Below are 57,671 nucleotides of genomic sequence, written 5' to 3'. Positions count from 1 at the left end.
CAAATGAAAGGCTGGAAGCTGGTTAGCGTTCGAGGCAATCAAACCTATCCGTTTGGCCAATATGTCCTGAATGCACAGAAAAGAGTAGTCATTTCCTCAGCAGACGAGGTGCGTTCATCAGATGATGACCTGCTCCTTTGGGGAGCAACAAATATTTGGAACAACAAAGAATCGGACCCTGCGGAGCTCTATAACGAATACAATGAATTAGTAGCCGTATGGGAAGACTAATAACAAATAAGGCTGTCCAAGCGCGTTTAACAGCGCACTCGGACAGCCTTATTTATATTAATGAAACGTTGGAGGAGATGCTGAATACTCTTGCTCCGAAATTGAGCTAAGCGCCTCCCCGGCTTCATCGGCAAAAATATCTCGTACAGCAAGATCTCCGATTGCCAGAATCCCTACTAGCTCTCCATCATCCACAACCGGAAGTCTGCGTATCTGCTTAGATGCCATCAGCTCCGCGGCCTCATCGGGAGATGCGTCAGAAGTTATCGTAGCCACATCGGTACTCATTACCTCAGCAACTGCAGCTGAGCCAGGATGCTTCTCTGCATATCCTTTTACGACTAAATCTCGATCAGTGACTACACCTATCAGCTTCTTGCCATCTACAATTGGAATAAATCCGATATCATGTTCCTTCATTTTTACAGCAAGCTCATATACATTATCAACCAAAGTCGCTGTGACACAATCTGCCGACATAATTTGTTTTAACGTTTTCAGCTAAAATACCTCCTCGATTATAAGTTACGAGGTTTAGCATAACCTTTTTAGAACCTGAGCATCCGCTTTTACGCGGTTGAAACAACTCCGCTCGCATATTCCTCAGCCATACCAATAAGAAGTCTGGCTGCCTGCTGCATCGCTCTCTCGTCAATGTCGAATTTAGGGTGATGATGCGCATACGTCGCACCGCAGCTCTCATTGCCAGCACCAACAAACATAAAGCAGCCAGGTACTTTTTCCAAGTAATAAGAAAAATCCTCAGCAACCGTAATGGCTTCCGAACGCACAACCGCGCTTTCACCGAACAGCCTTTCGCCAACCTTGAAGAAACGCTCAGCCTCTTCTTCATCGTTTACGACGGGCGGATAACCAATCCTCATCTGGTAATCGAATTCCGCGCCATGCATTTGGCATATATGCGTGACAAGCGACTTGAGCCGGTCATGTATCATCATTCTCGTCTGCTCGTCAAACGAACGGACAGTTCCTTTTAATCTGCAACGTTCCGCAATGACGTTATTGGTCGTACCTGCTTGGAAAGAACCAATAGTCACCACTGCCGGATGCAGCGGGTTCACATTGCGGCTTACAATGGATTGGACGGATTGCACAAGCGTTGAACCAATCATAATCGCATCAATAGCTTGATGCGGCAACCCCCCATGACCGCCTCGTCCGACAATATCAATAACGAATTCATCCGCAGCAGCCATAAAGGCTCCTGGTTTGGACGACACCAAGCCATATGCGAGCGGTGTCCACAGATGAACGCCATAAATGACGTCTACTCCATCCAGTGCTCCATCCTGAATCATCGGCATTGCTCCGCCAGGTGTAACCTCTTCGGCTGGTTGGAACAACAGTCTGCGCTCACCGCAAATAGCGGATCGATTCGCCGAATAATAAGACGCAATCGCTAGAAGCGTAGATGTATGTGCATCATGACCGCATGCGTGCATAACGTTTGGCACCTTAGACGCATACTCGCATTTTTTCTCATCTTGAATAGGAAGTGCATCAATGTCAGCCCGCAGCGCTATGACCGGTCCTGGTTGATCTCCCTTAATGGTTGCAATTAGTCCATGTCCGCCAACCCCAGTCTGGACCTCTATGCCCAGCTCGCTTAATTGGGTAGCAATCCAGCTTGACGTTACACGCTCATGGAACGAAAGCTCAGGATATTGATGAAGATGTCTGCGCCAATTCATCATTTTTGGAAATAGCTGCTCTAGCTGTAGATCTACGATATCCTCTGTTTGCAAATCGCAAACCCCCTTACATTTTCAAAAAAACTACGAATCCTATCATGCCATTTAGTTTACCAGATGAACGGCTTAATTAGGAAGCAAATGCATCACTAAATCGTTAGGAATATTAGTTTTCTTCAAAATGTCACTTTTGTTCACAACAAGGGGTGGGAGTAAGGGTTGCGCTTGCTGGGGAAACATACTATCATGAGAAAAGAATGTACAACTCTGTCTTTTGAAATGGAAGCATATGCTAGTAAAGTCAGTTTTGCTTCACAAAACCTTTGGGAGGAACTACCATGATTATTGAAAATACCGGCTTAAACGGTGTTAAAAGCGAACTTGACCACTTAGACGAATCTGCTGAAAAAGTTGGTTTTGTCCGTTGGCAGTGGGAATACTATCGCGCTACATACGACTTGAAACTTGAGGATCACGCTAGCGGATCCGATTATTATTTGAGAATTACAACAAGAGCCATTGAAGGTAAGCTTGAATCACCTCATGCCGTTCTAATTATCGAATCGGTTTATATCGGACGCTCCACTTTCCCGCATGGCCTTGAGTATGAGTCCCCGATTCCACAGCCAATTATGAGTACGGCGACGCAAAGACTTCAGCAATTGAAACAATTGTTAGCGTAACGGTGCAGTCATGAAAGCCACGCAGAACGGTAGCCGTGGAAGACCGGACTTTCTGCTTCTCATTTTAACTCTTCTGCTCGTTGGCTTTGGGCTTGTAATGGTATTTAGCGCAAGCTCAAGTGTCGCTGTCGTAACAGAAGATGATGCCATGTATTTCACCAAGCGCCAGTTCATGTGGGCTGGCCTTGGCATAATGGTTATGTTATTTATGATGAATTTGCGCTATCAGGTTTTCAAACGCCTTTTCATGCTATTTTTCATTCCAGTAGTCATCATGCTCATGCTCGTTCCGTTTATTGGTAAGGAGATCAATGGTGCACATAGTTGGTTCGGGATAGGTTCACTTGGCATACAGCCAACAGAACCAGCCAAGCTGGCCATCATATTGTATCTTGGTGCTCTTATAACGAAGAAGGGCGATAATTTTCGGAGCTTCAAAAAGGGGCTGCTGCCGGTTATCATTATCGTCGGCTTCGTTTGCGGCTTGATTATGATGCAGCCCGATCTTGGTTCCACTTTAGTGCTTGCTGCATGTGCTACGGTCATGATTATGGCTGGCGGTGCGAATTTAAAGCAGGTATTTATGTCAGGAACGATTATCGGCCTCTTTCTCACCGTCATATTCAGTATCTCGATGGCGATTGATCCAAAACCTTGGAAATACCGAATTGATCGGCTTACCGTGTTTAGAGATCCGCTCAGCGATTCTCAGGATACCGGCTGGCATCTCGTGTCGTCACTGCAAGCCTTTGGTCACGGCGGTTTAACCGGTGCCGGATTCGGTGAAAGCGTCCAGAAGCTGCATTATCTGAAATATCCCTATAATGATTTTATTTTTGCAATCATTGGAGAAGAGTTAGGCTTTATTGGCAGCGCCCTCTTCTTGCTCTTTTATTTATTTTTCTTATGGCGTGGCCTTATCGTTGCACTCCGCTGTCCTGATCATTACGGCACAGTTGTTGGTGTTGGCATTGTCGGCTTGATCGCCATTCAGGCTTTTGTCAACATAGGCGGCGTTACTGCGGCAATACCGCTGACAGGCGTTACACTTCCGTTCATAAGTTATGGCGGCTCATCCCTGCTATTTTGTCTAATGTCTATCGGCGTATTGTTAAGCATATCGAGGGAAGCAAATCGTGTAGAACCTACAAAGCGCTAATGGAATCAAAAAAAGGGTGCCTCTTTTACAAAAGAGGCACCCTTCTTTATTTACTTCAATCGCTGCTGCTGAACTTCTTCCAGCTCTTCTTCTTTGAAGGCAACGCCTTCTACCTTCACATTCACTTCAACAACGTGCAATCCTGTCATATTCTCAACAGATTCACGTACATTCAGTTGAAGCTGACGACATACCTCTTGAATCGGAATGCCGTAATGAACAATAATACGAAGATCAATGGCCGCTTCCGTCGTTCCTACTTCAACTGAAACGCCTTTTTGCACGTTCTTTCCGCTCAGCCGTTTGGCGAGTCCTTCGGAAATGCCGCCCGACATTGCCGCAATGCCTGGCGTTTCAAGCGCTGCGAGTCCAGCTATCGTTGCTACTACATCATCAGAGATTCGGATAAGACCCGTTTGAAGTTCTTCTGTCATGTGACTCACTCCTCATTTTGCCATATAGGCTTATTATAGCAGACGGACAATACCACAGCAAAGCTGAGTGTTAAAAGCTTTTGTGAACAAGATGCTATTCAGGCTAAATGTTTATAAATTGATAATTCTTCCACCATTCGCGCTTGCTAGCTTTTAATTCACCGTCGTTACGAAGGAGTAAATCTTAAACATATTAATGTTGGCAAGCATAACAATTTCCTTTAGCTCCGCGTTCTCGTCTTTGTAATTGATAACGAGATACAAATGTTGATTCTTTTTCGTCCATGAAGCTTTTGAGCCAGGCATATCATTAATGATCGTTCGACCAGCCAGGCTTCTGTCGAATTCCGTAAGGTTTTTATCCTATTATCATTCTACCAACTTTCTCCAATATGTGACAATAACTTTATCTCGTCGTTTATTTTCCATGAATCAGATAAACATATCGAATGCACCTTTTAACTGGTAAAGTTTACATGCTTGCTTATTTCCGCTATAGTATTATCAGGTTTTCAGCAACTATTTGAAGAGGTGAACGCTTTGAATCAAAAATGGTTTTTCTCAGGGTTAATCCTCATGTTTGCACTTAGTGCCATCGGTCATTACGCCCACTGGGATAACACAGTCCAATTTATCATTTCAGCCATCGCGATCATCTTTGTGGCCGGTTTTCTTGGTAAAGCCACGGAGAGTGTCGCACATTATGCAGGTCAAAGGCTGGGCGGCTTCCTCAATGCAACCTTCGGAAATGCCGCAGAGCTCATCATCGCGATATTTTTGATTAAAGCGCAGCAATTCGATATGGTAAAAGCGAGCTTGACAGGGGCTATTATCGGAAATCTATTGCTCGTTTTGGGTCTTAGCATATTGCTTGGCGGGTTGAAATATAAGGAGCAGCAATTTAACGGTCGATTAGCTGATCACAATTCTACGCTCATGATCATGGCTGTCATTGGTCTTTTTGTGCCAGCTGTATTCGTTGTTTCAGAGAAGTTTTCGTTTGAGAAGGATCAGTTTCTAAGTCTTGCTGTTGCAGGAATTCTGATTTTAGCTTATATTCTGTGGCTGGTGTTCTCCATGGTTACTCACAAGGATATGCTCTCTGATGTCGTCATGAATGCAGATCATGGTGAAGAGCCAGCCTGGTCAAAAGGAAAGTCAATCTTCTTCCTCCTCCTAGCTACCGTTATGGTGGCCTTTGTGAGTGAATGGCTTGTACATACCCTTGACGCATTCAGTGCGAAATTTGGCCTGTCTGAGCTGTTTATAGGGGCATTCGTAATCGCTATTGTCGGTAACGCGGCGGAGCATAGCGCTGCTGTCATGCTGGCAATGAAAAATAAGATCGGCGCAGCTGTAGAAATCGCAATCGGCAGCAGCTTGCAAATCGCTTTATTCGTAGCGCCTGTGCTCATTCTCGTTAGTAGCTTATTTGGAAACACGATGGATATTGTATTCACGCCTATCGAATTAACTGCCATCGGCGTTTCTGTCTTTATTGCCAAATCAGTTTCGCGTGATGGACGTACGAATTGGTATGAAGGTGTGCTGCTTATTATGGTCTATGTCATCCTCGGTATTGCGTTCTACCTTGTGTAAACAAAAAAAAGAGTAGTCTCCATTTGGAGGCTACTCTTTTCTTTCCAGTGCTTCGTATAGCATAGCTAAATTCCGCTCTAATCTACTCACTATTTCCTTGCCAGCCAGCTCTGCAATGAGTCCGGCGCGAACAGCAAAGTCAACCTCTCGCGAGAATCCATACATTTGTGTATCTAGCACTTCTTCGTAAAGTGGACATTGACGAGTAGTCAAGTTTTCCATCTGAACTTCGATTAGCTTTTCTATTTTACTCGCATCTTCTTGAAGGAGACGAAGCGCTTTCTCATGCAATTGTACCGTAATTTCCGGTGAAGACATCGTTTTCCCCCCTGTGCGCGTATCCGCCGTCTTCTATACCACTATATTAGACGAAATAGAGCGATTATACAAGGTCAAAACAGAAAAGCACCTCTTCAAAAGTGAAGAGGTGCTTATTCGTTAAAAATATGATCTACTAATCCGTAATAACATTAACATTTAAGTTGTGCTTAGCAAATACAGCAGCCATTGCTGCTTTTGCTTCCTCAGCATCCGGTCCGTGTACATGAAGTTCGTACGCATGTCCGCCTACTAGTGTAGTGAAAAGTCCGAGGATGCTTTTTACATCAATATATTTGCTCTCGGCTTGCAGAACGATGGATGAAGTGAATTGGCTAGCCGTTTGGGAAATTTCTACGATTGCTGCGTTGTTGGACATGGGAGATCCCTCCAGTTAAATTAGTAAAGCTTACCTTTGTCACCATGATAACCCGAAAAGAAGCATCCAGCAAGAGGTAAAATGAAAAACGCTTTATTTTCCATTTATTACATAGGAATACGATTCGAGCGTAATTGCTTATTTGAGGTTTTCAGCATTTAACCCTTCAAGCTCTGGAATGACGAAAACGCCATCTTTGCGAATAAGTACATCATCAAAATAAATTTCGCCACCGCCGTATTCTGGGCGTTGAATAAGTACGAGATCCCAATGAACAGCGGAACGGTTGCCATTATCCGTCTCTTCATAGGCTTGACCTGGCGTAAAGTGCAAACTGCCGGCAATTTTCTCATCAAACAAAATATCATTCATGGGATGCAAAATATGCGGATTAAATCCGATTGCAAACTCACCAATATAGCGAGCGCCTTCATCCATGTCTAAAATTTCGTTCAAACGAACATTGTCATTGCTTTCTGCTTTTACGATTTTGCCGTTTTCAAATGTCAGTGAAATATTTTGGAACGTAACGCCAGAATAGACGCTAGGCGCATTGTAAGTAATCGTACCTTGCACCGAATCGCGAACCGGAGCTGAGAACACTTCTCCATCGGGAATATTTCGGTGGCCAGAACATTTTTTCGCTCCGATATTCTTAATCGAGAAGCTTAAATCCGTGCCTGGCGATACAATCCGCACACGATCTGTTTCACTCATCAGCTTCTGAAGCGGGTTCATCGCTGCGTCCATTTTGGCATAATCCAAGTTACATACATCAAAATAGAAGTCTTCGAAATCTTCCGTACTCATATTGGCCAGCTGAGCCATGGATGGGCTAGGATAACGCAAAACGACCCATTTTGTTTTTTTAACGCGCTGTTCGGAGTGCACTGGATTTCTATAAATTTGATCGTATAGGCGCATGTTCGCATCAGGAATTCCAGCAAATTCATTCACATTGTCTCCTGAGCGTACAGCGATATATCCTTGCATATTTTTCATCCGCTCCAAATCAAGCGACGACCAAAGCTCCATTTGCTCCTTCGTAGCATGCTTCAGCAAAGTACGAAGAACAGAACGATCACTCGATTCTACAAACGGCCTTCCGCCCCGCCTTGCAACCTCTTCTATTAAACACTTGGTTAGCTCGCGTTCTGAACCAACCATGTCAATTAGCACATTCTCCCCTGCTTGAACATCGATAGAATATTCGACTAAATTTCGCGCTAGCTTTTGCAATCTTGGATCACGCATGTAAAATTCCTCTCCTTCTAACTTTCGATCATAAACTAATCCATCGTAACACGTTTATGCATCTGCTGAACAGTGTTGCTCAACGCACCGTTAAAGGATTGAAACCTTACTGTCGTGTATCTTGATTCAGAAAATGGACGTTTGTTATAGGTGTACTGAAAGGATGTTTTCTCTTCCATCTTCAGCGGAAGCAGCTTCGTGCGGTCGATAACGAGCTCATACTCCGTGGCCGCCTGCATGGTCGAAAGCATGGCATCAAGCTGGCTGCGCGATCGTGCCAATTCCTCCATCCATTCTTGGTGAAAAGGCTTATCTTTGGAAGGCATGTTTGCTCCAAGCTGATCTAGCTGCTGCCGCAAACGCTGTTCCCATTTCTCCTTTGAATCCTTTGCATTCTCAGTAATCAACAGCGTTACGGTTTTCTCATCGTTGCTGCCGTTTACGATCCGAACCTCATCATTGGACTGATTCAACGTCTCAAGCACCTTTACTGGATTCCAATGCATCGTTTCCTGACTATTCGTCTGCAATGTCAACTGCTGATGATCCACGACCTTGCCTTCGAACACTTCCGGTTTAAAAGCTAGACCACCGTCTGTCTTTATGCTCATCGACCCTGTAAAATCATATTGATCCGTTGCGGCAAGCCCCGAATAAGACAAAGACAGCCATTCCTCAGGTGAACGATGTTTACCCACATTTCCGCATCCGGCAATCGAGAGCATGAATACAAGCGTGACCACAATTACGCTAATTGCTTTCTCTTTTTTCATATGCTTACCTCCCGTCCAACATGTTCTATAGTAGCGTCCCTAACCTGCAAGCTCATTATTCCAAATAGGAACAAAAAAAAGGATGCTGCAATCAGCATCCTTCTCTTTATAATGTTCATGATTTTAGTTTTGACCAACAATGATGCAATTTCTTCCATTATGCTTAGCTTCATAAAGTGCCATATCTGCACGATAAAATAAAGACTCAACGCTAATTTTCTCATCCTCAAACTTCCATTCGGATACGCCGCAGGATACGGTTACGACAGGATCCGTTTCCATCTCCACATGTACCCGTATTCGTTCGGCGATGCGGTACGCTTGCTCAGCCCGAATGCCTGGCAAGTAAATCGCGAGCTCTTCACCGCCCCAGCGCGCGGCAATATCTCCTTGCCTGATCGATCCTCTAATAATATTGCTCACCTGTATGAGTATACGATCACCAACTTGATGTCCATACGTATCATTGATGCGTTTAAACAAATCGATATCTACAAGAATAAGTGAGCCGAATGGATCTTTGCGCTGACGGTTTTGAATTTGTTCATTTAAATAGTGGCGAGCATGCAAGCCAGTTAAGTTATCAGTTATAACCATCCGGCGCACTTCAGCGTGCAATGAAGCATTCGTTACAGCAAGTCCAATGTGCGTGCTCATCACTTGAAGTAATTTATAATTATCGTAGGAGAAGAAATTTGGCGCTTTGTGTGTAATCAAAATAACACCAACGACCTCTCCATCAACCATTATGGGTGAGGCGATAAGCGATCTTGAACCAGTATTATCCATTAGCTTGGACGTTACAACACGAGTATGCCAGTAATCGGATATGATCATTGGCTCCTTGGTTCGATAAACCATTCCGCAGAACCCGTAATCGGGCAAAAACTGCTCGCTCGTCAGGGATGGAAAATTACTGGACATGACGATGAATTGATTTTTTTCTTTGTTAAGCTGCAAAACACAGCAATAATCCGCATCAAATATCGTTAAAAGCTCAGTGGTAGCAAATTGAAAAATTTCTTTGAGCCTAAGCGACTGGTTTAATCGTTTCGTAAGCTCATTAATTAGTCGCAGCTCATTAATAAGCAGATTAGATTGCTCATACAGCTTCGCATTCTCGAAGGCTGATCCCGCAGTATCCGCCAGCTGCAGGAAGGCAGGCAAGTCTGCTTCATCCCATTTGCCTGGACCTATATACAAACAAAGCACACCATACGCGGCTTGTTTGCCGTTCATTGGAACAGCCAGCCTAAGCGTACCATCTCTGTCATGCTCCGTAACCGATTTGCCATTCAAAAAAGCCTTGGTGACAAGATCATGCTCCAAGTTTTTGAAAACAAGCGGCTTTACACGCGGATCACCGTTTAAGTGGTCCTGTGACAAATACAAATGAACTTCCGAGTTTGGATAAAGCTGTTCCAGGCTGCTAAGCAATTCCGATAGCACCGATGCAACATCGATTTGATCATAAAGCCGTTTGGCTGCTTGAAACAATGAATCTCTTCTACTTGCTTCCTGCTCAGCCCGCTGCTGCTGCAAAAGCAAATCCTTTACATAAAGCTGTTCAAACTTATGGTAAAAGCAGCTGCGAAAATGCAATGAGCACATTTGAAGCTGCGCGATGTCCTTCTGATGACCAATTGGAGACACATAAGCAAGAATACAAAAAACAGCACCATCGCCTCGCCTATGAATAGGCACTGCTGCTGTAAATAGATCATCTGCTTCATTATGGCAAGATAAACCGCTGCTTATAACGCTTTGGACAACCTTTGCAAGCGCAGCATCGCGTTTCTCGCAAGCCTCAGCGTCATAAAGACCTTCAGATGAGATCTCTTCCGCTTCATTATTGAATATCACAAATTCACCAGCCTCAAATGAGGCTAATCCTGATGTTTCACTTACCCACTGATTGAAACTGTCTTGGAACAATGGTGATAGCAAGGGCTTGTCCGCATCGCTAATATCTTCGCTGATGAACCAAATCGGTTGTGACTCTGCTGATGTATCCACAATTGTTGATGTTTTACGATATGCAAAATTGCTATTCATTCGATCAACCATGCAGCCCCAACCCTTCCATCTGTCAACCAAGGTGATGAGCTTCCTATTTTCACTTAATATTACAATCATCATACTCCATTTTTGAGAAATTTGCACTACTATGTATTTAAAATATAGGTCTTTCGATGTGTTTCAAACATCATTAAATTTCCTTAGTGAACCTTGACAACAGCTATCTATTTCATATATTATTTATTGATGAATAGATGGGCGTACGGTTTTGTGTCACCCTCATGAAATACGTTCACTATAGGCCAGCGGCTGACTAGCCTATCAGGGACGAGCTTGCTCGAACATTGAACGTATTCGGCGAAACACAACCCCATTCACAAATTTATTTGATGAAGGAGTTAATATTACGTATGTCACGTTATACAGGACCTAAATTTAAACTAAGCCGTCGCCTTGGAATCTCTTTGAGCGGAACGGGTAAAGAACTTGCAAAACGCGCTTTTCCACCAGGTCAACACGGCCCTAACCAACGCAGAAAAATGAGCGGTTACGGCGTTCAATTGCAAGAGAAACAAAAGCTTCGTCACATGTACGGTTTGAACGAAAAACAATTCCGCAACTTGTTTGACAAAGCGGCAAAAATGAAAGGTAAAGCCGGTGAAAACTTCATGGGCCTCCTTGAAAGCCGTCTTGACAACCTCGTTTACCGTCTTGGCCTTTCCAACTCCCGTGCAGGAGCTCGTCAGTTGGTATCACATGGTCACGTAACTGTAAACGGCAAGAAAGTGGATATCGCTTCTTACAGCGTTTCTCTTGGCGATGTAATCGGTTTGCGCGAGCGCAGCCGCAGCCTTAGAACAATTAAAGAAGCTATGGAAGGTCGTCATCACCTTCCGAACTACTTGGAGTTCAACGATCAAGCAATGGAAGGTAAATTCCTTCGTCTGCCTGACCGCGGTGAGCTTTCCCAAGATATCGACGAGAAACAAATCGTCGAATTCTACAGCCGTTAATAAACAAAAAAACCTTGAACCATTTGGTTCAAGGTTTTTTTCTGTTTACACTGCCTTACTTTATTGTTCAGGAAGCTTAATTACAGCAGGAGCAGCAATATCAACCGGCTTGCTAGGCACTGCAGGTAGATTACCGCCTCTATTCGTTAGTCCTTTAATGATTGCATTCACGTCGATTCCCGATACGCTCTTCAGCATCTCCGGAGCAGTAGACATTAATGAAGTCACATAATTGCTTATACGAGCCGCCCCTTCGCCATTCCCTGTATCAACGACAGTAAGCTTATCAATGTTGCCGATAGGATCGGCAATTTTGCCAGCCAGCTCAGGAAGCATTTTTACGATAATATCAAGGATTGCAGCTTCTCCAAATTTCTCAAAAGCTTCAGCTAGCTTTTCTTTCGCTTCCGCTTCTGCTAAACCGCGAAGACGAATAACGTCTGCCTCCGCTGTACCTTTCGCTCTCTCTGCTTCTGCAACAGCTAAACCATCCAAACGTTTCTGGGTAGCATGTGCCTTGGCTTCCGCTTCAATACGGTATTGCAGAGCATCAGCTTCATTAAGAAGCTTCGCCTTGTTCGCTTCCGCCGCTTGTACAACTGCGTAACGGTCTGCATCGGCTTTTTTCTTCACTTCTGCATCATACTGCTTCTCACGACGCAATATTTCTTTTCCTTCCAGATCGATCTCACGTTCTTTACGTACGAGTTCAACCTTCATTTGCTCTTCGACTACGTTTTGCTTAGCACGTGCTTCATGAATCGAATAAGCCTGATCCGCTTCTGCTCTTGCTGTATCTTGATCACGTTTAAATGTCGCGACCTTCATTTCCTTTTCTTTCTCTGCTTCCGCAATGTTGGTATCGCGCACTAGCTCAGCCTTTTGACCGGCCTCAGCAGCGAGTGCTTTCTGAATTCTAGCATCCCGAATCGCTTCAGCTTCCGCAATCTCAGCATCTCTTTTGACTGCAGCAATTCGCGGTTTACCTAGCGCGTCCAAATATCCATGTTTATCGCGCAAATCCTTGATCGTGAAGGAAACGATTTGAAGACCCATCTTCTTCAAATCCTTAGCTGCAACCCCTTGCACCTCTTGCGCAAATTTATCGCGGTTGCGATATACCTCTTCAACTGTCATTGAGCCAAGAATTGCGCGCAAATGTCCTTCCAATACTTCCTGCGCTTCACCCTTGAGCGCTTCGGTAGGCTTGCCTAGAAACTGCTCTGCCGCCGTCGCCACATCTTCAACCGCACCGCCAATTTTAATGATCGCTACACCGTCTGCCATGACTGGTACGCCTTGCTCTGTGTATACCTCCGGCGTCGATACATCCAGCTTATGGGACAATAGCGATAGAAACTCAGCCTTCTGGAATATCGGCAGAATAAACGCGCCTCCGCCTCTAATGATTTTCACTTTACGCCCAGATTCATCCGTGCTCGCATTTCGGGAGCCTAGAAATGATCCCGTTACGAGCATCGCTTCGTCTGGACTAACTGTTTTGTAGCGCGCCCAGAAGGCAAGACCTAATATAACAAAAACGCCAACTACAATAGCTGGTATAACATAAATATCTTCCATTGAATTTCCCCCTTATGCTGCTTTAATTAAGATAGATTTACTTCCGATACATACAAAGTGCTGTCCCTTACCTCAACAACGACAACCTTGGAGCCGCTTGTAATTTCAACGCCTTCAAAGCTAGCTGCAATTTGATTCGTAAATCCAGCTCCCACCTTAACCATCACTTCACCATAGCCCTTCGCAGAAATGGGGACCAGCACCTCCCCGAGCTTACCCGACAAATCATTAAGCGAAAAAGCGATCGAATTCTCGCTTTGCTCCATCGGCTTAATGTAGAGAAAGAAAACAGCTACTGCAGCTGTAAGTGCGATGAATAAGGCAATCACCACGATGGCTGTTGAACTAAAGGCAGTGTAGCGTCCGAGTAGGATCCCTGCTCCGCCAAAAGTGGTTATCCCGCCTACTAGCGCAGTCGGCGACAGCCATGAATGACCATCTAAGGATAAAAAATCGAGTGCTCCATCGAGTGCTTGCCCGATCAAATCCCCAAAAATAATACTTACGAGCGCATAAAGGATTCCTCCGACTAGACAAGACATAAATAGCGTCTCCAACTCTCTCCTCCTCCCTTAGTATCCATAACCTGTTAATGCTTCCGTTATTTAATACGTTGAAAACGCTCTTTTGTTTCTAAAAAAATAGAACTTGTTGAATTTTATCATTTCAACAAGCTCTATTATTCCAATTATGTTAATTTAATTTTTATAAATTTACGTTTTCCAACTTGAAGCACGTCGCCATCCTTAGGAGAAATATCCGTATTAATATCAGTTATCTTCTCTTCATTTAGACGAACAGCTCCTTGCTGAACACTTCTTCTCGCTTCACTGCTCGTTGGCAGCAATTCAAGCATAGTGAGCAGCTTCACGATGCGAATTTGGCCATCTTCCAATTGTTCCGCAGCAATCGATACCTCTTCGATATCATCAGGTAGCGCACGTTGTTGAAATACGGTAATAAAATGATTTTCTGACGCTTTCGCTGCCTCTTCGCCATGGTACATTCGTACAAATGTCGCTGCAAGCTGCATCTTCGCATCACGTGGATGTACAGATCCATCTGCCAGTCCAGCTTTCAATGCCGCAAGCTCCTCGTTGCTTAAATCGGTAGCAAGCTCGTAATATTTGAGCATAAGCTCATCGGGAATCGACATCGATTTGCCGTAGATTTGGTTTGGCTCTTCATCTATACCGATGTAATTGCCCAAGCTTTTGCTCATTTTATTTACGCCGTCCAACCCTTCGATCAAAGGAGTCGTAATTACGATTTGACCCGGTTTATTGTATTCCTTCTGCAAGGTTCTGCCCATTAATAGGTTAAATGTCTGATCCGTGCCTCCTAGCTCCACATCGGAATCAAGAGCTATGGAATCGTATCCCTGCATCAGCGGGTAGAAAAACTCATGAATGCTGATCGGCAAGCCGCTCGTGTACCGCTTTGTGAAATCATCACGCTCCATCATGCGTGCAACCGTTACTTTCCCTGCTAGATTTACAACATCCGCAAAGTTAAGCGGTGCAAGCCATTCCGAGTTGTAGTAGAGCTTTGTTTGCTGTGGATCTAATATTTTGTAAATTTGTTTTTGGTATGTTTCCGCATTCCGCTTCACATCTTCTTCCGTCAATTGCTTCCTCGTTTCCGATTTGCCCGTTGGATCACCAATTCTGCCTGTAAAATCACCGATAATCAGCTGTATCTGATGACCGAGTTCCTGAAATTGACGAAGCTTGTGAAGAACAACCGTATGGCCGATATGAATGTCTGGCGCTGAAGGATCAAGTCCTAGCTTTACATTTAATGGCTTTCCTGTTGCGACAGCATTCGCTATTTTATTTTTCAAATCATCCTCAGGTACAATCTCCACAACACCGCGGCGAATGACAGCCAGCTGACGTTCGACCTCACTTTTCTGCTCGCCACTTAAACTTTCCCACTTCACCATAGAACTTTTCCTCCTTTGTATGCGTCTATATAGACATAAAAAATCCTTCCAGCCCCAAGGGACGAGAAGGATTAGCTCGCGGTACCACCCTCGTTAGAGTACTCCTGCCTTTTTTCACATAAAAAAGAGGTACTCTCACTTCGTTGTTGATAACGGAGACGGGCTCCGAAGTGAACTACTACGGCTGATTCGACTGCCCACAGGCTTTTTTGCCAAAATGTGTAGAGGATTGTCAGTATACGGTTCCTTCACTTAGCTCCAGGCGGTAATTCAACAAGCGGCGCATACCGGTTTCCACCACCCACCGGCTCTCTGAAAGTACGATTCGCTGTCTACTCATGCCCTTCAAAGCATTGATTAGATAAAACATTATTGAATTTATACCATAGCCATGCTGTGAAGTCAATGCAAGGAAAGAATGCGTTACTTTAGCGATTTATGTTATAATAGGTGTGCTATTTGGAGGAGGAGTCATAGAAATGCAAGAAGATCGTCAACCTGCGCCAAACAAAAGAAGCAAATGGCGTACATTTGGAATCGTAACTTTTATAACAGCTAAATGGATGGTATATTTCGGAATTTTCATCGGATTGCTTGCCGGTGGAGCAGTAACTGGTTATGTGGCCGCGCTTGTGAAAGACGAAACCGTAAGACCTCGATCTGTTATTGTAGAGAAAATCGGCGAAAATGCCATCACTGGATTTGTTTACTTCAATGATGATTCACTTGTCGGACAGCTAAGAACGTCAGAGGACCGAATGATTATTACATATGATGATTTACCGCCGCAGGTTATTACTGCCGTACTTGGCATTGAGGACAATAACTTTTTGGAGCATCACGGCGTAGACATTAACGGCCTTGGACGTGCAGTAAAGCAAAAGCTTCTAAATGAAGATACGCAAACGGGCGGAAGTACGCTTACTCAGCAGCTTGCGCGACGTGTATTTCTAAGTTTGGACAAAACAGATAGCCGTAAAATTAAAGAAATATTTTTATCGCTGCGCATGGAACGTTATTTAACGAAAGAAGAAATTTTAGCAGCTTATTTGAATAAGGTTCCGTTCGGAAATGGATCCAGCGGCTACAATTTGTTCGGCATTAAAGCAGCTGCCAAAGGGATATTTGATATTTCGGATCTAAACCAGCTGAATATCGCGCAGTCTGCCTATTTGGCAGGTCTACCGCAAAGGCCTTCTGCCTATACAGCGTTCACAGGTAAAGGTCAATTCAATGAGGCGGGCTTTGAACTCGCGCTAGGACGTCAAAAAACAGTTTTGAAGCGAATGTTCGAGACTGGGCGGATTTCTCAGCAAGAGTACGACGAAGCTTCCAAATTCGATATTAGGAAAACGCTGGCTAAGCCAAAAGAAAAAGCCTATACAACCTATCCTTATCTCATGCTTGAAGCAGAACGTCAAGCAGCGGAAATTATGCTCATGGCGCAGGATTCTACTTTAACAAAAGCAGACCTTCGCAAAAAAGAAAATGCTCCGCTTATTGAGGAAGCTCGCGATCATTTGCTGCGCGGCGGCTACCATGTCTATACAACTATCGACAAGGATGTCTACCAGCTCATGCGTGAGATTGGCACCAATGATGAGAATTTCACGCCATACAGCGAGAAAAAAGGGCTGGAGCAGATTGCTGCGATCATGCTCGATCACAAAACTGGCGCTATCGTGGGAATGCTTGAAGGCCGAGACTTCTATGAGGAGCAATTAAACTATGCCACTCAGATGACAAGGCAGCCAGGCTCAACGATGAAAACATTGGCGGCTTACCTTCCAGCTATTGAAATGGGGATCATTCAGCCCGCGAGCATAATTGACGATGCTCCAATTGTCCTGAAAGATGGCCAGAAGGGTTTCCATATCCCAATGAACGTAAACCGTAAGTTCGCTGGTCTAGTAACGGCGCGTGAGGCATTAAACCGTTCCTTGAACTTGCCTGCTCTGAAAATTTTCAATGAGGAAGTCAAAATTGAAAATGCGTGGGAGTTCGTTAAAAAGCTAGGCATTACAACGCTGCAGCCGCAAGATGCTTATGCACAAACCGGTGTAATTGGCGGTCTAAGCATCGGCGTATCGGTTGAAGAGCTTACGAATGCATACGGCTCGATTCCGAACAAAGGCGTTTTCAATGATGCTTATATGATTCAAAAAATTACAGATGCAAACGGAAAAATTGTATATGAACACAAGCAGGAACCAAAACGAGTGTTCTCGGAGCAGAGTGCCTTCTTGATGACAGATATGCTGTCGACTGTTATTTCAAGCAAGAGCGGTTCTGCTAACAAATTGAAATCACAATTCGATAAGTACGGTGAAATTCCTATTGCTGGTAAAACAGGCTCTACACAAAGCTACGGTGACGTGTGGTTTATGGGCTTCTCGCCAGATATTACGCTAGGCGTGTGGGCCGGTTATGAGGAACAGGTCAACTCCCTATCCGAGGTCGGCAAAACGCGTGCTCGTTCCATCTGGGCACTCATTATGAATAAGATGGCCGAGAAGAAGCCGGAAGTTTTTGTAACCAAAGAATTTGAACGTCCATCCGGCATTGTCAAAGCTACGGTGTCAAGCGCTAGCGGCTTGCTTCCAAGTCAATTAACGAAACAAGCAGGCATGCTTGTTACTGACTGGTTTAACAAGAAGGATATACCTAAGAAAACAGATGACGCGCTCGTGAAGATGGCTTATATTTCCTTCAATGGCGTTAACTATGTTCCGAACCCAGCTACTCCTAGCGATATGATTAAGGAACAAATCGTTATTAAACGTAAAAAACCACTGGATGTTCTTATGGATGAAATTAAGGCAGCACAGCAGAAACTTCCGGCTAGCAGTCGTCGTCCACTTGATATTTACCTTCCAGCTGATGCAGAAAACAACGCGCCGTCTAAACCAGACCCTCGCGTTGATGATGGAGCAGCTCCACCGCCTCCGGCAAGCGTTAAGCTGCAATCGTCGGATGGCGTGCTTATATTGACATTTAATAATAGTACTGCTGCTGATGTCGTTGGTTACCGCGTGTACCGTTCGGTTAATCAAGGGCCTTATGAGAAGCAAGGGGAATCCATTGTTGTCGGTGCAGACAAACGTATGAAGGTTTATGCATCCAATGCTCAAAACTACACTTATTACGTAACAGCGGTTGATGTAGTCGGCAAAGAGTCAGCACCTAGTCAAATAGTACAATATGGCAACACACCGAGTACCCCATCGCCGACAACAGGTGGAGACAACTCAAGCGGAAATGGAAGTGGAAATGGTTCTGGCACAACAACAGCACCTTCCACACCAACTGGCTTGCAGGCTGCGAAAACAGATCTAAGCGTACGATTAACTTGGGCGGCTAACAGTGTGTCAGACCAAGTAACGCAATACAATATTTATTACAGTGCAAACAACGATGGTCAATATTCCAAGATCGGATCGACCTTGGAAACAAGCTTTGAGTATGTTGCACCGCTTATCACAGGTTCCTTCTATATAACCTCTGAAAACGCGAAAGGCGAGTCATCACCATCCTCCAAGCAAACGATCAGCTAGAGGTAAACGAAATAGGCAGCAGCCTCTCACGAGGCTGCTGCCTTTTCTTTTGGGAACTTACTATTTAGAAAATGAATATAAGAGCAGCATTCTATGTTTATCAAATGACATAAGATGAATCCGTTTCAAACAAACGGCTTATTTGCTCATAATCTTCTCTGGATAGACGCCATTTGGTTGCAGCCGTATTTTCCTCCAGCTGCTTAACCGTCTTCGCACCAGCGATCACACTCGTTATTTCCTGCTTATACAATAACCAGTTGATAGCTACCTGGCTTAATGGTTTCTCGATGGCTCTAGCAATTCCAGTAAAGGTTTCGATGATGACAATGTTTTTTATAAATTGTTTATCCGAAAATAATGGATTAAGCTGCGCGCGAACATCCGTTTTGGGCAGCCTTGTCAAATAATTAAATTTCCCCGTCAACAATCCCTGGGCTAGCGGACTATAAGGAATAAAACCGATTTTTTGTTGCTTCGCATAGGGTAACGCTGCATGTTCAACATCGCGTTGGAACAAATTATAGGGCAGCTGCAAAGATACAATATTGCTAACGGATTGCGCTGCAACTAATTGCTGAACGTTAAAGTTTGAAACGCCGATATTCCTAATTTTTCCTTCAACGACGAGTTGATTTAACGTTTCAAACGTCTCTTCAATCGGTGTTTTGCCGCTGGGATCGGGAAAATGTACTTGATACAAATCAATATAGTCCGTATTTAATCGCCGCAGGCTCTCCTCTACCTCACGAATTATATTTGCTTTGGATACATTTATACTAAACTGCCCTTGATCGTTCCAGATGAGGCCAGCTTTTGTTGCGATAATGACATGCTCCCTTACGGGCTGCAGCACTTTACCAAGCACTTTCTCGGAATGTCCCAGCCCATAGGATGGAGCGGTGTCATAGAAGGTGATCCCCTGTTCATACGCACGACGAATGACAGCCTCAATCTCGTTATCATCGACTTCTCCCCAGCCTGCTTTCCCAGCAGCCCAAGCTCCGAACCCGATAACGGATGGATAAAGCTCGCTATTGCCTAATTTTCTCTTATCCAACAAGCGAACCTCCTTTACTTAATTATTCCTACCTGATTACTTGGAACTAACATAATTATAATTGTGTCTGCATGAAAGTCAACCCATTTTTTTCAAAATGAACCAGCTGCTTAACTACCGCTCGACAATTATGACTTGACAACTGTTTTCCATCTCCTTATGATAAAAAGCATTCATTATTGCGATAAAATTCCATATTCCCGATTAGGAAGGAAATAAAAACAATGACTAAAAAACGTATTGATCATGTTGGCGTTATGGTAAAAGATATTGATGCTTCTATTTCTTTTTATACTGAAATTATTGGCTTTGAACTTAAAGGAAGAACGCCTCATACGAATGGAATTATTGAGCTTGCCTTTCTTGGCTTTGGCGGTTCCGACGAAACCGAATTAGAATTAATTCAAGGCTATAATGACAACCTTCCAAGTGAAGGCAAGGTGCATCATTTTGCAGTGACAGTAACGGATGTCCATGCGGAATTTGAACGTTTAAAGCAGCTTGAAGTGACCTTCATCGATGAAGGCATCACTGTACTGCCGAACGGATACCAATACTTTTTTGTAAGCGGACCTGACGGTGAGCGAATCGAGTTATTTCAGCGGTAATGAATGCTCGAATAAAACACGAAAAAGAGGATGGCCCCTGATCTGATCAGGGGCCATCCTCTTTTTCGTGTTTTGATTAGTCTTCAATTGTGGACAAATCGCCCGTCGGCAGGTTCAGCTCCCACGCTTTCAGCACTCGACGCATAATTTTGCCGCTTCGTGTTTTGGGAAGCTTATCCTTAAACTCAATTTCTCTTGGTGCCGCATGGGCGGATAAGCCTACTTTTACGAATTGTGAAATCTCAAGCTTCAATTCGTCCGAGGCCACATAGCCTTCGCGGAGCGCAATAAAAGCTTTAATGATTTCTCCACGCATCGGATCTGGTTTGCCGATGACCCCCGCTTCTGCTACAGCCGGATGCTCAACCAGCTTGCTCTCAACCTCAAACGGGCCTACTCTCTCGCCTGCTGTATTGATTACATCATCGATACGGCCTTGGAACCAGAAGTAGCCATCTTCGTCCATATAGGCGGAATCTCCAGAGATATACCAGCCTTTAAGATAAAAATATTCCTCATACTTAGAAGGATTATTCCATACCTTGCGCATCATGGATGGCCAAGGCACATGTATTGCTAAATTGCCCATACGATATGGAGGCACCTCATTGCCGCTATCATCGATAATAGCAGCTTTCACGCCTGGCAACGGCTTGCCCATCGATCCTGGCTTAATATCCATACTTGGATAGTTGCAAATCAATTGGCCGCCTGTCTCCGTCATCCACCATGTATCATGAATGCGTTGGCCGTAAACCTTCATTCCCCATCTTACGACCTCTGGGTTAAGCGGTTCGCCTACGCTTAGAACATGCCGCAAGCTTGTAAGATCAAACTGCTGTGATATTTCGTCACCTGCACCCATTAACATACGGAATGCCGTAGGCGCGCTATACCATACCGTAACGCCGTATTTCTGAATGACGCTATACCAATCGCTTGGACTAAAGCGTCCGCCTCGTATGACGTTTGTAGTGCCGTTAAGCCACGGTGCAAAGATGCCATAAGAAGTGCCAGTAACCCAGCCTGGATCTGCAGTACACCAATATATATCATTTTCTTTCAAATCAAGTACTATTTGACCCGTATACATATGCTGAATCATGGCATTTTGTACATGGTAGACACCTTTTGGTTTGCCGGTTGAGCCGGAAGTATAATGCAAAATGAGACCATCCTCGCGCTCCAGCCATTCAATCTCAGCCTCGTCGGACGCTGCAGCCATCTCTTCTGCAAAATCAACAATGTTCTCTTCCTTCGCTAGATCCTTGCCGAATACGATTACATGCTTTAAATTCGGCAGCTCATCTCTCTTAATTCTTTTGAGAAGAGCAGGCGTTGTAATAATAGCTGTAGCTTCGCTATCCAAAAGTCTGTCCTTTACCGCTGTCTCCATGAATGCTTCGAATAGCGGACCAACAACCGCGCCGACCTTCAAAGCACCAAGTGCGCTAAAATAAAGCTCAGGCGTTCTCGGCATAAAGATGAAGACACGCTCGCCTTTGGAAATGCCAAGCTTGCGCAAGACGTTTGCAAAACGATTGGATTGTTTGCTCAGTTGTTCGAAGGTGTAGGATTCATCCCGTTCACTATCGCTATAGTAAAGGGCGATTTTATCGCCTTTTCCTTGCTCGACATGACGGTCAATGGCCTCATACGCCATATTTACTTTTCCAGTTGTGTACCAGCTAAATTGACTTTCGATTTGACTCCATTCAAAGGAATTAATCGCTTCTTCATAATTCGGTAAGTTCGAATTTTGCGCAGTCGCTGGAATTCGTTCTTGATGTAAGTTGATCATACTATCACTCTCCCATCAAATCTGTGTTTCTACTTTGTAAGAATACGCTTTCAAAACGAAGTCGTAACTTGAGGCAAACAAGCCGACAACAACTCGCGCATCCCATGATCTTAAACCGCCAAACTTATTATAACATAACCTTTTTCTATTCGACTACGCTTTTCATTTAGTAAAATGTTTGTTATAAAGAGTAATAGAGGATTGTGTTTAAGCAGCAATTTAACAGCAAAGGGGGGGCAGCCTTGGAACATCGAAAGCGTTTGCAGCGAGAGCAGCTCGTTTTGGACGCAAATCGTGAACTTATTTTGGAAGGACCAGTACCGCCCGATCAGTTAGCCAACATGACGATGCACAAATCGCTGGATGCATTCCGCAGACCAAACGAGCAGCATGTTGCGCTAGTTGAAATTGCCGGCCTAGAAGAAGGAAGAATTATTTTAGCGCGTGAAGGCTCGGTTATCGTTGGATACGTTACCTTCCACTATGCGGACGAGCTTGAGCGCTGGTCAGAAGGCGGAATGACGGATTTAATCGAGCTCGGCGCAATCGAGGTTGCGGATGATTATCGCGGCCTTGGCTTAGGAAAACGAATGATTCAGCTCGCCTTCGCCGAGGAGCAATTAGAAAATATGATTGTATTTACGACAGAGTATTATTGGCATTGGGATCTTGAGGGCACGAAGCTGAATGTGTGGGATTATCGTAAAATGATGGAAAAATTGATGCAATCCGTCGGAATGATTTGGTACGCCACAGATGACCCCGAAATTTGCTCCCATCCCGCGAATTGTCTTATGGTGCGTATCGGCACAGAGGTCCCGTTAAGCTCGGTAGAGCATTTTGACACGGTACGTTTTCGGCAGAGATTTATGTATTAAGGTTTTGCTTACGATGCTGGTTTGCTCCGCAAACCTAAGTAACGCTTACGATGCTGGTTTGCTCTGCAAACCTTTAGGAGGATAGGAATGGCTTCTGACTCTATTTTCATCTATCATTCGGATACTAGCGGATATAAATTCGGTGAGGAGCATCCTTTCGATCCGCTGCGGCTTGCTCTAACGATCGATCTGCTCAAAGAAGTTGATGCTTTGTATGATGAGGATATCCAGCCTCCTGCAGTGTATTCCGAGGATGAGCTGTTGTCTCTCGTCCATAGAACCGACTATTTGGACGCTGTTAAACAATTGAGTGAAGCCGAAATCGATGATAACAGCGTACTTGCACAGCAGTTTGGACTACATACAGAAGACACTCCTTATTTCCCTGGCATGCACAAGGCAGCTATGTCCATCGTCAGAGGCTCTGTGACGGCCGCTGAGCTTGTTATGACGGGTCAAGCCAAGCATGCCTACCATCTTGCCGGAGGATTGCATCACGCCTTCCCTGACCGCGCCTCAGGCTTCTGTGTTTACAACGATGCAGCAGTCGCTATTAAGCATATCCGTCAAACGTATGGTGCAAAAGTGCTTTATATTGATACGGATGTCCATCACGGGGACGGTGTTCAGTGGGTTTTCTATGACGATCCAGACGTATGCACCTATTCTATCCATGAAACGGGAAAATTTTTATTTCCAGGTACAGGCTACGTGCACGAAAAAGGGACAGATCATGGTTTTGGCGCTTGCTTTAACGTGCCGTTAGAACCGTACACAGAGGATGAATCCTGGCTGGAGAGCTTTAATATTACGTTGCGCAAAATCATTTCGGCCTTCAAACCCGATGTCATTATTAGTCAGCACGGCTGCGATGCTCATGCCTTTGACCCGCTCTCTCACATTCATTGCAGCATGCGTATATATGCCCAAATCCCTGCTATCATCCATGAATTAGCCCATACCTATACCGATGGCCGCTGGATTGCGTTAGGCGGCGGCGGTTATGATATTTTCCGCGTCGTTCCACGAGCTTGGTCTTTAGTATGGCTTACAATGATTGATCACCCTATTGCACATGCCATTGCAGCTGGTGAAGAAGCTAGGCTTCCAGATCGCTGGTTGAGCCATTGGGAATCCATTAGCCCTCACAAGCTCCCTACGCATTGGATGGACGATCCCGAAGATATTGAGCCTATGCCTAGACGAATCGAAATTACGAATAAAAACAGGATGATGCAGCAGATCGTTATTCAAGATCTGTAATCCAATTACAGCGTCATGCTCGCATTAAAAAAAAGAACCAGTTCCGATGTTCGCATCAGAGCTGGTTCTTTGTATTTCGTTTAAATATTTTGCATGATATCATCAATAATTTGATAAGAATTGTTGGAGGCGATTACCGTAAACTCTGGAAAGTTCACATGAGCCGATCCATCCGCTTTGTCAGACATCGAACGAATAATGACAAATGGTGTATTATTCATATCGCATACTTGAGCGACTGAGGCGCCTTCCATCTCCGCGCATGCGCCTTGCAGCTTCTCGTGAAGCAGCTTGACCGACTCGCGGCTGGCAATGAATTGATCGCCCGACAGCACTTTGCCCTGTATGCTGCGTCCTGAGAATAAACGATTGCTAGCTGCAGAAGCCAGCTCAATTAATCTCTCGTCTGCAGGAAATTCTGATCTTGGATGAAAAGGAATCGTTCCAAGAGCAAAACCTAGTGGTGTACAGTCCATATCATGCTGGACACAACTCGTCGAAACGACGATATCTCCAATGTTAAGCTGCGGATCAACTGCACCGGCAACGCCGGTAAACAGAACGCAATCAGCACCAAGATCAAGTAAAATTTGCGTGCAAACCGCAGCATTTACTTTCCCTACACCAGATTTGCAATAAATGATCGTTTTGCCATGAAGTGTGCCTTCATAATATGTAATACCTGCTTTAGTTACCTCAGACACTACGTTTACATGCTCATGCAGCAATTCTATTTCTTCAGCCATAGCGCCAATAATTCCAATTTTATTAAACGACATTTCTTTTATATTCCTCCAACCGATTGACGCACGATAATCTCATGCGGCAGCACAACTTTGGATTGATCTACATTTTCTTTCTTCATCAGCTTTGTCAGCAAACGCATCGATACCGCGCCAATATCATACATTGGCTGTGCTACAGCTGTAAGCTGTGGACGAACCATGGATGCCATACGGCTGTTATCAACACTAATGACAGATATATCATCCGGTACTCTTAAGCCGGAATCCTGAATGCTGTGAATTGCGCCAATCGCCATTTCATCCGTTGCGGAGAACACAGCTGTCGGACGCTCGTCCAGCTCAATGAAATATTTCATCGCTTCTGCGCCTGATTCATAACGGTAGTTTCCCGTACGAACTAAAGCATCATCATAAGCAATACCTGCTGCTTCAAGAGCACGCTTATAGCCTTGGAATCTCGCATAACCAATGGATGGATCTTGCAGTGTTCCGCTGATCATTGCAATTCTTCTATGTCCTTGCTCATACAAGTTTTGTACAGCATCGAACGCAGCATCCTCGTGGTTGATGTCAACAGACGGAATTTGTCCGCTCTCATCGGAAGTTGCACAAAGTACAATCGGAACATTAGCCGTCTTAAATGCTTGCAAATGCTCTTCCGTCACTGCCCCGCCCATAAATAGCAAGCCGTCTACTTGCTTCTCAAGAAGTGTATTGATAACACGGATTTCTTTATCTTTTTTCTTATCCGCGTTACACAAAATAATATTGTAATGATACATATTCGCGATATCTTCAATTCCACGTGCTACTTCAGCAAAAATAGCATTTGAAATATCAGGAATAACTACGCCCACCGTCGTTGTTTTCTTACTTGCCAAGCCCCTTGCTACGGCATTTGGACGATATCCTAGGCGCTCTATTGCTTCATATACTTTTTTGCGTGTTGCTGGTTTCACATTGGGATTATTGTTCACAACCCGAGAAACCGTAGCCATTGATACTCCTGCTTCTCTTGCTACATCATAAATGGTTACCGTCACAGTGTTTCTCTCCATTAGCTCAGATTTTATAATTACGCACGACGCATATTAACGTTATCATACGACAAAATATTTCTTTTCGCAATGTTGACGCATGTTTCACTCATCTGCACGTCTTGTAAAATCAATAATCTGAGCTTCTATGTAAGCAACGTTCGACGGCTTATTTGCTCAAGTCTCTTTTTCAAATCCAAAATCCATGCTTCATCGTTAAGCGTTTGAGCAAGCAAATACAAATCAAGTAGCTTATTGATTCTCTGCTCAACCAGTCTCTCGAATCCGATGCGATCCGTCTGCTGTTTGTCTGCCTTTGCCTCTACCAGAATGCTAGCCCACTCGTTGCATTCATTAAAAAGGAATGTCTGCTTGTCTGGTTGAGCCCCCAATTGTGCTATTAAACCTGATAAATCAGGTTTTACTTCCGGAAATACTTCACTGCGATTGCAGGTTGTGCAAGAATATATAGGAACGTTATCGATCTCAACCTTCCCTGAGTAAATAACTGTGCGCAGTTTCATCTTCATGATGTCGCCACAATGACAACTCTTATGCAAAGTGGTCCACTCCTTCATAGTAGCAGCTATCGTAACAACCATAGCTTTCAGAGTAATAATGTATAAATGATTCGACTATTTTCGCACAAATTCCTGCATGCACAACCTTGTAATTTTTACTACTAAAATCACACTCAAAATTGACCACAAAATGCTAGTTATGGCGCAACTTTTCTCCACATTTTCCTTACTGGCGGCACAGCTGCAACAATCGTCCAAATCGCTGCTCCGATAAGATCATTCCGCACATCCATAACGTCCGGCATTCTGCCGCCAACAAAAGACTGATGATATTCATCTGTAATTCCATATAAACCACAAATAAGTACAATAACGACCTTCATCCAAAATCTGTCGCCGCTCTTGCCAATGCCGTAGTCTATCGTAAGTGCAAGTATGAAGTAGGAAACAAAATGGCCCCAATTAAAACCTTCCATAAAGGGGAAAAACTTTTGAAAGAAAGGGAGAAAGGTATTTATCTCATCACCTGTTCTCGAAGATAACGCAAATATAACAGCCATCCATGCAATAGCCGGCAAAAAGCGCAGCAGCCTAACGTATGAAAATGGTTTAGAATAACTCTCCGTTTGCTTCATTGTTTCTCCTTCGTTACAATAATAGAGATCTTTACTAGATGGAGGGAAAAATATGCCGTTACAAAATAAAACCGTCATCTGCTTGCTAGACGACGAATTTGAGGATTTGGAGCTATGGTATCCCGTATATCGTGCGCGCGAAGCTGGTGCGACCGTTTTATATGCTGGACCTGAGAAAGGTAAAACACATATCGGAAAATACGGCGTGCCTGCTGTAGCTGATTTGTCATTTGATGAAGTAAATAGCGAAGACATTATCGGTTTATTGGTCCCAGGCGGCTGGGCACCTGATAAGCTTCGCCGCTATCCTAAAGTTCTCCAGCTCGTACAAGAACTGAACGCCGCTGACAAACCGATCGGCCAAATCTGTCATGCCGGCTGGGTACTCATTTCGGCGAAAATATTGGAGGGGCGTAAAGTCACTTCAACACCTGGCATTCGAGATGACATGGAAAATGCAGGAGCGACATGGTTCGATGAAGCTGTCGTTGTTGATGGAAATCTCATTTCCGCACGCCGTCCGCCCGATCTTCCTCCTTATGCAAAAGCATTTGTAGATGCACTTGTACAGCGAATGGGTTAACCATTCGCTGTTTTTTTGTCCAAGCGCTCCATAAAACCAGTTAGCAGCTCCAATATTTCTGTACTTGTACGGCAATGATGCAGCTGCTGAAATACCTCATGGCTTTCTTCTTGTGAAGTGAAGAGCAGCCTTTCCTTGATGGGCAAAATCGAATGCGATGACATGCTCAGCTCATCTACATCAAGGCTTAGCCAAATCGGCAGCGCTCTTAGATCGCCTGCAAGCTCGCCGCAAACGCCAACCGTAATCCCGCTTCGTTTTGCCGCTTCCACCGTCATGCGCAGCATTCGAATGAGCGCTGGATGGTAAGGCTCATACAAATGTGCGATTTCCTCATTCATACGATCCACAGCTAACGTAAACTGTACCAAATCATTCGTGCCGATACTAAAGAAATCAACCTCTTCCGCGAGTAAATCAGCAATCATAACTGCAGCAGGAACTTCAATCATAATTCCGATCTTCATCCCTTTATCATAGGGATACCCCGCTGCTTCAAGCTCAAGCTTCGCTTCGTTTAATACTGCATTTGCAGCACGAACTTCATCGACAGATGAAATAAGCGGATACATAAGCTTTACTTGACCGTAATGACTTGCCCGCAAAATAGCACGAAGCTGCGTTTTGAACAAATCTTTACGATCCAGCGATATCCGAATGGCTCTGTAACCTAGAAAAGGATTGTCTTCCTCTGGCAAGTCAAAATAATCGAGCTGCTTGTCACCGCCGACATCCAGCGTTCGGATGACGAGTGGCTCACCCTCAAGGCGTTCGGCTACGCTGCGATATACCTCAAACTGTTCTTCTTCCTTTGGAAACCGATTTCGATCCATGTACAAAAATTCCGTACGGAACAGCCCAACCCCATGCGCCCCGCTCGACATCGCAATTTCCAGCTCTTTGTAGGAGCTAATATTGGCTGCAAGCTCCAGCCTTTTGCCATCAGGCGTTACCGGGCGATGACCTGCAATGCCATGCAGTCTTTTTTTCGCTTCCGATTGATGAGAGTGCAGCTCTGTGTAATAGTCAATAACTTGTTGAACAGGATCGATAAACACAGTGCCGTCATTGCCGTCAATAACTAGCGTTTGCCCTGTTTGAATAGGCTCAACTAACCTCGTCTCTACACCAACAACAAGTGGTACGCCGAGCGCTCTAGCCATAATAGCTGAATGTGAAGTTTTGCTGCCGGCAAGAGTCACAATGCCGAGCACATGCTGCGGATTAATATGTGCTAGCTGAGAAGGAGACAACTCTTTAGCAATCAATATAAATGGCTGCGTATCTGAAGGCAGTGTAATTTCTGGCGCTCCCAGCAGATGCTTCAGCAATCGATTGCCCACATCCTTAATATCTAGCGCCCGTTCTTTCATGTACTCATCGTCAAGCAGATCAAACATCGTAACAAAATGATCAATAGCTTCCTTAACAGCAACCTCAGCCGCTTTGTACTGGCGTTGGATAATACCTTGGATTTCATTCATAAAGACAGGATCGTCCAAAATGGCTATATGAGCATCGAATATATGTGTTTCCTCTGAACCGACAACATCTCGCAGATCATCTTTAATCTGTTCAATTTCAGACTTAGAGGTACGAATGCCTTCGTATACACGTTCGAACTCGCGGGCAAAATCAGCTACATCGATTTTTTGCTCCGGTAACTCCCATTCCCAATTCGGAAGCACAAACGATCTCCCAATCGCTATGCCTGCTGACGCCCCTATTCCTTGAATCATTGTGTTTCCCCTCCACCGTTTCTCTCTTTAAGTACAACAGACAATACCGAGGACTGCCCCTTTTTTACCGCTTTGAAAGGTGCAAATCGCCATGAGTGAACAAGATCAGAATTTGTTATGACCATAGGAGTAGCAAGAGATTTGCTCTCCTTTCGAACTCGCTGCAAATCAAATTTAATGAGCATCATGCCTGGCGTAACTTCGTCCCCTTCTTTAACGAGCGCATTAAAATACGCTTTGCCAGCCAGACGTGAAGTATCTATGCCTATATGAAGCAAAACTTCCAACCCCTCAGGAGTAAGAATGCCGATCGCATGCATCGTCGGATAAATATGCATCACCTTGCCCTTGACCGGCGATACAAGCTCTCCTTTCTCCGGTATAAATGCGACGCCTTGTCCGACGAGTTTGCCCGCAAATATCGGATCAGGCACCTCATCAAGAGGAATCATGCGGCCTTGCATCGGCGAATGGAACAAAACTTGTGCTTGATCACGATGAATAGTCTTGATCATCTCTTCACGAATAAGTTCGGAATACGTGCCAAATACGACCTGAACATGTCCGCCGCCTAATTTGATAACGCCTGCAGCGCCCAGATTCCGAAGCGCATTTATGTCGAGCAGCTTATCGTTGGAAACTTTAAGCCGCAGTCTTGTAATACAGGACTCCATCTTTTCTATATTTTGTTTACCGCCAATGGCTTGCAAAATAAGCGGTGCACGATAAGGGATATCGCCTGCCCATTCATCAAGCTGTGAGCCCTCCTCACGACCTGGTGTCGGAATCCGAAATCTTCGTATCGCCCAGCGAAACAAAAAGTAATAAACGAAGCCAACAACGATGCCGATCGGTATGATTAGCCAACCTCGTGTTGCCAAATGCTCGTTAATAACATAATCTATGGCTCCTGCAGAGAAGGAGAATCCGTGCTTAATGCCAAGCTCGTAAGTAACCCACATGATAATGCCTGACAATATCGCATGGACGACGTATAAATACGGAGCAACAAACAAAAATGCGAACTCTACCGGCTCAGTAACGCCAGTTAGAAATGACGCAAGCGCTGCATACATAAACGTTTTCCGAATTTTCGGTTTTAAATCCTCGCGCGCTTCGTGAATAATGGCGAATGCGATAGCTGGCAAAGCGAACATCATCGTCGGATATAGACCAGCCATAAACGAGCCGGCAGTAGGATCGCCAGCGAAGAAACGTGGAAGATCGCCATACACCATCTGTCCTGAAGCTGTTTCAAAACTGCCAATTTGAAACCAAAATACATGGCTGACCAAATGATGCAAACCGAAAACAACCAAAATCCGGTGTACAAATCCGTATAAAAATACGCCGAAACCGCCGCCCGATTCAACAATTTCACCCAGATTTATCATCATGCTCTGTAAATAAGGCGCAATATTGATCATAGCTATTGAGAACAACAAACTAACAACACTTACAAATAACGGTACAAACCGCGGTCCGCCAAAAAATTGTATGTATTCCGGTAATTTTAAGCTTTTAAACCTCTCATGGCTCACGCCTGAAATAATTCCTATAAGTGTACCAATGAGCACGGTTGGCTCAATCGGCACCTCTGCCGACCCTGTAATACCGCTATAAATAGCCATACCTACAAGAGCAGCCATCCCTGCTGCGAGAGCATTACCCGTTAAGCCAAGTGAGATGCCAAGCGCAAAAATATATGGTAAATATGTAAAAATCGTTTCGCTTGCAGCTAATAAATAGCCTTCCATTCCTGGCAGGCCAAAGTAATCCCATGGCAGCTTGCTTAAACTCAAAAATATAGCCGCACCTGGCAGAACAATCATCGGCAGCATGAATGCTCTACCAAGCTGCTGCAGGCTCCCAATGAAAACCATCTTGCACCTCCTTCAAGTTTTGCGAAGCAAAACTGACTTCGTAAGCATTTGCTATGTTTTGCGAAGCAAAACTACTTCGTAAGCATTTGCATAGTTTTGCAAAACAAAACTAACTCCGTAAGCATTATTCAACACATCTATATCGATGTTAAGCGTTTGCTGCGTTTTTGTCAAAGTAAAACGGCGAGCCTGTAAGGGCCCGCCGATGTTGATGATTCTTTTCTAATTGTATTAAAAAAGTGTTATCGATTACCGCCTGAATAAGGAGAAGAATTGACTGCACTCGTCGACTGCCAGCCTACATGAGAAATGACAGGCCCTGCGTTTTGATAAGCATTCGTTGCTTCATATACAGGGTGAAGCGACGTGTTTGAGTGAGTTTGTGTCATACCGCCATATCCATTTTGGAATTGCGATTGGCCGTAACCTCCATAATTGGATGCTGAATGCTGAGCATACTGCGCCCCATTATTCGAGGATGGCTGGTAGTAGGAATGTTGTTGGTTATGCTCAGAACCAGCTTGATAACCTACATGTGCGATAACCGGACCTACGTTGCCAAACGCCGTTGCTGGCGATTGCGCGTAGCTGTGAACCGGTTGATGCGACATGAATGAATTGTTCGTTCCCACCGGATGCGTCATATTCGAATAGTTGTTAGGAGCATAATGTTGTGTTTGCGCTCCTTGGCTATAAGCATTAGACGATTGGTAACCGCCTGGCGAGTTAGCAACAATCGAGTGCGTTTCTCTGCCAAAAGTCGGTTGGCTTAGCTGCCCTTGGTAGTGCGATTGCACATGGCCAGATGGCTCAAAATGTGCATTTTGGTTAAGGTAGCTCTGTTGGCCTTGGTAATTACCCGGTTGTTGCGAAAACTGATTCACGTCGTGTCCTCCTTGAATTACAATCGTATTGTCTTCAAGTGAATGCCGCTTGTTTCGCTTTCTACATGCGAAAAACAAGTTCGCAATCGCTCTTGAAGCTTTCTTATTGTGTAGGAGTGACCTGTTTTTTATAACTGTTATCTTTTGGGTTTCCCGTTCGGAAGCAAGATGGAATCCTCCACCTTGATACAACGATCCATTATAACCTCTAGACCGCCTGCTGCAGCAATCGCAGCCGCTTCCTCGTTTGCAATGCCAAGCTGCAGCCAGAAGGTTTTTGCGCCGATGGCAACCGCCTCTTCAGCTACAGGCGGCGTATGCTCGCTTCTGCGAAAAACATTTACGATATCTACTGGCACGGGAATATCTTTTAGAGACGCATAACTTTTTTGTCCCAAGATTGAATCGGCGTTAGGATTAACAGGAATAATCGTATAACCCTTCGCTTGCATCGCTTCAGATACCATATAGGATACGCGCTCTGGATTGTCTGACAAGCCTACAACAGCTACCGTCGTGCTATTCTCCAAAATACCCTTAATATGCTCGCGAGTTGGATTCTCAAATGCCATGATCATACCTCGATTCATTATTTTGTGAACAAGCTTCTAAACGTCAACTAATAATTAGCCTTCAATCCATTCAACCTTAGCGCCTAAAGCTTGCAAATGATCGAAGAATATTGGATAGGACTTCGCTACATGATGTGCATCACGAATTCGAATAGGCTGTTTCGCACGCAATCCAACGACCGATAATGCCATGATGACACGATGGTCGTAATGCGCATTGATTTCGACACCGCCCTCTACACCTTCAGGACGTCCATGCACGATAATCTCTGCTTGGCGTTCTTCGACATTGGCTCCAGCTTTTCTTAGTTCATTCAAATAATCGGTAATGCGGTCACACTCTTTGTAACGCAAATTTTCTACATTATAAAATCTAGATGTGCCTTCAGCAAAAACAGCCGCTGCAACCATTGCAAGTACAGCATCCGTTGCATGATCGCCATCGAACTCGACTGCTTTGAGCTTGCCATTGCCCTTCACGTGGACAATGCCATTCTCATGCGTAAGCGGAACTTCCATCATTTTCAATACATCAACGACAGCGCGTTCGCCTTGCTTGCTCTTCTCTTCCAAACGGTGTACGATCACATCCGATTCCGTTACAGCCGCAGCTGCTAGAATGGCTGCAGACCCGGGGTAGTCGCCTTGCACAGAATAAGTTTTTGCTTCATAGCTTTGACCGCCTGGGATGCGGAACCGCATATAGTCCTCATCTGCATGGATAACAATACCCGCTTGCTCCAATACTTCTAGTGTCTGGCCAACTACTACTTTTGACTTCAAATCATGCAGCACTTCAATTTCACTGTCCTCTTCGAGAAGAGGCGTCAAAAACAGCAGCGCACTCAAAAATTGCGAGCTTATGTTGCCTGAAACTTGAATTTTGCCGCCCTTTGGAGCGCCGCCTTGAACTCGAATAGGCAGCTTGCCTTCATTATGCTCAATCGAAACGCCCATCGCTGTCAAAGATTCAATGAGGTCGCTATGAGGTCGTTTACCTAGAGAATCAGGATAACGATTAATAAAGGTTACGTCTGGGCAAAGTGCCGCGATTGCCATCAAAAACCGCAAAACCGCACCTGCGTTACCTACATCCAGCTGCTCAACTGGCTTAGGATTGCGGCCAAAACCGGTAATAACGATTTTCTCCTCGTCTTCCTCTACCGTTGCTCCCAAATCCCGAATGCAGCGGCGCATTGCATCGCTGTCTTCACTGTGGGCTGGGAAATAAATCGTACTCGTTCCTTCAGCTAGAGCGGCTACCAGAAGGTAGCGAGTGGTATAATTTTTTGAAGAAAGCGCTTGAAGTTCACCTTCAAGTCTTGGCGTTGGTGTCACTAAAACGTCCATAGTTCGTATGATCTCCCTTTACAATAATATATACACATCTTCAGCTGATCGGCTGATTGAGGTGATGATGATCTCAGTTATTTATGAAGCGACCATTGCTCGAGTATTGCAGCAACAACCTCTTCCACACTCATATTTGTCGTATCGATCGTAAAATGAGCGAAATCGTAAGCATGCTCACGCTGTTTAAGCAGCAGATTAACTCGCTCCTCTGCATCGCCTTGAAGCAAAGGCCGCTCTGTGTCCGTCTTTACTCGAGCGATGATTTGATCTGGGCTCGCCTTTAAAGCGACGACAAAACCGTTTTTAAGCATTAGCTCACGATTAATGGGACTTAGCACTGCGCCGCCGCCTGTTGCAACCACACAGGTATCCTCGCGCTCCAAAATCGTTCCCAGCACTTTGGTTTCAATGATCCGGAAACCTGCTTCGCCATCCGATGCGAAAATATCAGAAACCCGCTTGTTTTCCAGCTTTTCGATTTCTTCATCGCCGTCGATGCGCGTGCAGCCCACCTTCTCGGAAAGCAGCTTGCTGACGGTTGATTTGCCGGTTCCCATAAACCCGATAAGCACTAATTTACTCAATTGTTGCCTTCCCATCGTAACCGTTTCACCCTTTTCGTTCTTGTTAAACCAATTTTTCTACAATATCATATCATTTTTTTGTAATACTAGGGTATAAAAAAGTTATATATGCCGTATGGATGATAAAGATGTTTATTCGAGAATAGGAGTGACATTAGCGATGAACAGTGATCTTCAGTTGCCTGATCAAAGTCCAACTCAAAAACGCTTCAATCGTATTCTCGATCCTGACCATCCCCTTTGCCGGGAGGATGTGGTCTGGATGCTTGAATTTATTAAAAAAAAGGTGGCTGACGAAGATCCAGCCTTAAAGGATCTTACGCAGCCACGCTTATTGCAAAATTTTCATTTCTTTGCCGAAGCGGCCATGTCGCTCATCCATCGCAGACATTATTCCAATCAAGAGGCCGATCGGCTGCGCGACTGTTTGCGTCAAGCAGCTTATGGCTTAAATAAGGACAATCCTCGCGAGACGAGGAACTAATGGCTGAACTAATTAAGATTGCATCCAGTTAAAGTGGAAGCTTCCTTCTTTGTCCACACGTTTGAACGTGTGAGCACCGAAGTAGTCACGCTGCGCTTGAAGCAGGTTTGCAGGCAAACGCTCCGTACGGTAGCTGTCGAAGTAAGCAATTGCACTTGAGAATGCAGGAACCGGCACTCCGTTCGAAACTGCAGCGGAGATCACTTCACGCCAAGCCCCTTGGTACGACTCAACGATGTTTTGGAAATAAGAATCAAGCAAAAGGTTGCGCAGGTTAGGATCACGGTCGTAAGCGTCTTTGATGTTTTGCAGAAAGCGAGCACGGATAATGCAGCCGCCGCGGAAGATCATAGCGATTTCGCCGTAGTTAAGATCCCAGTTAAATTCTTCAGAAGCTGCACGCATTTGAGCAAATCCTTGAGCGTACGAGCAAATTTTACTTGCGAACAATGCTTTGCGAACAGATTCGATAAATGCTGCTCTGTCACCTTGGAAAGGTGTTTTTGCAGGTCCGTTTAGTACTTTGCTTGCCGCAACGCGCTCTTCCTTCATAGCTGACAAGAAACGAGTAAATACGGATTCTGTAATGATAGAAAGCGGTACGCCAAGATCTAGCGAGCTTTGGCTTGTCCATTTTCCAGTACCTTTTTGACCAGCGGAATCCAAGATAACATCTACCATTGGCTTGCCTGTCTCAGGATCGTATTTGGAGAAGATATCTCTAGTAATTTCGATTAGGTAGCTGTCAAGCTCGCCTTTATTCCATTCGGAGAAAATTTCGTGCAGCTCTTCAGCACTAACATCAAGTACGTTTTTAAGCAGATCATAAGCTTCGCAAATCAGCTGCATATCGCCGTATTCGATTCCGTTATGTACCATTTTCACATAATGACCGGCGCCATCTGGTCCGATATATGTGCAGCAAGCATCGTCTCCAACTTTAGCTGAAATAGCAGTAAGAATGGGCTCAACCAGCTCGTAAGCGGATTTTTGTCCACCCGGCATGATAGAAGGTCCTTTTAGTGCTCCCTCTTCGCCGCCAGAAACGCCAGTTCCGATAAAACGGAAGCCTTTAGCTTCAAGATCTTTGCTGCGACGAACAGTATCAGGGAAATAAGCGTTGCCGCCATCGATGATGATATCGCCTTCAGCCAAATGTGGAACGAGCGAATCAATCGTTGCGTCTGTTCCTGCACCTGCTTGTACCATAATCAAAATTTTGCGGGGAACTTCCAATGATTGAACAAATTCCTCAATTGTATAAGTAGGAACAAGATTTTTTCCAACTGCTTCTTGAACAAGATCATCAGTCTTCTCGCGGGAACGGTTGAACACCGATACCGTGAAGCCTCTGCTTTCAATGTTAAGGGCAAGGTTTTTACCCATTACGGCTAATCCAATTACACCAATTTGCTGTTTTGACATCTGGTTCTTCCATCCTTCATCATCTATTTTGGGTCACAATAGTTTCATTTTACTCTTTTTGCGGCAAGAAGAAAACTGTCTACAAGGAAAAATGTCGCAATAGTCGCATCAATTATATTGAGAGAACTAAAAAGTTTATCTTATATATACCGAAAAGCTTAGTCATTTTTATAATAAAAGGAGTCTTTTTTAATGGTAAATGAACAACATAAAAACGATCAAATGCTGTTAGAAGGCAGCTTTTGATCGTTTTTATGTTTTCAAATGGGGGCCAGCATCTATCATCAGAGTTCCAATTGCAACATTTCCGAGCGAAGAGTATTCAGCCGCTCTTTAGACTCAGTAACCGCTTCCTCATCCTTGCTCTCTAGTGCGTCAAACAGCATCGATAGCTCATAATCCAGCTCATAACGCAGTACAACCGCTCTTTCCTCAGCACGCTTTGATTGAAATGCTCTAATCATTTCTTCTATTGTAACGAAAGGCTTCTTCTGATAAATAATCCGATGTTCCATACCGGACACCTCCACGAGTCGTATAATCTCACCGAACATAATACTCTCAATGACGATTTGACGATCTTTAATGCGCTTCACAATCGCATGTCCACGTGTGTCATTAATCAGCTTTTCAATTAATTCTGACAGCTTCTCATCTTTAATAATGTAGTCCCCGACAATTTTGTAACGGTTCTTCATTCGCTGGAACTGAAGCTTAACGAGCTTGCGGCCAGTTCGAATGGATACGAGAAACTGCCCCTCCGTCTCACTCCAGTACAAGGAGTACCCTTCCTGAATAAGATCGCGGATGAGATTTTGGATTTGCCGCCGGTCAAATCGCAGCTCCAAATTGCAATATTCGACTTCATGGCTTTTGTTCACGGCAATCCCTCCCTTACCTAAGAATAGTTGACGAAATGTTCTGATAATTTGTTCTTACTTTTATCTTATACTCCATCTTATGTTATGGCAACTTGGATTATTGACTAATTTTACGCTTATAGCCGACTTATCTAAAAAAAGGGCGCGAGCGTCTTCATATGAAGCGGTCTCGCACCCTTTTGATCTTATATTCCATAGGCCTCCATGGATTTTTCAAACCCATTTCATGCATATGTTTTCAACTTTAGTTGCGCGAAGCAAAAGCGATAGCTTCTTCTAATTCTAGCTTTTGCGCTTCTAATTCGTTCCTTTGCTTAAGCTCTACGATTCCATCAGCAGCATGTTTCCCTACTACAATGCGCAGTGGTATGCCGATAAGATCGGAGTCCTTGAATTTGACGCCTGGGCGCTCGTCACGATCATCGAGCAGCGTCTCTACCCCAGCCTCAAGCAATCTTGCTGCAATATGCGCGGCCAGATCCATTTGGACCTGATCCTTCGCTGATACAGGTACCACATGGACTTGGTAAGGTGCGATCGATTTAGGCCAAATGATGCCATTGCTATCGGAGTGCTGTTCAAGTACTGCAGAGAGCAAACGTGAAACTCCGATACCGTAACAGCCCATTATTAACGGCTGCTCCGAGCCCGACGCATTTAAAAACTTAGCATTTAGCGCTTCACTGTATTTCGTTCCCAGCTTGAACACATGGCCAACCTCAATGCCGCGGTAAAATACCAAGCTGCCTGTCTCGCAACGCGGGCACCCGTCTCCTATTGCTGCATTTCGATAATCACCTGCCTGCACATCCGTCAAATGAATGCTTGGGATAACATTTCCGATATGATAATCCTGCTCATTCGCTCCTGCTACTCCTGATTTCATCGCAAGAACAGCATGGTCAGCATAAACGGGAATTTGCAAGCCGATCGGCCCAGCAAAGCCGGTAGGTGCGCCAGTTACCCGCTCTGTCGTAGCTTGATCCGCAAGCTCCAGATGTGCTACAGCAAGCGCATTTTTCACTTTTATTTCATTTACCTCATGGTCTCCCCGAACAACAACAGCAACCGGAGCACCATCAGCAACATAAATCAGTGTTTTCATAAAAGCATCTGCCCCTAGGCCAAAAGCCTCCACAAGCTGGTCAATCTTCTTGATCTCCGGTGTATGATGACGCACCAACGCAGCATCATTATTCTGCTGTGAATCCGTTGGTTTTCCCGACAGCTTGTATTCAGCTTTTTCCAAATTCGCCGCATAGTCGCATGAATTGCACACAGCAATCGTATCTTCACCAATATCAGCCAATGCCATAAATTCATGTGTTCCGCCTTCTCCGCCAATTGAACCTGCATCAGCTTCAACCGGACGGTAATTTAGACCACAGCGCGTGAAGATGCGATTATAAGCCTCGTACATGCTCGTATAGCTGCGATGAAGCCCATCCCAATCCTCATCAAAGGAATAAGCATCTTTCATTAAAAACTCTCTGCCGCGGAGCAAGCCATAGCGTGGACGTTTCTCGTCTCGGAATTTAGTTTGAATCTGATACAATGTCATTGGCAGCTGCCGATATGAGCTTACCTCGCCGCGCACCAGAGCTGTAATCACTTCTTCATGCGTTGGTCCAAGCGTAAACTCACGATCATGGCGGTCACGCAGCCGCATAAGCTCAGGTCCATACACATCATATCGACCCGATTGCTGCCACAGCTCTGCCGGCTGCATAGCGGGCATTAATACCTCTTGAGCTCCAGCTTGATCCATTTCTTCTCTTACGATTTTCTCGAGTTTTCTGAGCACTCGCCTGCCTAGCGGCAAATACGTATAAATACCTGCGGCAAGCTGTCTAATAAGACCTGCACGCAGCATTAATTGATGGCTGGCTGCTTCCGCTTCTGACGGCGCCTCGCGCAAGGTAGGCATTAAAAGCTTACTTTGTCTCATAATAGATAACCCTCCGATGATTAGATTTAAACCATAAAAACAAAAAAACGCATTCGTAAGGGACGAATGCGTTCGTGGTACCACCCTCAAATAGCCGCCAAATGATCTGGACGACTCTCAATAGATAACGGAATGAATATTCCGGCAGCGGAAGAAGAATACGCTTCCTGCTGCAGCTCGCAAGATAGGGATTAATCAATCGTTCATAGAAGCCTTTCAGCCTTCGGGCTTCCTCTCTGATAGAAACGTTTGCTGATTAACATAGTCTTGGTCGACGCTGTTGCGATGTCATTAACTTTTGACAAATTTACAATACAACGATGATGAAGTCAAGCCAATTTTCAGGGCGCTTGCTGCTTAGTATTTTAGCTTGTGCGATTTGGCCTGAGTACTGCAGAACCAAAGGCAATCAGCACAGCAGCGAATAAAAGCAGGATAAGAAGCGGAAGCAAGATGTCACTAAAGCTGCCCCCGCCGCCTAAACGATCAATTGCTGTAAGCGCCCATTTTTGCGGAAAGAAATTAGCAAGCTTTTGCATAAAATCAGGAAGCATGGAAAGAGGAAAGAAACAACCGCTGATCATGCAGGACGGAGCGATGATAATGTTGTTGATTTGAGACAGCTGCGTGCTATTGCGCACTAGACCCGCTACCGCCGAAGCAAGGCCAACAATCGCAAGCAAGAAGAATTCCAATACGAGCAGCATCCATCCGAACGAAATACCAGGTGAATAGTCAAATACGAAATAAGTTAAGCTTAGAACAATGACAAGCTGAATCGTGCCCACAAGCATGCTGCCCAAAAAATTTCCAAAAGCAATATCAAGCGAGCGAAGCGGCGCTGTGTACATCCTTGCCATCGTGCGCTGCTCTCGATCTTCCATAATGAAACCGATAGACTGGCTGACAAGCAGCATAACAAACATAAGGATGAGACCGATCATTGTTGGATTGGATACAATTTTGCCAAGCTCCATTTCCGTATTAGCAAGGACAGCTTTAGGTGAGGCTTGCGCTTCCAGCAAAGCGGTCAGCTTAGATAAATCCACTGGAGATTCAGGGTCAGTCCCTCTTACAAGAGCGGCAGAGGAAAACAGCTTCTGAGCTTCTGTCTGAAGTGTAGCTTCAAGCGAAGCGTTCCAAAGCTGCGTATTCATTTGGTAAAGCTGAGCTGTCGACGAATCTCCCTCCATCATTTTTGCTGAGAAATCCGCAGGAATATAGATGGCAGCATCCGCTTTGCCCTCTATTACATGATCCTTTAACTGCTGTTCATTCATCGCCGGCTCCGATTGGATCTCATACAATGGCTCTTTCTGTAATGATGATGCCAAATATTCGCCTAATATTCCTGAGTCAGCATTATTCACGATAATAATAGCCTTATCTCTATTCGTACTAGCGAACAATCCTGCCATTATAGATAAAATGATCGCTGGGACAAGAACATTCATAATCAATCCGCGACGGGAACCCATGGTGCGTCGTACGAGATGTGCAGCAATTTGCAAACTAGGCATGCTTTCTCACCACCTTTGGCAGTCTAATGACTGCGATTATTGTTATGCCTAAAGCGATTGCTCCAAGAATACCGATTGCATTCCAAATCATTGCTGAAGCTTCACCGTTCATGATGGCACGAAGCGTTTCATTAGCCCAATGATTGAGCGTCCACTTATCGAGACCTCCTACCATCTTCTCAATGCCTGTAATCATTCCGCCGCTAATAAAGGTCATGCTGAATACAATGATGCTGAACAGCGTTTGTGTCGTTTTTTTGGATCGTACGAAGGATGAGATCGTAATAGCAAGTGCAGCCCCAGCAGCAGTCGTAAGCAGACAAGTCAGCGCAATAGCTCCAAAGTTATTTCCCCAATCAACGCCATATACAAATGATGTAAATGCGATAATTACTGCCGCTTGCAGCGCTGCAAGCATGACTCCTCCTAAAATAATGCCAAACACAATGGCTCTAAATGAGCCTGGAATTGCGTACATACGCTGCAAAGTTCCCGCTTCCCTCTGATTGAGCAGCGCGATCGTCGCCGTCATGCCGCCATAGAGCAAAAACATAATTAAGTAGGCCACAGAATAGTATTGCATCGCTGATTCTTTGCCAAAGGCTTGATTATCTCCTGAGCTCAAATTTTTCGTCTCAATGTGTGATTGTCCTGCTGGCGCTTGACTTTGAGCAGCACCCGCACTTAGCTCTGGTCCAAGGATTTGCAAAGCTGCGGCTTGCAAATTTACAGCAGCCATATATTTATTGATAAAAGCAGAAGCAGCAATATTTTTTTCTTCATAGCGCCCTTCAAACGTTGACCAATTCGCCGTTTCCCCTGCGCTTAGCTCACTGGAGAAGTTTTTCGGAATCGATACGCCATAATCAGCAATACCCTCGCGTATCCAGTCCTTTAACTCCTTCTCTGACTTTGCATCTAGAACCTTCACATATGGTTTTATTGCTTCATTGCTCCAGAAAGCATCAATGCTAGCTCGCATTTCCCCCTGATCCGCATTATATAGGGCAATTTTAGCCGGCTTTATTTCTGTGTCAAATGCGCTGCCAAGCAGCAAAATCAACAATAAGGGCAAACCGATCAAAATAATAAGAACGGAACGCATCCGTGTATATTTTATAAGCTCATAATAAGCAGCTGTCCACCATGCTGGCATCACCATCATCTCCTATTCGTCACGTAATGTGCGTCCGGTCATTTGCAGGAATAGCGATTCAAGGTTCGGCTCTTCCCGCGTCAGCTTGCGAATATTAATGCCATGCTTCTGAAGGATAAACAATAAATCCTGTAATATAGACAGAGATTCCTTCACCGTCACTTCAAGCGTCAAGCTATTATCTCGTTCTGCAAGCTGAAGCACGCCTGGATGCTCAGCCATCTCTTTCATTGCCGGCGCCGATTTTTTATCAATGACAAAAATCAGCTTCTCTTCCTGGCCAACCTGACGTTTTAATTCATCCTTCGTCCCGCATGCAATAAGCTTGCCTTCATCGAGAATGCCGATTCTCGTGCAAATCGCTTCTACTTCCTCCATGTAATGGCTGGTGTAAATGACAGTAGAGCCTAACTTATTTAATTCCCTTACGGACTCCAAGATATGGTTGCGTGACTGAGGGTCGATTCCAACCGTTGGCTCATCCATAATGATCAGCTTTGGACGGTGCATGATGGCGCAAGCAATGTTCAGTCTCCGCTTCATTCCACCTGAGAATGTGCTAGGTTTATCCTTCGCTTTGTCCAGCAACCCTACGAATTGCAGCGCCTCATCAACACGATCGCTAAGCAGCGAACCTCTGAGACCGTAAAGCTTTGCAAAAAAAGTAACATTTTCGCGAGCGGTCAACGTCTCATAAATAGCCAGCTCCTGCGGCACTAAACCAATTCGTTTCTTTACTTCAAGCGGATGCTTGCGAATTGAAAAACCTTCGACCAAAATATCTCCGCCGCTTGGCTTCAGCAAACCAGCCAACATATGAATCGTTGTACTTTTTCCCGCTCCATTTGGACCAAGTAAACCAAAAATTTCACCCTGATCAATATTGAAGCTAAGATGATTAACCGTTATCGTTGTGTCGTATTTTTTGACAACCTCGCGAAATGTAACTAGATTCATATTTATTCATCCTTTCAGTTCGTTTCTGATAAACCAATTGTACGTCATGAAAGGCAATGAAACAGGTCTAAAAAGTCATCTTATGAAGGTGACTAAAGTCATCTCTTTGTAAAATGGCTTCTATCCGCATGAAGGTTGGATGAAAAGCGATTTCAGTCTCGTTCGCTCATTAAACAATGTGCTATAATAAATCAAATTCAGCTGCAGGAGCTGCTCGGATATGAAGAAACAATTGAATCAAATTCGTTCCTTGTTAGTAGCGATTCCTTCTATTATTAGTATCGTGCATGTCGAAGCAGGTTTATATGCTCATTACACCGCCTCTGTACTCCTTGCTCTGCTCCTAACGAAAGCTGGCTCCATGTATCCTAAATATCGAATTCTATTGCTGGTGCTGGAGTTAATCGCTTTTTCATGGTTTTCCTATTCGTACGGCGGTGTACTGTTTCTATTGCTTTTCTCCACCCTTATTGCCTCATTTCAACAAAGACCGACTCGCATGGTCAGCACAGCTTGGACCATCGCTGGCTTAGCTGCTTTATTGACAGGTATGTATGGCAGAGAACCCGAAATCATTTTTGCTGTAGCGGTACTATGGATAACTACTGCAGCCGTCCTCTATGCTTCCAACGAGTTTGAGGACAAACATCATCAAATAGAAGATTTATACGGAGCACTGGCTGCCAGCCATGCAGAGCTTGACTCAGCCAGGCGCAGAATGCAGGATTACGCTTTGCAGGTTGAGTATCAAGCCCAGATTGAAGAGCGAAACCGCATCGCCAAAGATATTCATGATGATTTGGGGCACCGCCTTATTCGCGTCAAAATGATGTCCGAAGCGGCTTTGCATTTATTCGATGCAGATAACGCAAGAGCTCGCAGCACGGTTGAGCAAATGCGTGATCAGCTGCAGGACAGCATGGAGCTAATGCGCAGAACGGTACGAAGACTTGCATCAGATGCGGAAAAGGACGTTAGGCAATATGCCCTCGACCGTCTGGTTGAAGAATCCGCTTCTGCTCTAGGCATATCCGTAAGCTTCCATGTAACGGGCCATCCCAGACCGCTTTACCCCAGCATCGAGCTCATTTTATTCAAAAATGCCCAAGAAGCGATTACGAATGCTGTTCGGCATGGAAAAGCGACGTCGGTTGCGGTTACTTTAAATTTTTTAACTGCGTACGTAGCGCTGACCGTATCCAATAACGGCAGCTTGCCCGACGAGCCTATCGAAGCTGGTCTTGGCATGAAGGGGATGCGAGAGCGGATTGCCTTAATTGGGGGCCAAATGGACTGGCAGAAGGCCGATCAGTTCTCAATAACGACAACACTTCCGCTGCTTGGCGGTTAACGACGATTCTGCTCTTTTTAGAAATGGAGAGATTTGAGCAAATGATTGAAGTGCTGATAGTGGATGATGATCCTTTTATTCGAGAGAGCATGAACGTTATTTTAGGATTGGATAACGAATTGCATGTCGCTGGCGTTTGTGCAAATGGTCTGGAGGCCGAACAATTTGCCCGCCAACATCCCGTCGATGTCGTGCTAATGGATATTCGAATGCCGCTCTGCGATGGTGTGGAAGGAACGAAGCTGCTTCGCGCACTTGATCCCTCACCTGCCGTGCTTATTTTGACGACATTTGATGATGACGAGTACATCGCGCAAGCCATCCGAAACGGAGCCAACGGCTATTTGCTCAAAAATGTACCGCCAAGCCGTATTATAAGCGGCATAAAAACTGTTCATGAAGGTTCCGTGCTGATCCATCCCGACATCGCCCGTAAATTGGCTGGGATGCTGGAGACGCCACGAGCCGATTCAGCCAAATCAGTAATGATTTCAGGTCTTACGCAAGCTGAGGTTCAAATTGTTCGGCTGATTGCGGACGGTCAATCCAATAAGGAAATTGCCGCTACCCTTTTCTTAAGCGAAGGAACAATTAAAAATTATATTACTGAAATACTTAATAAACTCGAGCTTCGAGACCGAACGCAAATCGCCATTTTTTATTTGAAATTATTGCACCAATAATTGTTTGATTGAAGGAGATTAATTTAATGACAACACAGATTACTTCTACCCCGCTTGTTGGCTTTACACAAGCCGATTTCGATGTTTTTGCGCTTCAAGGGCTTGAGGAGCGTATGGCTGCTATTCAAAATCAGATTCAGCCGAAATTCCGAGCGATCGGCGAGCAGCTCAGCGTCGATGCAGCTGTTCACGCCGGTAATGAAATGTACTTGCATGTTGCAAGGCATGCACGTCGTAAAGTGAATCCACCAAAGGATACTTGGCTCGCCATTTGCGCTAGCAAACGCGGCTACAAGGCACATCCGCATTTTCAGCTTGGATTGTTTGATGATCATCTATTTATGTGGTTTGCTCTCATTTACGAGGTTCCGCATAAATCCAATATCGCAACGGCCTTTCTGAACCAAATTGATGAGGTCATTGCAAATGTACCTAAGGATTTTGTACTTTCACTTGATCATATGAAAAAAGAGTCCACCGCTGTCAGTACGATGTCAAAACAAGATTGGAACGATGCGCTCGTTCGTTTCCGTGATGTTCAGAAAGCTGAACTGCTTATCGGCCGTCATGTGCAAGCGAGCGATCCGATTCTCAAAGACGGCGATGCACTGCTTGAGCTTACTTCCTCCACCTATAAAACGCTAATGCCGTTATATCATATGGCTAATGTATAAGAATGGATTTAATATCTATTCAAAAAAAAGGCAGTACCTTTAGGTCCATTCTGACCTAAAAGTACTGCCTTTTATCGTTTAGTTACACTTGCTGTGATGCAGCCGCTTCCGCATGTGCGGAGGAAGCCATATTGCGACGTTGCTTGCGTGAAGTACGGAAAAATAACAGCTCATAGACACAAGGAACGATAATTAACGTGAGCAGCGTAGCCGCAACTAGCCCGCCAATAACGACGATCGCTAAACTTTGGGAGACGATGCTGCCCGATTCATGCGAACCGAATACGAGTGGCAGCATCGCGGACACTGTCGCCACCGCAGTCATTACGATTGGACGCATCCGTGTCGTAGCCGCTTCAATCAACGCTTCACGAATCGGCATCGTCAGCTCATTTTGCTTCACACGATCAATTAATACGATAGCATTCGTGACGACAATTCCGATTAGCATCAGCGCTCCGAACATGGCTGTGAAATCTGGCGTTACGCCTGATACGAGCAAGCCTGTTACTGCACCGATTGCTGCAAGCGGCAAGGAGATCATAATCGCCAGCGGAGCACGAAGCGTCTTGAACGTCAACACCATGATCAGATAAACAATACCGATGGAGATAAGCGCTGTTAAGCCCAAATCTGCAAAGTCGCTCGATTGGTCAGCCGACGCTCCGCCTACTGCAAGGCTGACGCCATCAGGAAGCTTGAGATCCTTTGTTGCTTTTGATATTTCATCGCCGACGACCGATAGTTCTTTTGGTTCGGCGCTCGCTGTGACACGGATATACGCTTTTCCTTCTTTATGATAGTACAAGGAAGACTCCTCGGTACGAACCAACTCCGCTACCTTCGACATCGGTGTTGGACCAGACTCTGTCATTACAGTTAATTTCTCTAGTTCTGCCTTTGAATCTGGGTTTACTACAGGCAGCATAATAACCGGAATTTCACTGCCTTCTTGCTGGATCGAACCTATCGGCAATGGATTAAGCATGCTTTGCAGCTGCATGGCTACCTCTTGGCCATTGGCAAGGGTAGGATCAACATGGAAGGAATAAACCGACTTTTTCTCCTCTTGATTACTCTCAACCTTGAGCACACCGTCGATAGGTTTAATCGCTGCGATCAACTGGTCTGCGGTTGTAGAGAGCTGCTCCAAGTTTTCACCAGAGACATCGATGTAAATTTGCGATGATCCGCCGCCCATAATTAGATCGGCCGCATCAACCGTCAAGGTTGCGTCCTTATAATTATCCTTCTGAGTCTTGATATTATCCATTAAGAGCTCTGCGTCAACGCCTTCCTTCAAATCTACCATATAAGTAATGAGCGTTGGCGAAGTCACCGAGCCATACTTAGCCGCATCTGCACTATTGCCAAGCATCATCATGACCCATTCAATATCTGGATTTGCAGTTAGATAGGATTCGAATTTCTTCCCTGCTTCGAGTACTTGATCCGCCGGCGTATCGCTCGGATATTGCAGTGCTACATTTAAATTCCCCGCGCTCGAGGAATCAAGCGCTCCTTTTGGCATGAACATATATGCGCCGATCGATCCCGCAAACAGCAATACCGCAATGATTAAAGGCACTAATTTATGAGCAAGATTCCAACGAATGAATGAAGCGAATTTTGGAGAACCAGCATGCTCCTTCTCCTTTGTGCCGCGAAGCAATATTGCACTTAAAAGAGGTACAACTGTCAGCGCTACAAGTAGAGAAGCGAGCAATGAGTAAGCGACTGTCAGCGCGAATGGCAGAAGAAATGCTTGCAATGAACCGCGCAGAAGGCCCATTGGCAAAAATACTGCGACTGTAACGAGCGTTGACGAGGTAATAGCCGAAGCCACTTCCTTCGTTGCATCCGTAATTAGCTTAATAGAGAAGGACTCCTTTTGCAGCCTTCTATAAATATTTTCAATAACGACGATACTATCATCGACCAGCCTTCCAACCGCGACGGCTACGCCTCCAAGTGTAATAATGTTAAGTGATACACCAGAGAGCTGGAGCAGATACAGCGTTATGCCAAGCGACAACGGAATCGAAACAATCGTCACGAGCGTTGCTTTAAAGTTGCGCATGAACAATAAAATGACGATGGTTGCGAACAATGCACCAAGCAAAACCTCTCGCAGCATACTATTAACAGAAGATACGACCGAATCAGATGTGCTCAAAATGATGGAAGCATCGATTCCTTCCACATCTGCATTTAAACGATCAATCGTTTCTTTGATTGCTTTGCCTACATTCACAGCATTCGCATCAGCAGATTTAGAGACCGTGAACATAATCGCATCTTTGCCGTTCATACGGCTTATGCTTTCTTGGTCTTTGGCGAGCTCAACCGCTGCAACATCCCCAAGCTTCACACCTGCTGCAACAGGAAGCTTGCGCAGTGTTTCCACATCAGATACTTGATCGTACACGTTAATATTGCCATCTGCGCCATCCAACGTGCGTTCCCCGAGTGAAACCGACGCTCCCCTGCCTTGAAGCACGCCCATTAACGCTTGTACCGAAATTCCTGCCTGTGCAAGCTTCTCCGTATCTGGTACGACATGAACCGATGGCGACGATTTGCCGCTAATGCTAACCTCGCCCGCACCCTCGGTCTTTTTAAGCTCCGCCGTTACTTCTTTCAGCTTTGCGTCTTTTTGCTGCTCAGATAATCCTTCATCAAAGGTCAACGTCACCCATGAGATTGGAATCATTGAAGTATTCAATTGCAAGACGAAAGGCTTCATTACATTTGCCGGAAGCTGTACCTGAGCGACCAATTGCTCGACTTCCGTCTTCGCTTCCTTCATATTCGTCTTCGAATTGAAATTCAAGCTGATTTGAGCATAACCATCACCTGATGTAGAGAACATATCCGTTTTTCCTTTAACAAGCGTTACAGCTTCTTCCAAAGGATTTGTGACCATCTGCTCCATCGTCTTCGCGTCATTCCCCGGCCCTATTGCCGTGACCATGACCTGTGGATTATCTGCAGCAGGCAGAAACTCCATCGGCAGCCTCAAATAGCTGATTACCCCCATCACTAAAGCCATAATGACGATCAGTATAATAGCCGCCTTATTTCGGAACGACCATTCCGTCAATTTACTCATTTGTTTCCGACTCCTTCTCCGATTACGGATTTCTTTTTTTGTCTTTTCTAATCATAGAGGGAAAGTATGATTACCAAAAACGTCCAGAGAAGGTTATTGGTTCTCGGCTTTAGTCTTGATTCATCTACGACCAGAGACTGAGGATGTGGACAGTCTGAAATAAAAATGAGTAAGTACTCACTTTTATTTTAGGCATTCTCTGTATATAATTGGGTGGAGCGATTACTCATTTGAGAAAGTGGAGTGTGATCGAAGATGACTAACAGTCCAGCAATATTAGCTGAAACAACCTTCGCCGTAGAACTGCAAGACATTAACCGTTCATTTGGGGATCGTACCGTTCTTGATGGCATTACACTTTCTATTCCGCGAGGTGAACTATTTGGTTTATTAGGCCCATCGGGCTCGGGGAAAACGACGCTAATCAAGGTCATGACTGGAATAGACAGGGCAAATGCCGGAACGGTCCGAATGCTTGGCGAGCCCATGCCGCAATTGAAAATGCTGCAAGCCTTTGGATATATGGCTCAATCAGACGCTTTGTATAGTGAATTGACTGGCAAGCAAAACTTAGCGTTTTTTGGGGCAATGTTTGGATTAAAGGGAGCCATACTGCAAGATCGGATTCAAACGGTCTCCAAGCTTGTTGCGCTAACCGATCATCTTCATAAGCAAACGGTTGCTTATTCTGGCGGTATGAAACGCCGTCTTTCGCTCGCAATTGCGCTATTGCATGAGCCTGAGCTTCTCGTACTCGATGAACCAACCGTTGGCATTGATCCTGTTTTACGCCAGTCGATTTGGAAAGAGCTATCTGCACTGAGCAAACAAGGCGTGACCATTATTATAACAACTCATGTCATGGATGAGGCCGAGAAATGTGATCGGTTAGGGCTCATACGAAGCGGTAAACTTACAGCCATCGATACGCCTGAAGCATTGAAGCAGCAAGCAGGCTGCGCCACACTCGAAGAGGCGTTCATTGCGCTTGGTCAAAGCAAAGGAGCTAAACTATGAGAATACGTGCGCTCGCCATTCGAATTATTAATCAATTTTTGCGTGATAAACGAACCCTTGCCTTGTTATTTCTTGCTCCCCTGCTCATTTTAACTTTAATGAAATTAGTTTTTGATGGGCAAGCTGTCTCTCCAGCAATCGGAATGGTTAATGTGCCTGCAGCTTTAACAGAAAAGTTTGAGCAGCTTGATGCTGAAATCACACTTTATGATGAAAGTGCTGCTGCTCAAGCTGCTTTACAAGACGGCAAGCTCGACGCGATATTGGAAGCAACCGGCGGCATGCCTAAACTAACGCTTGAGGGCAGCGATCCCTCCATCAATCGAGCGGTAATATTGCTTATTCAAAGCGTGATGCAACAAGGCTTAGATAAATCCGCCCCAGCTATATCATACTTGCACGGCGGTCCTGACATGGCTCCATTCGACTCCTTTGGGCCTGTCTTAATAGGCTTCTTCTCGTTTTTCTTTGTTTTCTTACTTGCAGGTGTCTCCTTCCTGCGCGAGCGAACGAGCGGTACTTTGGAGCGCTTATTAGCTACGCCAATTAGGAGAAGCGAAATCGTAGTCGGTTATTTAGCCGGTTTCGGTATTTTCACCCTGATTCAAGCCTGCTTGATCGCCTGGTATTCCGTTCAAGTTCTTGGGATGTATATGGAGGGCAGCATTTTATATATGCTGATCATTAATTTATTATTATCATTAACAGCGTTAACACTAGGAACACTGTTGTCTTCTTTTGCAAGCAGTGAATTTCAGATCATACAGTTCATTCCTATTGTCATCGTGCCGCAAGCCTTCTTCTCCGGGTTGTTTAACCTTGATGCCATGAACCCCTGGCTGCAAAAGCTAAGTTACCTAATGCCTCTTTACTATGGCGCAGATGCTATGCAGGGAATAATGATACGCGGCGAGCGCTGGAGTGATTTTCAGGTAAATGTATATGTGTTGGCGGGATTTTCCTTATTGTTTGCAGTATTGAATGTGCTGGCTCTAAAGAAGCACCGCCGTATGTAGACAATAGAACAACTGGTATAATCAAAGGAATGGGTTAACGCGAAGGAGTGTCTTGCATGTCAGAACCAGTCGATCAATGGCTGCAAAAGCTATTGCAACTAGATAACGAAGAAGAAAAAATGACGGAAAAACAATTGAAAATCGTGCAGGCTGCCTCCGAAATCTTTGCTGAAAAGGGCTTTGCCGCCTCTTCTACAAGTGAAATCGCCCAGCGAGCCGGTGTGGCAGAAGGAACTATTTTTCGTCATTATAAAACCAAAAAGGATTTGCTTTTCTCGATTGTTGCGCCTGTTATGGCAAAGTTAATCGCTCCTTTTGTACTTCGCGATTTCTATAAGGTTCTCGAGAGCCGCTTTGACACATTAGATCTTATGCTGCGCGCAATTATAGAAAATCGCATTGCATTTGTTGAGCGTCATGTTCAGGTGTTGAAAATTTTTGTTCAAGAGATTCCTTTTCATCCCGAACTGCTGGACCAATTCCAGAAGTTCATCCTCTCAAAAGTGGTACAAAAATTCAGTATTAGTATTACGCAATTTCAGCAGCAAGGCGTAATCGTTAATTCGGCCCCATTAACTGTCATTCGATTAATCGCCTCGTCCTTAATCGGTTATGTCCTTAGCCGTACGTTCATCGGAAAAACAGATGGCATTCACTGGGATGATGAGTTAGAGAAAGAGGCGACAATTACTTTTATTATAAAAGGGCTTGCCCCTTAAGCTCCAAAAGAAAACAAGCCGGTCGCCCATCGCAAGATGAGGAACCGGCTTGTTTTCTTTTTATTTTGCAGCGTTAACTTCTGTTTCCGAGGCGCTAGTTTTATCCATTTGACGGAAACGAAACAAAAGCAGCAGTGCAGCTAGACATAGTATGCCGCCGAGCAAGTATGGCAGTCCCATTTCTATCGTGAAGAAAAATGAACCGAGCAGCGGGCCGGCAATACGCCCCAAGCTGTCCATCGAAGAGCTTAGACCGGATGCTACCCCTTTGCCAACAGTCGTCTTCTGAGTGATGAGCGAGGTGACACATGGCCTAATTAAGGCATTGCCGATTCCGAATACAGCAAGTGACAACGTAGCCCACCATAGGGAATGTGCGCCTAGAAGCATAAAAAACCCAAGTGCCGAGATGACAAGTCCGATCGCAATATATTTCGGCTCCTCGCCAGTCTTAATTCTCCGTCGCACAACTCCGCCTTGAACGAGTGCTCCCACAAAGCCGCAAACAAAAAATAAGATTCCGACCTGAAATGGAGTCACATCAAAACGCCGCATGCCAAAAAACTGCAGGGTCGCTTCCATTCCAGCGAGAGTGAATGTTACAAAAAAGGCTAACACATACAAATATTTAAGCGGTCCTGTAAATGCAGCCCAGCGTGATACACGCTTCTCTGATTGGCTGTTCCGCTGCTCAGGTGATAGTGATTCCTTGAGCTTTGATGCAGCCAAGATGAACGTTAACAATGCTAACGCTGATGCTGCATAAAATGGCGTTTCCAGTGAGATCACGCTTAACAAACCGCCAACGCCAGGTCCGATCGTAAAGCCGAGACCGATGGACATCCCAACGAGCCCCATCCCCTTCGTTCTTTCCTCAGGCGATGTAATATCAGCGACATACGCTACAATAACGGAAGCAACCGCCCCCGAGAACAAGCCCCCTAGCACCCTTGAGAGGTACATGAGCGTTAAGTTTCCTGACGATAAACCAAATAACAAGAAACTTGCGGCAAAGCCAATAATCCCTATTAAAATAATCGGCCGTCTGCCGATACGGTCGGACAAGCTTCCCCAAAATGGTGATAAGAAAAAGGAAACTGCAGAATACACAGCAAGCATCCAACCTGTATGGAGTTCCGCTTTGCTCGGATCTGCGGCTTGAATAATTTCTGGCATAACCGGGATGATAATGCCGAACCCTATAAATGTTGTCATTAAAGTAGCCATTACAATTAGCATTCGTTTATCTTTCATAATACAACCCCTCCACCAACCTATGTTACCATATCCATTTATCACACATGTATGAACAATTGAAGAACAAATTGAAAATGATGCTCCTATCTCAAAAATGAAGCTTGCATTCCCCCCTGTATTTGCTATACTCAACTTTGTTTGTAAACTTTAAAGAAAGGCAGGGATGAAAGCGATGGATCACAATAAAACCCCGCTCTTCACCGCGCTTCGTAAGCATGCGGAGCAGGATCCCGTTCAGTTTCATATTCCCGGACATAAAAAGGGACTAGGCAGCGATTCCGAATTTCGCGAATTTATCGGCGATAACGCGTTGTCGATCGATTTAATCAATATAGCACCGCTTGATGACCTGCATCAGCCAACCGGCGTTATTGAGGAAGCGCAGAAGCTAGCTGCTGACGCTTTCGGAGCAGACTATACTTATTTCTCTGTACAAGGAACAAGCGGCGCAATTATGACGATGATTTTGACCGTATGTGCCCCGGGGGACAAAATCATCGTGCCTCGTAATGTTCACAAATCCATTATGGCCGCTATTATTTTTGCAGGTGCCAGACCAGTTTTCATCTCGCCAGCCCGTGACAATAACCTAGGTATTGATCATGGCATAACGACCCGCTCCGTCCGTAAAGCGCTTGAGCGCCACCCGGATGCAAAGGCCGTGCTTGTCATCAACCCTACCTATTTCGGTATTTGCGCCAATCTTAAGGAGATCGTTGATCTCGTTCATAGCTTTGATATCCCTGTACTCGTGGATGAAGCACATGGCGTACTCATTCATTTCCATGAGAAGCTGCCAATGTCAGCGATGCAAGCAGGCGCGGATATGGCTGCGACAAGTGTTCATAAGCTCGGCGGTTCTATGACGCAAAGCTCGGTTCTTAATGTTCGCAAAGGAAGAGTTAACCCGCACCGTATTCAAACCGTTATCAGCATGCTTACCACAACGTCGACTTCGTATATTTTGTTAGGCTCGCTTGATACGTCTAGACGAAACCTTGCTTTGAACGGACATGCAATCGCTGAGCGCGCGATTGAGCTTGCTCAATCCGCACGCAAACAAATCAATGAAATCCCAGGTCTATATTGCTTCGGAGAAGAAATTCTCGGCGATGAGGCTACTTATGATTTCGATCCAACTAAAGTTTCCGTTCATGTTCGCCACCTTGGCATCACAGGATATGAAACGGAGAACTGGCTGCGCGACAACTATAATGTGGAAATTGAAATGAGCGATATGTATAACATTCTTTGCTTAGTTACGCCTGGAGATACCTCTGATTCCATTTCTAAATTGTTAACTGCCCTGCGTGGATTGTCTGAACATTTCCATGAAGGCGCTGAAGCACGTGAATTAGTGGTCAAAATTCCAGATATTCCACAGCTGTCCTTAACGCCTCGTGATGCTTTTTACGGTGAGACAGAAGTTCTTCCGTTCAAAGAATCAGCTGGTCGAATCATTGCTGAATTCATTTATGTATACCCGCCAGGCATCCCGATTCTGCTGCCAGGCGAAGTCATTACCCAAAAAAATATCGATTATATCGTGGATCATGTCCAAGTCGGATTGCCTGTCAAGGGACCGGAAGATCGCAGCATCGAGTTCGTTAAAGTAATCGTTGAAGAAACAGCCATTTCATAATAAATAATAAAACCGATCTACAGGAATCCTATAGAAATCCTAAGGTCGGTTTTTTTCTAATTATTTTTACGGAATACCACTTATTGTCAACCTATTTCGAGCATGCTATGATGTTGGCAGAGGTGAGATGCGATGAGTCAAAGCGCTTATATCAAATTTGTGCAAGGATCATCCGTGGAGAAACTGACGCTGCAAGAAATTAAGAACGAGCTTATAGGTTACCGGAAGCAAACAAGCCTTACCGGCTCGCAATTGGATTGGGACTATGCCGAAGCGGCATTTCCTTATACGATCGAATCGAAGGATGATGATCGTTGGTTTTATTTAAAGGGTATTAACCACCTTTATAAACATATCATCTTTGGACCCGGCGAAACGGCAAGCGCAGCAGGCCAAAACGTCCCTTGCGTTCAAGTCGTGTTACCAGAGGAAGCTACGCACGGAGACAAATCGAAAGCAAATGAACTATGCAAATATATAGCTAAGCAGTTGAAGGCAGAGCTGACAATGTTTAATGGAAGAACAATTTATTTTAATCCACGCAAATAAGATTAATAAAAAAAAACGATCCGCAAGCGAAACTCGCAGATCGTTTTTTTAGTACTTGATCGTTTAAAGCTTAAGAGAACTAGTTCTCTTCGCTTTCCGTACGAGCAATTTCTTCATAAATCGCTGTTACGCGATCCCATTCCGCATCATCTTCGATGCCAACTAGGAAGGACTCATCGTTTTCTTCTTCAATACGGAAGATAACGCCGTCTGCTTCTGGATCGTTGCGATCCAGCAATACAGCGTAAACTTGGCTTTCGGATTCAAACGTATAAACCATGACCATTTCACGTTCCTGGCCCTCGTCGTCAGTCACGATAAAGACATGCTCTTCATGCTCGTGGTCTTCACCACAGCCGCAATCATCGCCATGCTGATGTTCGCTCATGTTATTACCCCATTTCAATAATGTTTACAGACTATCGTATATTAACATGACCCTCTATCAACGGTCAAACGAAGACGCCCCTATGAAGAAAAGGAGCGCCTTTGGTAGACCATTTGATTACTACAAAGAAGAAATTAGTTTTTCTGAAACAACAGTCCACTCATCTGAGCCCTTAAGCTTAAGGTAAAAACGAATCGGATATTTCCCGCTAGATTCGAATTTATATGAGATATCTTCTGTAGCGAACCAGAAATTATCTTTTGATGTTTTGACACTTTCCGTTTGAATCACTTTCTCTTTACCATTCGGATCGAAAATGGAAACCTTGACGGCTACTATATCCGTCATCAAATTATCGATCTGGGCAAACACTTTAAACTTCGCTTGATAGCCTTTTGCTACGTTTCCGAATACCGCATTATTTTGGAACAGAAACATATGCACGTTAGGCTTATAAACGGTCGCTTTTTTCGTTTGATTGTCCCATTCCACAATGGCCTGCATAGATGTGGCTAATTGACGAAGCGGCAAATAAGTTTTGCCATCGGTCATTATTCCACCGTCATCCTGATCATCTCCGTTAATGAGAACGCGAACCTTTTGTATAGCCGAGTCTGCGAACATCATCGATCCACCCCAAAGAGATAGCAGCAGAAGCAGAATAACGATTTTTCTGATTTTCATAGTTGTAAGCCCTCCATCCGATAGCCTGGATGAAAGGTTATACTCGTCAACCCGAGCAAAGTTGCGCGATTTATGAAACATTTTTAATCCCATACTACAACTTAACCATTATTGTCAAATGCTGTTGAAACCTGCGCTTGCCTGGGAAATATTAAAGTGGAAATAATAATTACCCATACGTTCTTGTTAAAATGCAAGGAACACCTTTGCCGACTGTACCAGGATTTTTCATTCTTGCAAGGTATGTCATCCCTCTTGTACACGGTGTTTTACATACTGCACAGGTATCCGAAAGTACAAGTTTATAATTATACTGTTTCCGATCGCTTGCCGGCTGTTTCTTCTTTACAACTTTGCCTTTTCCTTTGCTCATCACTTGTTCGCCTCCACTGTACGTATCGCTTTAGCATTGTATGTAGACACGGGCGAATGTGCATCTTTATTTGTCAGATATATTTTAAATTTGGTACATTAAACAATATAGAAAGCTGAGGAGGTGTGATTCATGAAAATAAAAATGATTGGGACAGGCAGTGCCTTTGCCAAAAAATACGATAATAATAACGCTATTATTGAAGTGAATGGCTTCCGATTGCTCGTAGACTGCGGAATCACTTTACCGAAGGCTTTACATCAACAAGGACTTGCCTTCTCTGACCTGGATGCTGTTCTCATCAGTCACATTCATGGGGACCATGTAGGTGGATTAGAAGAATACGCTTTTCAAATGATGTTTAAATATAATCGAAAACCTGTCCTATACATAGCAGAGTCGTTAGTTGAACCGCTCTGGGAGCAAACGCTTCGCGGAGGTTTAACGCAAGATCCTTTAACCAAGCTTGAGGATTTTTTCGAGGTCCATCCGATTCAGCCAAATAACGAATTTGAGATTCATCCTGGATTGACTGTTAAGCTGTTGCAAACGAAGCATATTCCTAATAAGCCAAGCTATTCCTTTATTTTTAACAACAGCTTCTTCTACTCTGCCGACATGCGATTTGATCCAGAACTGCTTCAGCAATTAGTTGATGATGGCGTAACGACTATTTACCATGATTGCCAGCTTGAAGCGCCAGCTGTTGTTCACGCAAGCCTGAAGGAGCTTCTAAGCCTCCCTGAATCTATTCAAAGTAAAATATGGCTTATGCATTACGGGGACACCATAGAGCAATATGAAGGTCTAACCGGCCATATGCGAATCGTTAGGCAGCATGAAAGCTATGAGATCAACTAAATACAAAAAAGGCGCCGACATCTAAGTGGTCAAGACCCCTATTTGTAGACATTGCAAAAAACACCTAGGCAGAAAGCTGACGTCTGTAAGCAACAGGCGTCAGTTTTTTTAGTTTTCTCTGCGGTCGCTCGTTATTATAGAAATGCAAATATTCTTCAATTCTCCTTTGTGCC

At 44.7% G+C, this 57,671-nt stretch carries 55 protein-coding genes and 1 other annotated feature (1 of these 56 running past the window's edge); of the genes, 20 read left to right on the top strand and 35 right to left on the bottom strand.

The window, feature by feature from the left end; all coding sequences use genetic code 11:
- On the top strand, window positions 1-231 hold the 3' portion of the coding sequence (locus tag AC1DOV_RS14010) for a thermonuclease family protein (protein ID WP_339208820.1). It extends 615 nt beyond the left edge of the window; the window shows 231 of its 846 coding nt (coding positions 616-846); its start codon lies off the left edge, out of view; its stop codon occupies window positions 229-231.
- 57 nt (window positions 232-288) lie between these two features.
- On the opposite strand, the gene AC1DOV_RS14005 is transcribed toward AC1DOV_RS14010, so the two are convergent.
- Both AC1DOV_RS14005 and AC1DOV_RS14000 read right to left on the bottom strand, forming a co-directional pair.
- The gene (locus AC1DOV_RS14005; RefSeq protein WP_477512353.1) at window positions 289-711 is read right to left on the bottom strand and encodes a CBS domain-containing protein; all 423 of its coding nucleotides are present in this window, start codon (window positions 709-711) and stop codon (window positions 289-291) included.
- A gap of 89 nt (window positions 712-800) precedes the next feature.
- Window positions 801-1,946 (bottom strand): amidohydrolase, encoded by a 1,146-nt coding sequence (locus AC1DOV_RS14000; protein ID WP_477512364.1) that lies wholly within the window; start codon window positions 1,944-1,946, stop codon window positions 801-803.
- A 335-nt stretch (window positions 1,947-2,281) separates the two neighbouring features.
- On the opposite strand from AC1DOV_RS14000, the gene AC1DOV_RS13995 reads away from it, so the two are divergent.
- Both AC1DOV_RS13995 and ftsW read left to right on the top strand, forming a co-directional pair.
- Window positions 2,282-2,626 carry a YugN family protein gene (locus tag AC1DOV_RS13995; RefSeq protein WP_076268251.1) on the top strand — a complete coding sequence of 115 codons (345 nt, stop codon included), beginning with the start codon at window positions 2,282-2,284 and terminating at the stop codon, window positions 2,624-2,626.
- A gap of 10 nt (window positions 2,627-2,636) precedes the next feature.
- Complete coding sequence (gene ftsW, locus AC1DOV_RS13990) at window positions 2,637-3,785, top strand: putative lipid II flippase FtsW (RefSeq protein ID WP_477512354.1); 1,149 nt, start codon at window positions 2,637-2,639, stop codon at window positions 3,783-3,785.
- Between the two features lie 50 nt (window positions 3,786-3,835).
- Here the strand turns inward: ftsW and AC1DOV_RS13985 are convergent, their stop codons facing one another.
- Window positions 3,836-4,219, bottom strand: coding sequence for an Asp23/Gls24 family envelope stress response protein (locus tag AC1DOV_RS13985; RefSeq protein WP_076268249.1), 384 nt, complete (start codon window positions 4,217-4,219; stop codon window positions 3,836-3,838).
- A gap of 540 nt (window positions 4,220-4,759) precedes the next feature.
- Here AC1DOV_RS13985 and cax point away from each other — a divergent pair.
- Window positions 4,760-5,818: a calcium/proton exchanger gene (gene cax, locus AC1DOV_RS13980; protein WP_076268247.1), complete on the top strand. Its 1,059-nt coding sequence runs from the start codon at window positions 4,760-4,762 to the stop codon at window positions 5,816-5,818.
- 30 nt (window positions 5,819-5,848) lie between these two features.
- Here the strand turns inward: cax and AC1DOV_RS13975 are convergent, their stop codons facing one another.
- The 5 genes from AC1DOV_RS13975 to AC1DOV_RS13955 all read right to left on the bottom strand — a co-directional run bounded on the left by AC1DOV_RS13975 (window position 5,849) and on the right by AC1DOV_RS13955 (window position 10,639).
- Entirely contained in the window at window positions 5,849-6,136 is a 288-nt protein-coding gene (locus AC1DOV_RS13975) for an Fpa/YlaN family protein (protein WP_054028048.1), read from the bottom strand.
- A gap of 136 nt (window positions 6,137-6,272) precedes the next feature.
- Entirely contained in the window at window positions 6,273-6,515 is a 243-nt protein-coding gene (locus AC1DOV_RS13970) for an HPr family phosphocarrier protein (RefSeq protein WP_076268246.1), read from the bottom strand.
- A gap of 138 nt (window positions 6,516-6,653) precedes the next feature.
- Window positions 6,654-7,769, bottom strand: coding sequence for an aminopeptidase (locus tag AC1DOV_RS13965; RefSeq protein ID WP_475448907.1), 1,116 nt, complete (start codon window positions 7,767-7,769; stop codon window positions 6,654-6,656).
- 35 nt (window positions 7,770-7,804) lie between these two features.
- Window positions 7,805-8,542: a hypothetical protein gene (locus tag AC1DOV_RS13960; protein WP_477550253.1), complete on the bottom strand. Its 738-nt coding sequence runs from the start codon at window positions 8,540-8,542 to the stop codon at window positions 7,805-7,807.
- A 123-nt stretch (window positions 8,543-8,665) separates the two neighbouring features.
- A complete protein-coding gene (locus AC1DOV_RS13955) occupies window positions 8,666-10,639 on the bottom strand; it encodes a sensor domain-containing diguanylate cyclase (protein WP_477512356.1) in 1,974 nt (657 codons plus the stop codon).
- 332 nt (window positions 10,640-10,971) lie between these two features.
- Between AC1DOV_RS13955 and rpsD the strand changes: the two genes are divergently transcribed.
- Window positions 10,972-11,574: a 30S ribosomal protein S4 gene (rpsD, locus tag AC1DOV_RS13950; protein ID WP_054028044.1), complete on the top strand. Its 603-nt coding sequence runs from the start codon at window positions 10,972-10,974 to the stop codon at window positions 11,572-11,574.
- A 60-nt stretch (window positions 11,575-11,634) separates the two neighbouring features.
- Here the strand turns inward: rpsD and AC1DOV_RS13945 are convergent, their stop codons facing one another.
- The 3 genes from AC1DOV_RS13945 to tyrS all read right to left on the bottom strand — a co-directional run bounded on the left by AC1DOV_RS13945 (window position 11,635) and on the right by tyrS (window position 15,097).
- A complete protein-coding gene (locus tag AC1DOV_RS13945; protein ID WP_477512357.1) occupies window positions 11,635-13,155 on the bottom strand; it encodes a flotillin family protein in 1,521 nt (506 codons plus the stop codon).
- Window positions 13,156-13,181: 26 nt separating this feature from the next.
- A complete protein-coding gene (locus AC1DOV_RS13940; protein ID WP_477512358.1) occupies window positions 13,182-13,712 on the bottom strand; it encodes an NfeD family membrane protein in 531 nt (176 codons plus the stop codon).
- A gap of 131 nt (window positions 13,713-13,843) precedes the next feature.
- A complete protein-coding gene (gene tyrS, locus AC1DOV_RS13935) occupies window positions 13,844-15,097 on the bottom strand; it encodes a tyrosine--tRNA ligase (protein ID WP_477550387.1) in 1,254 nt (417 codons plus the stop codon).
- A gap of 57 nt (window positions 15,098-15,154) precedes the next feature.
- Window positions 15,155-15,458 (bottom strand) — a binding site (T-box leader).
- 121 nt (window positions 15,459-15,579) lie between these two features.
- On the opposite strand from tyrS, the gene AC1DOV_RS13930 reads away from it, so the two are divergent.
- Entirely contained in the window at window positions 15,580-18,654 is a 3,075-nt protein-coding gene (locus tag AC1DOV_RS13930; protein ID WP_477550252.1) for a transglycosylase domain-containing protein, read from the top strand.
- Window positions 18,655-18,754: 100 nt separating this feature from the next.
- Here the strand turns inward: AC1DOV_RS13930 and AC1DOV_RS13925 are convergent, their stop codons facing one another.
- Window positions 18,755-19,714, bottom strand: a complete 960-nt coding sequence (locus AC1DOV_RS13925; protein ID WP_477512359.1) for an aldo/keto reductase — start codon at window positions 19,712-19,714, stop codon at window positions 18,755-18,757.
- Window positions 19,715-19,938: 224 nt separating this feature from the next.
- On the opposite strand from AC1DOV_RS13925, the gene AC1DOV_RS13920 reads away from it, so the two are divergent.
- Window positions 19,939-20,322, top strand: coding sequence for a VOC family protein (locus AC1DOV_RS13920; protein WP_477550251.1), 384 nt, complete (start codon window positions 19,939-19,941; stop codon window positions 20,320-20,322).
- A gap of 76 nt (window positions 20,323-20,398) precedes the next feature.
- Here the strand turns inward: AC1DOV_RS13920 and acsA are convergent, their stop codons facing one another.
- The gene (gene acsA / locus AC1DOV_RS13915; RefSeq protein ID WP_477550250.1) at window positions 20,399-22,123 is read right to left on the bottom strand and encodes an acetate--CoA ligase; all 1,725 of its coding nucleotides are present in this window, start codon (window positions 22,121-22,123) and stop codon (window positions 20,399-20,401) included.
- 242 nt (window positions 22,124-22,365) lie between these two features.
- On the opposite strand from acsA, the gene AC1DOV_RS13910 reads away from it, so the two are divergent.
- Both AC1DOV_RS13910 and AC1DOV_RS13905 read left to right on the top strand, forming a co-directional pair.
- On the top strand, window positions 22,366-23,001 hold the full coding sequence (locus AC1DOV_RS13910; RefSeq protein WP_477550249.1) for a GNAT family N-acetyltransferase: 636 nt from the start codon (window positions 22,366-22,368) through the stop codon (window positions 22,999-23,001).
- A gap of 87 nt (window positions 23,002-23,088) precedes the next feature.
- Window positions 23,089-24,264, top strand: coding sequence for an acetoin utilization protein AcuC (locus tag AC1DOV_RS13905; protein ID WP_441909562.1), 1,176 nt, complete (start codon window positions 23,089-23,091; stop codon window positions 24,262-24,264).
- Window positions 24,265-24,344: 80 nt separating this feature from the next.
- Here the strand turns inward: AC1DOV_RS13905 and AC1DOV_RS13900 are convergent, their stop codons facing one another.
- From AC1DOV_RS13900 to AC1DOV_RS13885, 4 genes are all read right to left on the bottom strand, one after another.
- Window positions 24,345-25,043, bottom strand: a complete 699-nt coding sequence (locus tag AC1DOV_RS13900) for a 5'-methylthioadenosine/adenosylhomocysteine nucleosidase (protein WP_076268235.1) — start codon at window positions 25,041-25,043, stop codon at window positions 24,345-24,347.
- 5 nt (window positions 25,044-25,048) lie between these two features.
- Window positions 25,049-26,053, bottom strand: coding sequence for a catabolite control protein A (ccpA, locus tag AC1DOV_RS13895; protein ID WP_076268234.1), 1,005 nt, complete (start codon window positions 26,051-26,053; stop codon window positions 25,049-25,051).
- Between the two features lie 140 nt (window positions 26,054-26,193).
- Window positions 26,194-26,577 (bottom strand): hypothetical protein, encoded by a 384-nt coding sequence (locus tag AC1DOV_RS13890; RefSeq protein ID WP_305953885.1) that lies wholly within the window; start codon window positions 26,575-26,577, stop codon window positions 26,194-26,196.
- 188 nt (window positions 26,578-26,765) lie between these two features.
- Window positions 26,766-27,203: a VanZ family protein gene (locus tag AC1DOV_RS13885; RefSeq protein WP_477550248.1), complete on the bottom strand. Its 438-nt coding sequence runs from the start codon at window positions 27,201-27,203 to the stop codon at window positions 26,766-26,768.
- Window positions 27,204-27,255: 52 nt separating this feature from the next.
- Here AC1DOV_RS13885 and AC1DOV_RS13880 point away from each other — a divergent pair, with 52 nt between their 5' ends.
- Window positions 27,256-27,786 (top strand): type 1 glutamine amidotransferase domain-containing protein, encoded by a 531-nt coding sequence (locus tag AC1DOV_RS13880; RefSeq protein WP_076268231.1) that lies wholly within the window; start codon window positions 27,256-27,258, stop codon window positions 27,784-27,786.
- Here the strand turns inward: AC1DOV_RS13880 and ptsP are convergent.
- From ptsP to AC1DOV_RS13850, 6 genes are all read right to left on the bottom strand, one after another.
- Window positions 27,783-29,525, bottom strand: coding sequence for a phosphoenolpyruvate--protein phosphotransferase (ptsP, locus tag AC1DOV_RS13875; RefSeq protein WP_477550247.1), 1,743 nt, complete (start codon window positions 29,523-29,525; stop codon window positions 27,783-27,785). The genes AC1DOV_RS13880 and ptsP overlap by 4 nt on opposite strands.
- Entirely contained in the window at window positions 29,522-31,408 is a 1,887-nt protein-coding gene (locus tag AC1DOV_RS13870) for a glucose PTS transporter subunit IIA (protein WP_339208798.1), read from the bottom strand. The genes ptsP and AC1DOV_RS13870 overlap by 4 nt, the downstream gene beginning before the upstream one ends.
- A gap of 242 nt (window positions 31,409-31,650) precedes the next feature.
- Window positions 31,651-32,292: a hypothetical protein gene (locus AC1DOV_RS13865; RefSeq protein ID WP_477550246.1), complete on the bottom strand. Its 642-nt coding sequence runs from the start codon at window positions 32,290-32,292 to the stop codon at window positions 31,651-31,653.
- A gap of 137 nt (window positions 32,293-32,429) precedes the next feature.
- Entirely contained in the window at window positions 32,430-32,864 is a 435-nt protein-coding gene (locus AC1DOV_RS13860) for a CoA-binding protein (protein ID WP_076268227.1), read from the bottom strand.
- A 54-nt stretch (window positions 32,865-32,918) separates the two neighbouring features.
- Window positions 32,919-34,214, bottom strand: coding sequence for a 3-phosphoshikimate 1-carboxyvinyltransferase (gene aroA / locus AC1DOV_RS13855; RefSeq protein WP_477550245.1), 1,296 nt, complete (start codon window positions 34,212-34,214; stop codon window positions 32,919-32,921).
- 77 nt (window positions 34,215-34,291) lie between these two features.
- Window positions 34,292-34,801, bottom strand: coding sequence for a shikimate kinase (locus AC1DOV_RS13850; RefSeq protein WP_339208792.1), 510 nt, complete (start codon window positions 34,799-34,801; stop codon window positions 34,292-34,294).
- A gap of 160 nt (window positions 34,802-34,961) precedes the next feature.
- Here AC1DOV_RS13850 and AC1DOV_RS13845 point away from each other — a divergent pair, with 160 nt between their 5' ends.
- A complete protein-coding gene (locus AC1DOV_RS13845; protein ID WP_076268224.1) occupies window positions 34,962-35,285 on the top strand; it encodes a hypothetical protein in 324 nt (107 codons plus the stop codon).
- 12 nt (window positions 35,286-35,297) lie between these two features.
- On the opposite strand, the gene gndA is transcribed toward AC1DOV_RS13845, so the two are convergent.
- From gndA to AC1DOV_RS13815, 6 genes are all read right to left on the bottom strand, one after another.
- Window positions 35,298-36,710 carry an NADP-dependent phosphogluconate dehydrogenase gene (gndA, locus tag AC1DOV_RS13840; protein WP_430060898.1) on the bottom strand — a complete coding sequence of 471 codons (1,413 nt, stop codon included), beginning with the start codon at window positions 36,708-36,710 and terminating at the stop codon, window positions 35,298-35,300.
- A gap of 284 nt (window positions 36,711-36,994) precedes the next feature.
- Window positions 36,995-37,591, bottom strand: a complete 597-nt coding sequence (locus tag AC1DOV_RS13835; RefSeq protein WP_076268222.1) for a hypothetical protein — start codon at window positions 37,589-37,591, stop codon at window positions 36,995-36,997.
- A gap of 244 nt (window positions 37,592-37,835) precedes the next feature.
- Window positions 37,836-39,539 carry a proline--tRNA ligase gene (locus AC1DOV_RS13830; RefSeq protein WP_477550244.1) on the bottom strand — a complete coding sequence of 568 codons (1,704 nt, stop codon included), beginning with the start codon at window positions 39,537-39,539 and terminating at the stop codon, window positions 37,836-37,838.
- 365 nt (window positions 39,540-39,904) lie between these two features.
- The gene (locus AC1DOV_RS13825; RefSeq protein ID WP_477550243.1) at window positions 39,905-41,059 is read right to left on the bottom strand and encodes an ABC transporter permease; all 1,155 of its coding nucleotides are present in this window, start codon (window positions 41,057-41,059) and stop codon (window positions 39,905-39,907) included.
- Window positions 41,052-42,215 (bottom strand): ABC transporter permease, encoded by a 1,164-nt coding sequence (locus tag AC1DOV_RS13820; protein ID WP_441886016.1) that lies wholly within the window; start codon window positions 42,213-42,215, stop codon window positions 41,052-41,054. Before AC1DOV_RS13820 ends, AC1DOV_RS13825 begins: the two co-directional genes overlap by 8 nt.
- Window positions 42,216-42,227: 12 nt before the next feature.
- Window positions 42,228-43,172 (bottom strand): ABC transporter ATP-binding protein, encoded by a 945-nt coding sequence (locus AC1DOV_RS13815; RefSeq protein WP_477550242.1) that lies wholly within the window; start codon window positions 43,170-43,172, stop codon window positions 42,228-42,230.
- Between the two features lie 220 nt (window positions 43,173-43,392).
- Between AC1DOV_RS13815 and AC1DOV_RS13810 the strand changes: the two genes are divergently transcribed.
- The 3 genes from AC1DOV_RS13810 to AC1DOV_RS13800 are packed head-to-tail and all read left to right on the top strand — an operon-like array spanning window position 43,393 to window position 45,880.
- Window positions 43,393-44,523 carry a sensor histidine kinase gene (locus AC1DOV_RS13810; protein ID WP_477550241.1) on the top strand — a complete coding sequence of 377 codons (1,131 nt, stop codon included), beginning with the start codon at window positions 43,393-43,395 and terminating at the stop codon, window positions 44,521-44,523.
- Window positions 44,524-44,564: 41 nt separating this feature from the next.
- Window positions 44,565-45,206 carry a response regulator transcription factor gene (locus AC1DOV_RS13805; protein ID WP_477550240.1) on the top strand — a complete coding sequence of 214 codons (642 nt, stop codon included), beginning with the start codon at window positions 44,565-44,567 and terminating at the stop codon, window positions 45,204-45,206.
- Between the two features lie 26 nt (window positions 45,207-45,232).
- Window positions 45,233-45,880: a DUF1054 domain-containing protein gene (locus AC1DOV_RS13800; protein ID WP_477510128.1), complete on the top strand. Its 648-nt coding sequence runs from the start codon at window positions 45,233-45,235 to the stop codon at window positions 45,878-45,880.
- An 82-nt stretch (window positions 45,881-45,962) separates the two neighbouring features.
- Here the strand turns inward: AC1DOV_RS13800 and AC1DOV_RS13795 are convergent, their stop codons facing one another.
- Window positions 45,963-48,992 carry an efflux RND transporter permease subunit gene (locus AC1DOV_RS13795; RefSeq protein ID WP_477550239.1) on the bottom strand — a complete coding sequence of 1,010 codons (3,030 nt, stop codon included), beginning with the start codon at window positions 48,990-48,992 and terminating at the stop codon, window positions 45,963-45,965.
- 255 nt (window positions 48,993-49,247) lie between these two features.
- Between AC1DOV_RS13795 and AC1DOV_RS13790 the strand changes: the two genes are divergently transcribed.
- From AC1DOV_RS13790 to AC1DOV_RS13780, 3 genes are read left to right on the top strand one after another with little or no spacing between them, the layout of a single operon-like run.
- Window positions 49,248-50,009 (top strand): ABC transporter ATP-binding protein, encoded by a 762-nt coding sequence (locus tag AC1DOV_RS13790; RefSeq protein ID WP_477550238.1) that lies wholly within the window; start codon window positions 49,248-49,250, stop codon window positions 50,007-50,009.
- The gene (locus AC1DOV_RS13785; RefSeq protein WP_477550237.1) at window positions 50,006-51,025 is read left to right on the top strand and encodes an ABC transporter permease; all 1,020 of its coding nucleotides are present in this window, start codon (window positions 50,006-50,008) and stop codon (window positions 51,023-51,025) included. Before AC1DOV_RS13790 ends, AC1DOV_RS13785 begins: the two co-directional genes overlap by 4 nt.
- 56 nt (window positions 51,026-51,081) lie before the next feature.
- Window positions 51,082-51,744 carry a TetR/AcrR family transcriptional regulator gene (locus AC1DOV_RS13780; RefSeq protein WP_477550236.1) on the top strand — a complete coding sequence of 221 codons (663 nt, stop codon included), beginning with the start codon at window positions 51,082-51,084 and terminating at the stop codon, window positions 51,742-51,744.
- Between the two features lie 60 nt (window positions 51,745-51,804).
- Here the strand turns inward: AC1DOV_RS13780 and AC1DOV_RS13775 are convergent, their stop codons facing one another.
- A complete protein-coding gene (locus AC1DOV_RS13775; protein ID WP_477550235.1) occupies window positions 51,805-52,998 on the bottom strand; it encodes an MFS transporter in 1,194 nt (397 codons plus the stop codon).
- Between the two features lie 175 nt (window positions 52,999-53,173).
- Here AC1DOV_RS13775 and AC1DOV_RS13770 point away from each other — a divergent pair, with 175 nt between their 5' ends.
- Window positions 53,174-54,643: an aminotransferase class I/II-fold pyridoxal phosphate-dependent enzyme gene (locus AC1DOV_RS13770; RefSeq protein WP_477550234.1), complete on the top strand. Its 1,470-nt coding sequence runs from the start codon at window positions 53,174-53,176 to the stop codon at window positions 54,641-54,643.
- A gap of 132 nt (window positions 54,644-54,775) precedes the next feature.
- On the top strand, window positions 54,776-55,192 hold the full coding sequence (locus AC1DOV_RS13765) for a DUF1885 family protein (RefSeq protein WP_477550233.1): 417 nt from the start codon (window positions 54,776-54,778) through the stop codon (window positions 55,190-55,192).
- A 79-nt stretch (window positions 55,193-55,271) separates the two neighbouring features.
- On the opposite strand, the gene AC1DOV_RS13760 is transcribed toward AC1DOV_RS13765, so the two are convergent.
- The 3 genes from AC1DOV_RS13760 to AC1DOV_RS13750 all read right to left on the bottom strand — a co-directional run bounded on the left by AC1DOV_RS13760 (window position 55,272) and on the right by AC1DOV_RS13750 (window position 56,637).
- Entirely contained in the window at window positions 55,272-55,580 is a 309-nt protein-coding gene (locus AC1DOV_RS13760; protein WP_076268207.1) for a DUF1292 domain-containing protein, read from the bottom strand.
- 120 nt (window positions 55,581-55,700) lie between these two features.
- Window positions 55,701-56,264 (bottom strand): stalk domain-containing protein, encoded by a 564-nt coding sequence (locus AC1DOV_RS13755; protein ID WP_076268206.1) that lies wholly within the window; start codon window positions 56,262-56,264, stop codon window positions 55,701-55,703.
- 169 nt (window positions 56,265-56,433) lie between these two features.
- Complete coding sequence (locus tag AC1DOV_RS13750; protein WP_477550232.1) at window positions 56,434-56,637, bottom strand: hypothetical protein; 204 nt, start codon at window positions 56,635-56,637, stop codon at window positions 56,434-56,436.
- Between the two features lie 132 nt (window positions 56,638-56,769).
- Between AC1DOV_RS13750 and AC1DOV_RS13745 the strand changes: the two genes are divergently transcribed.
- Window positions 56,770-57,498 (top strand): MBL fold metallo-hydrolase, encoded by a 729-nt coding sequence (locus AC1DOV_RS13745; protein WP_477550231.1) that lies wholly within the window; start codon window positions 56,770-56,772, stop codon window positions 57,496-57,498.
- Between the two features lie 64 nt (window positions 57,499-57,562).
- Here AC1DOV_RS13745 and AC1DOV_RS13740 read toward each other — a convergent pair whose 3' ends face one another.
- The gene (locus AC1DOV_RS13740) at window positions 57,563-57,658 is read right to left on the bottom strand and encodes an IS3 family transposase (RefSeq protein ID WP_441878496.1); all 96 of its coding nucleotides are present in this window, start codon (window positions 57,656-57,658) and stop codon (window positions 57,563-57,565) included.
- Between the last annotated feature and the right edge of the window lie 13 nt (window positions 57,659-57,671).

The sequence above is a fragment of the Paenibacillus sp. 01T47 genome (assembly GCF_056398245.1).
The sequence above is the reverse complement of the archived record's forward strand: the minus strand, read 5'-3'. Positions and strand labels throughout refer to the sequence as shown.

Excerpts from the sequence above, each read along its gene's own strand:
- AC1DOV_RS14005 (WP_477512353.1), bottom strand. The coding sequence starts at position 711 with ATGTCGGCAGATTGTGTCACAGCGACTTTGGTTGATAATGTATATGAG.
- AC1DOV_RS14000 (WP_477512364.1), bottom strand. The coding sequence starts at position 1,946 with ATGATGAATTGGCGCAGACATCTTCATCAATATCCTGAGCTTTCGTTC.
- AC1DOV_RS13995 (WP_076268251.1), top strand. The coding sequence starts at position 2,282 with ATGATTATTGAAAATACCGGCTTAAACGGTGTTAAAAGCGAACTTGAC.
- ftsW (WP_477512354.1), top strand. The coding sequence starts at position 2,637 with ATGAAAGCCACGCAGAACGGTAGCCGTGGAAGACCGGACTTTCTGCTT.
- AC1DOV_RS13985 (WP_076268249.1), bottom strand. The coding sequence starts at position 4,219 with ATGACAGAAGAACTTCAAACGGGTCTTATCCGAATCTCTGATGATGTA.
- AC1DOV_RS13975 (WP_054028048.1), bottom strand. The coding sequence starts at position 6,136 with ATGTCTTCACCGGAAATTACGGTACAATTGCATGAGAAAGCGCTTCGT.
- AC1DOV_RS13970 (WP_076268246.1), bottom strand. The coding sequence starts at position 6,515 with ATGTCCAACAACGCAGCAATCGTAGAAATTTCCCAAACGGCTAGCCAA.
- AC1DOV_RS13965 (WP_475448907.1), bottom strand. The coding sequence starts at position 7,769 with ATGCGTGATCCAAGATTGCAAAAGCTAGCGCGAAATTTAGTCGAATAT.
- AC1DOV_RS13960 (WP_477550253.1), bottom strand. The coding sequence starts at position 8,542 with ATGAAAAAAGAGAAAGCAATTAGCGTAATTGTGGTCACGCTTGTATTC.
- rpsD (WP_054028044.1), top strand. The coding sequence starts at position 10,972 with ATGTCACGTTATACAGGACCTAAATTTAAACTAAGCCGTCGCCTTGGA.
- AC1DOV_RS13945 (WP_477512357.1), bottom strand. The coding sequence starts at position 13,155 with ATGGAAGATATTTATGTTATACCAGCTATTGTAGTTGGCGTTTTTGTT.
- AC1DOV_RS13930 (WP_477550252.1), top strand. The coding sequence starts at position 15,580 with ATGCAAGAAGATCGTCAACCTGCGCCAAACAAAAGAAGCAAATGGCGT.
- AC1DOV_RS13920 (WP_477550251.1), top strand. The coding sequence starts at position 19,939 with ATGACTAAAAAACGTATTGATCATGTTGGCGTTATGGTAAAAGATATT.
- acsA (WP_477550250.1), bottom strand. The coding sequence starts at position 22,123 with ATGATCAACTTACATCAAGAACGAATTCCAGCGACTGCGCAAAATTCG.
- AC1DOV_RS13905 (WP_441909562.1), top strand. The coding sequence starts at position 23,089 with ATGGCTTCTGACTCTATTTTCATCTATCATTCGGATACTAGCGGATAT.
- AC1DOV_RS13900 (WP_076268235.1), bottom strand. The coding sequence starts at position 25,043 with ATGTCGTTTAATAAAATTGGAATTATTGGCGCTATGGCTGAAGAAATA.
- AC1DOV_RS13890 (WP_305953885.1), bottom strand. The coding sequence starts at position 26,577 with ATGAAGATGAAACTGCGCACAGTTATTTACTCAGGGAAGGTTGAGATC.
- AC1DOV_RS13885 (WP_477550248.1), bottom strand. The coding sequence starts at position 27,203 with ATGAAGCAAACGGAGAGTTATTCTAAACCATTTTCATACGTTAGGCTG.
- AC1DOV_RS13880 (WP_076268231.1), top strand. The coding sequence starts at position 27,256 with ATGCCGTTACAAAATAAAACCGTCATCTGCTTGCTAGACGACGAATTT.
- ptsP (WP_477550247.1), bottom strand. The coding sequence starts at position 29,525 with ATGATTCAAGGAATAGGGGCGTCAGCAGGCATAGCGATTGGGAGATCG.
- AC1DOV_RS13870 (WP_339208798.1), bottom strand. The coding sequence starts at position 31,408 with ATGGTTTTCATTGGGAGCCTGCAGCAGCTTGGTAGAGCATTCATGCTG.
- AC1DOV_RS13860 (WP_076268227.1), bottom strand. The coding sequence starts at position 32,864 with ATGGCATTTGAGAATCCAACTCGCGAGCATATTAAGGGTATTTTGGAG.
- aroA (WP_477550245.1), bottom strand. The coding sequence starts at position 34,214 with ATGGACGTTTTAGTGACACCAACGCCAAGACTTGAAGGTGAACTTCAA.
- AC1DOV_RS13845 (WP_076268224.1), top strand. The coding sequence starts at position 34,962 with ATGAACAGTGATCTTCAGTTGCCTGATCAAAGTCCAACTCAAAAACGC.
- gndA (WP_430060898.1), bottom strand. The coding sequence starts at position 36,710 with ATGTCAAAACAGCAAATTGGTGTAATTGGATTAGCCGTAATGGGTAAA.
- AC1DOV_RS13830 (WP_477550244.1), bottom strand. The coding sequence starts at position 39,539 with ATGAGACAAAGTAAGCTTTTAATGCCTACCTTGCGCGAGGCGCCGTCA.
- AC1DOV_RS13825 (WP_477550243.1), bottom strand. The coding sequence starts at position 41,059 with ATGCCTAGTTTGCAAATTGCTGCACATCTCGTACGACGCACCATGGGT.
- AC1DOV_RS13820 (WP_441886016.1), bottom strand. The coding sequence starts at position 42,215 with ATGCCAGCATGGTGGACAGCTGCTTATTATGAGCTTATAAAATATACA.
- AC1DOV_RS13815 (WP_477550242.1), bottom strand. The coding sequence starts at position 43,172 with ATGAATCTAGTTACATTTCGCGAGGTTGTCAAAAAATACGACACAACG.
- AC1DOV_RS13810 (WP_477550241.1), top strand. The coding sequence starts at position 43,393 with ATGAAGAAACAATTGAATCAAATTCGTTCCTTGTTAGTAGCGATTCCT.
- AC1DOV_RS13805 (WP_477550240.1), top strand. The coding sequence starts at position 44,565 with ATGATTGAAGTGCTGATAGTGGATGATGATCCTTTTATTCGAGAGAGC.
- AC1DOV_RS13800 (WP_477510128.1), top strand. The coding sequence starts at position 45,233 with ATGACAACACAGATTACTTCTACCCCGCTTGTTGGCTTTACACAAGCC.
- AC1DOV_RS13795 (WP_477550239.1), bottom strand. The coding sequence starts at position 48,992 with ATGAGTAAATTGACGGAATGGTCGTTCCGAAATAAGGCGGCTATTATA.
- AC1DOV_RS13790 (WP_477550238.1), top strand. The coding sequence starts at position 49,248 with ATGACTAACAGTCCAGCAATATTAGCTGAAACAACCTTCGCCGTAGAA.
- AC1DOV_RS13785 (WP_477550237.1), top strand. The coding sequence starts at position 50,006 with ATGAGAATACGTGCGCTCGCCATTCGAATTATTAATCAATTTTTGCGT.
- AC1DOV_RS13780 (WP_477550236.1), top strand. The coding sequence starts at position 51,082 with ATGTCAGAACCAGTCGATCAATGGCTGCAAAAGCTATTGCAACTAGAT.
- AC1DOV_RS13775 (WP_477550235.1), bottom strand. The coding sequence starts at position 52,998 with ATGAAAGATAAACGAATGCTAATTGTAATGGCTACTTTAATGACAACA.
- AC1DOV_RS13770 (WP_477550234.1), top strand. The coding sequence starts at position 53,174 with ATGGATCACAATAAAACCCCGCTCTTCACCGCGCTTCGTAAGCATGCG.
- AC1DOV_RS13765 (WP_477550233.1), top strand. The coding sequence starts at position 54,776 with ATGAGTCAAAGCGCTTATATCAAATTTGTGCAAGGATCATCCGTGGAG.
- AC1DOV_RS13760 (WP_076268207.1), bottom strand. The coding sequence starts at position 55,580 with ATGAGCGAACATCAGCATGGCGATGATTGCGGCTGTGGTGAAGACCAC.
- AC1DOV_RS13755 (WP_076268206.1), bottom strand. The coding sequence starts at position 56,264 with ATGAAAATCAGAAAAATCGTTATTCTGCTTCTGCTGCTATCTCTTTGG.
- AC1DOV_RS13750 (WP_477550232.1), bottom strand. The coding sequence starts at position 56,637 with ATGAGCAAAGGAAAAGGCAAAGTTGTAAAGAAGAAACAGCCGGCAAGC.
- AC1DOV_RS13745 (WP_477550231.1), top strand. The coding sequence starts at position 56,770 with ATGAAAATAAAAATGATTGGGACAGGCAGTGCCTTTGCCAAAAAATAC.